This window comes from Rhodococcus sp. NPDC060176 (assembly GCF_042728675.1).
Taxonomy (GTDB): domain Bacteria; phylum Actinomycetota; class Actinomycetes; order Mycobacteriales; family Mycobacteriaceae; genus Rhodococcus_F.
Genome location: NZ_JBHWYS010000005.1, coordinates 385,229 through 426,418 on the forward strand (window position 1 = coordinate 385,229; position 41,190 = coordinate 426,418).

A 41,190-nucleotide genomic window follows, 5' to 3' on the forward strand; every position below is an offset into this window, starting at 1 on the left:
TCGTGTGGTTGGGGGGGGGCCGTTATGTTTTTTTGGTGGCGGGGGGACCCGCCCGGTTTTGGGGGGGGCGCGGGTGGTGTTTTTCCACCTAAGCCCCGGCCCCACGGCATGTGAAGAGCCGTGAAACTCGTTACCATTGCATACAAGTCGTGACCGAGATCACTCTTACCCTCTTTCGGGGGTAGTGCAGGGGTGAGCCACATCACTACCTTTCCTCCTATCGACGGTGATGCCCACAGGGCGACACCATAGGACCACGGAGGAATCGAGTGACCACAGTCTCTCCCACAGGCGGCACCAGTGCCGCCGGCGCCGGGGGCGCGAGTGCCGCAGGTGCGACGCAACCCCCGCAGACCACCAGCGTGCGGCGCGTCGCCATCGCGAGTTGCATCGGCACGACCATCGAGTTCTACGACTTCTTCATCTACGGAACTGCTGCAGCACTTGTCTTTCCGACGGTGTTCTTCCCCGCACTCGGTGCCACCGCGGGAACTGTCGCATCGTTTGCGACCTTCGCAGTCGCCTTCATCGCCCGCCCCGTCGGCGCAATGTTGTTCGGACACTTCGGCGATCGCATCGGTCGCAAGAAGACTCTGATCTCGACGCTCCTGCTCATGGGCATCTCGACGCTGCTGATCGGCTTGCTGCCCGGTGCGGCAACTATCGGTGTCGCCGCTCCGATCATCCTGGTGCTCTTGCGATTCGGCCAAGGCTTCGCGGTCGGTGGTGAATGGGCAGGCGCAACCCTGCTTACCGCGGAATACGCTCCACCGGGCAAACGTGGTCTGTACGCGATGTTCCCGCAGCTCGGCCCCGCAATTGCCTTCGTGCTCTCGAGCAGTACCTTCCTCATCACCGGCGCTGTCCTCGGCGATACCAACCAGGCCTTCCTCGACTACGGCTGGCGTATTCCGTTCCTGTTCTCGATCGTGTTGGTCGGCATCGGCCTCTACATGCGACTCGCTATCGAGGAGACTCCGGTCTTCAAGGCGGAGCAGGCAGAGCGCGTCGCAGAGCAGAAGAACGAAGCACCTCGCACCCTCCCGTTCCTGGATGCCTGGCGGTTCCAGACCAAGGAGATCCTGCTCTCGGCCGGCGCCTTGGCTTGCCTCTTCGCGTTCTTCTACATGGGCACGGCATTCCTCACGAGCTACGGAACCAAGACTCTCGGCTTCTCCCGCCCGTTCGTCCTGTCGGTCGGTATCGCTTCCGCCTTCGTTTTCGGTGCGGCGATCATCGTCTCCGCTCTGTACTCGGACCGCATCGGGCGTCGCAAGGTCATCATGATCTCGTGTGGTCTGGCCGTCGTCTGGGCTCTCGTGCTGTTCCCGCTCCTCGACACGGGATCGCCGATCGCCTTCGTCATCGGAATGTTCGGCACGCTGATGATCTTCGGAATCGCCTACGGCCCCTGCGGTGCGCTGCTTCCGGAAATGTTCCAGACCCGCTACCGCTACACCGGTGCCGGCCTCGGCTACAACCTCGCCGGAGTGCTCGGTGGCGCAGTGCCGCCGCTGATCGCCGCACCACTGGCCTCGGCCTACGGGAGCATGGCCATCGGAGTCATGCTGGCGATCCTGGGTGTGCTGAGCCTGATCTGCACGTGGGCGCTTGTCGAGACCAAGGATCACGCGCTGTAACCACTGTGCGCCTTTATTAACCGCCGGCGGTTAACAAAGGCGCACAGCAGGCGGGTGGGGTGTCCGGACTTCAGACAGTTACGGCCACCCCACACCGGGAAGTATGTCGTGCATCACACCGAATCGAGTAAATTCGTAGATGAGAGGGTCCGCTGCGGCGGCCCCTCTCATAGGTGCCTGAACAGGTAACCGGAGAGGACAGAACACATGAGTACCCCGCTGCCCAGCTATACGTCCGGAGTATGGGACGGTCCGATGCTGGGCGACACCATCGGAGACAACCTGGATCGCACGGTTGCCGCGCACGGTGACCGTGATGCGTTGATCGACCATGCCAGCGGTCGACGATGGACGTACCGGGAGTTCGCCGAGCAGGTGAACGGGCTCGCTGCCGGACTTCTTTCCCATGGTGTGGGGAAGGGTGATCGGGTAGGGATGTGGGCTCCGAACTGTCCGGAATGGACGTTCACGCAATACGCGACGGCAAAGATCGGGGCGATCCTGGTCAACATCAACCCGGCGTACCGCTCGCACGAGTTGCAGTACGTGCTCGAGCAGGCCGGGATCTCGACGCTGGTGTCTGCGCCGAGCTTCAAGTCTTCGGATTACGCGTCGATGATCGAGACGGTGCGGCCGCAGTGCCCCGATCTGACGTCTGTGATCCTGCTCGGTTCACCCGAGTGGGACTCAGTGCTTGCAGACGGGTTGGCGGCGCAGTCAAACGATCCGGCTCCGCTCGCCGCTGCCCAAGCCGCATTGTCAGCCGACGACGCGATCAACATCCAATACACCTCGGGCACTACCGGTTTCCCGAAGGGCGCGACGCTCAGTCACCACAACATCCTCAACAACGGCTACTTCGTCGGCGAGTTGTGCCACTACAGCGAGGTGGATCGGGTGTGCATCCCGGTGCCGTTCTACCACTGCTTCGGCATGGTGATGGGCAACCTTGCGTGCACCACTCACGGTGCCGCCATGGTCATTCCGGGTCCGGCGTTCGATCCGCGTGCTTCGCTCGAAGCTGTTCAGGCCGAAAAGTGCACATCCCTCTACGGCGTTCCGACGATGTTCATCGCAGAGTTGGCCTTGCCGGACTTCGAGAGCTTCGATCTGTCGAGCCTTCGCACCGGCATCATGGCCGGTTCACCCTGCCCGGTCGAGGTGATGAAGCAGGTCATCGATCGCATGGGGATGGCAGAGGTGTCCATCTGCTACGGAATGACGGAGACGTCGCCGGTGTCGCTGCAGACTCGCTCGGACGATTCGATCGAGCAGCGCACCGAAACGGTCGGACGGGTGGGGCCGCACCTCGAGATCAAGATCGTGGATCCGGCAACCGGATTGACGGTACCGCGCGGCGAACCTGGTGAGCTGTGCACACGTGGGTACTCGGTCATGCTCGGTTACTGGGAGAACCCGGAGAAGACCGCCGAGGCGATCGACGCTGCCAGGTGGATGCATACCGGAGACATCGGAGTGATGGACGAGGCCGGGTACGTCGCTATCACCGGACGCATCAAGGACATGGTCATCCGCGGTGGTGAGAACGTCTATCCGCGAGAGATCGAGGAATTCCTCTACACCCACCCCGACATTCTCGATGCTCAGGTCATCGGTGTACCCGATGCAAAGTACGGCGAGGAATTGATGGTGTGGGTCCAGATGCGCGAAGGCGCAGACGATCTGGACGCCGATTCGGTCCGTGCATTCTGCACCGGCAAGCTCGCGCACTACAAGATTCCGCGGTACGTCCACGTCGTGGACGAGTTCCCGATGACAGTCACGGGCAAGGTTCGCAAGATCGCGATGCGAGAACAGGCGATCGAATTGATCGGTCAGGCCTGAGAGTATGTCCGCGAACCCAGGGGAGCGTGAGCCGGTACGCCCCGAGATCGCGCTCTCCTGGAAGCGTTCTCGACTCAGTGGCCTCGACCCGTCGTCGGCCATCGCCGTGGACACCGAGGAACAGGACGGCGAATCTCGTCTGCTTCGGGCCGCCGCACCTGTGCTCGACGAGGTTTCGCAACAGATCGCGGGCACCGGGTTCTGTGTCCTGCTGGCCGATCGGGACTGCCGAGTGGTCGCCTCGGTGTACTCCGACAGTCGAGTCGAGCGGACGATCGAGCGGTTGGGCGTAGTCAACGGTTCACGCTTCGGCGAAGAGCACGCTGGTACCAACGCGCTCGGTACGCCGCTCGAGGTCGGACGCAGTGTGGTGATCCACGGTGACGAGCATTTCCTCGACAGCCTCAAGGGATTGAGCTGCTACGGGCAGCCGATCCTGCATCCCGTCACCCGCCGCGTCGAGGGAATTCTCGACATGACCGGCGTTGTCTCGCAGGCCAACCCACTGTTCGCGCCATTCCTTGCGCGTGCGGCAGCGGACATCGAGAAGCGACTGCTCGAGGGCTCGAAAGCGTCGGAGCAGCGACTGGTCGACGCATTCCAACGAGTTTCGCATCAGCGTCACATTGCCGTTGCGGCTATCGGCGACGACATCCTGCTGAGCAATCGAACCGCCCTCGACCTGCTGGACACTGCTGATCACGTGTCGCTCCGTTCCTTGATCGCCGACCTCAACCCGGATCAATCACGATTGGTGACAGTCGAATTGGCGTCCGGTGCGCTGGCGCGAGTTCAGGCCGACCGGATTTCCGGGGCGGACGGCGGGGCGCTCTTCCTGGTCGAACCACTCCAGCGTGAACGGGCGCCGATCCGTAGAACTCATGAGCGGGCCCCGTCTCCGGGCGAACGACTGCGCCGAGACTTGGTGCGAGCGCGGGCTGGTTCTGCCGCCGTGGCGATCTCGGGTGAGGCGGGTTCGGGCCGAACCTCGGCAGCATCGGACGTCGTCGGCAGCATCGACGCGAGTTGGCTCGATGCCACGCGGATTGCATTCGACGGACGTGAGCAATGGGTTACCGATCTTGTGCGAGCCGCCCGTAAGCGTTCGGGCGTCGTCGTGATCGAACAGGTGCAACTTCTTCCCGATTCGGTGTTGCCGCTGGTTGCAGACCTGATCGACGCGAGCGCCGAGGGGCCGCGGATCGTGCTGACCAGCGGCGCGGTAGCGGATCTACCGCCGACCATCGCATCGCTCATCTCGCGTTGTGCTTCCAGGGTTGTCATAGCCCCACTGCGTGAGCGACAAGCAGAGATCGCCGAGTTGGCGCAGGCGATGTTGGAAGGGATCTCGCCCGAACTGAGGTTGACCGCCAGTGCTACCGAAGCGCTCGCGGCGGCCAGTTGGCCGGGCAATCTGGCCGAGTTACGCGTCGTGCTGCATCGTGCCTCAGGCGATCGCTCCAACAACCGCATCGACGTCGCCGATCTGCCCGAGGACTACCGCACCACCACCAAGGTGTCGCGGTTGGCGGGGCGGGAGAAGGCCGAGCGTCAGGCGATCATCGGAGCGTTGAAAGACTGCGGCGGCAACAAGGTTCACGCGTCGGCGCAGCTCGGCATCAGCCGAAGCACTCTCTACACTCGTATGCGGGCGCTGGACATCACTGTGTAGTTCGCTGTCCGATTCCAGTTGTACAAAGTTCGGACAGTTAGCACCCTCGGAAGCGCGGAAGTATGGCGTGCATCACATTCGCACCTCACTACTTCAGGGGAGTTTCCGATGACGGCAGTAGCCGAACACACCATCAGTTCCGCGGTACAGGGTTTCCTGAACGGACCGAAGAAGCTCTACATCGGCGGTGAATTCGTCGACGCCGCTTCGGGTCAGACCTTCGCGACGTACAACCCGGCTGACGGACAGAAGCTCGCAGACGTGGCACACGGACAGGCCGAAGACATCGACCGCGCAGTGCGCGCCGCTCGCACGGCCTTCGAAGACGGCCCCTGGTCACGCATGAAGGCAAACGAGCGCGAGCGGATGATCTGGCGCGTCGGCGACATTCTCAGTGCCCGCGCCGAAGAGTTCGGTCAGCTCGAAGCTCTCGACAACGGCAAGTCCGTTGCCATCGCCACCGCCGTCGACGTGGCTTGGGCCGCAGACGTATTCCGCTACTACGCAGGCTGGGCCACCAAGATCGAAGGCAGCACGGTCAACGTGTCGATGCCATTCTCTCCGGGCGGCGAGTTTCATGCATACACACTGCGTGAGGCGATCGGCGTCTGCGGACTGATCGTCCCGTGGAACTTCCCGCTGCTCATGTCGTCGTGGAAGCTCGCACCCGCGCTCGCTGCCGGCAATACCGTGATCCTCAAGCCCGCAGAGCAGACCCCGCTCACCGCACTTCTTCTCGCAGAGGTATTCGAAGAAGCCGGCTTCCCGCCTGGCGTCGTGAACATCGTTCCCGGATTCGGCGATGCCGGCGCTGCACTGTCCGGGCACGACGACGTGGACAAGGTCGCGTTCACCGGTTCTACCGAGGTGGGCAAGAAGATCGTCGACGCTGCCAAGGGCAATCTGAAGAAGGTCACGCTCGAGCTCGGTGGCAAGAGCCCCAACATCGTGTTCGCCGACGCGGATTTCGATTCCGCGGTGGAGGGTTCGCTCAACGCGTGGCTGTTCAACCACGGACAGTGCTGCGTTGCGGGCACTCGCCTGTACGTCGAGGACACCATCTTCGAGAAGTTCACCGAGGCAGTGGCACACGCTGCGAGCCAGGTCAAGATCGGGCCCGGCCTCGACCCCACCACCCAGCTCGGACCGCTGGTCTCGCAGGAGCAGTTCGACAAGGTCACCGGCTACCTCCGTGAGGGAATCGCCGACGGCGCACGCGCACTGACGGGCGGCAACCGCTGGGGTGATCAAGGCTACTTCGTCGAGCCCACAGTCTTCGTCGACGTCAAGCCTGAATTCTCCATCGTCCAGGAGGAGATCTTCGGACCGGTCGTGGCAGCGCTGCCGTTCAACGCGGACGACGGACCGATCACTGCCGCAAACGATTCCATCTACGGCCTCGCTGCGGGCATCTGGACCCGGGACATCTCCAAGGCGCATCGCACGGCAAAGCGTCTGAAGGCCGGCTCGGTGTGGATCAACCAGTACAACGGCTTCGACACCGCAATGCCCTTCGGCGGATACAAGCAGTCCGGCTGGGGCCGCGAGCTCGGCGCTTCGGCCATCGATCTCTACACCCAGACCAAGGCCGTCAACATCGCCCTCTGACCGACCTCATCGCTCATTCTCTCGTCCGACAATCAAGGAGATCACCAGTGAAGACCAAAGCTGCTGTACTGCTCGAGCCCGGAAAGCCTTTCGAGATCATGGAACTCGACCTCGACGGACCGGGTGTGGGTGAGGTACTGATCAAGTACACCGCGGCCGGACTGTGCCATTCGGATCTGCACCTGACCGACGGTGATCTCCCGCCGCGTTATCCGATCGTCGGCGGACACGAGGGCTCGGGCATCATCGAAGAGGTCGGCCCTGGCGTCACGAAGGTCAAGCCGGGCGATCATGTCGTGTGTAGTTTCATTCCCAACTGCGGCACCTGTCGCTACTGCTCGACCGGTCGCCAGAACCTGTGTGACATGGGCGCCACCATCCTCGAAGGTTCCATGCCCGACGGGTCCTTCCGTTTCCATGGCAACGGTCTGGACTTCGGCGGAATGTGCATGCTCGGAACATTTTCCGAGCGGGCCACCATCTCGCAGCACTCGGTTGTCAAGATCGACGACTGGCTTCCGTTGGAGACCGCAGTGGTCGTCGGTTGCGGTGTGCCGTCGGGCTGGGGCACCGCCGTCAACGCCGGTAACCTTCGCGCCGGTGACACCGCGGTGATCTACGGCATCGGTGGTCTCGGCATCAACGCGGTCCAGGGTGCTGTTTCGGCTGGTTGCAAGTACGTAGTGGTGGTCGATCCGGTTGCTCTCAAGCGTGACACCGCACTGAAATTCGGTGCCACGCATGCCTTTGCAGACGCCGAGAGTGCGGCTGCCAAGGTCAACGAGCTGACCTGGGGACAGGGCGCCGACGCTGCGCTCATCCTTGTCGGCACCGTCGACGAGGACGTCGTCAGTGCAGCGACGGCAGTGATCGGTAAGGGTGGCACCGTGGTGATCACGGGACTCGCCGACCCTGCCAAGCTGACCGTTCACGTGTCGGGTACCGACCTGACCCTGAATCAGAAGACGATCAAGGGCACGCTGTTCGGTTCGATGAACCCGCAGTACGACATCGTACGACTGCTGCGTCTCTACGATGCCGGCCAGCTCAAGCTTGACGAACTGATCACCAACACCTACAGCCTCGAAGACGTCAACAAGGGCTACCAGGATCTGCGTGACGGCAAGAACATCCGTGGCGTGATCATTCACGACAAGTAGGACAACTGCTGTGCGCCTTTATTAACCGCGGGCGGTTAATAAAGGCGCACAGCACTATTTCTTGGCTTTCGACAAAATCTGCATCAACTGAAGTAGCGCCGAGAACTTCGCGAACACCGAGCGCGAGACCACCGGACCGAAAGCGGCGGAGTCTGTCGCATCGAATGCGTCGAGTAGATCCCGGAAGCTTTCGATCTGCTTGATCATCGCGTCGAGATCGACATGTGCAACGGCGTCGGCCTCGCGCAGAGCGAGCAGGTACTGCGGCGCCGTCACCAAGGCGACTGCCGGGATCTTCCGCTCGAACAGTGGTTCGCCCTCACCGAAATGAATGACCGGTCCTGGTGCCACGATTCGGCGATCGCCCGCTCCGATGTCGCGCCACAGCGGTGCAACGATGTTGTGTACTTCTCGGCTCGTCGCGTAGAGCAGTTCCGGTTCCGGAGTGGTCTCCAACGTATAGCTGCCGGTCGAGTTGTCCTCGGTGTCACCCAGTGCGCCGAGGTGCTCGATTGCGATCCCCGCTACTGCGCGCGACTGTCCGGCTTCGCCCTTCCACATCTCGGGGTGCGCTTCGAGCCAGGTGGACGTTGCCTGTCCGTGCTTGGACACCGCTGGAATACGAAGGTGGCCAGTCGTCAGGACAAAAACGTACGACCGTCGATGCGGCTGCGCGACGGCGTGGCGCGCCAACGCCAACATTCCCAGATGGCCGTTCTCCTCGACGCCGTTTGTTCCGTCACTGTGAGTGATGAGCAGAATCGTCTCTTCGGGTGAGGTTCCGGGGGACACTGCCCACACCGTGTCAGTCCGGATGTCCGGATGCAGAGTCGCGTCCAGTACCAGAGTCGCCCGCTGACCGGAACGAGCTGCAGCGACAACCTTCGCGCCCTCGTCGCCGGCCACCCAGACGGCGGGGATGTCGTGATATGGCTGCGTGAACGGAAGATATTGTCCCAGTGCGTTGTCCGGAGCGATGTCACGCCACACCGCGATCACGCCGAGGACACCGGCCTTGCGGGCCTTGTCTAGCTTCGGGCCCAGAAGTGTTGCGGAGAGAACCGGATTTCGAAGTGTCTCGTCGGTGGCGATCGGGCCCCACTCGCTGACCAGTAGCTTGCGGGGAAGATCGATGTGCGGGACCTCGATCACTGCGATCGCGCCCTTGGCCGCCGACCACTTGGGGCGTCGCGCGCTGACGTAGACCAGGGGAGCGGAGATTCCCTGTGGCCCGGTCAATCCGGAGTAGGGAAATGCGGACGAAACGCTGATCGGTCCCGTCGGCAATTCGATGCGAAGCCCCTCAGATGTGTCCGGTAGATCCCAGCGTTCGAAAGTGTGTGAATCACGCCGGACGTCGAGGCCCAGTTCGGTCAGTTCGTTCGCGACTTCTTGCACCACAGCGTGGTGTGAAGGCGATCCAGTCAATCGTGGACCCAGTGCGTCGAGTCGTTGTTGGCCGGCAAGGAGGAGATCGCGATCGACGGCCTGGCCGTGATTCATGGGATTGCCTTTCGTACTACGTGGCGTCTGCTCTGGTGAGGCGCCTGCCCGTGTCGTGTCCACGGTACCGAGCGGTCTGAAAACGAGACGAAGGCGCGTCGGATATGCCGTTTTCGCAGATATACCGGGTGCCAACGGGCCGATCGGTCCGTACCGTATGACCTTGGCACCGAAAGACTCCGTGTTCTTCGGACAGACCAGTCCACGGCGAGAGAGGCCTACGTTGGCTACGTATCTTTACAGGTTGGGGAAGTTTGCTTTCCGCCACAAGTATCTTGTGGTGGCCGCGTGGATCATCGTGATCGCGGTGGTGGGGGGCGCAATCAGCGCCACAAATCCGACGTTCTCCAAAGAATTCAATCTTCCGGGCACTGATTCCCAACGTGCGACCGAGTTGATGAACGAGAACTTCGCAGCGGCAGCCGAGCAGCAAACTCAGGCGTCGACCAGTATTCTCATCGCGGCAGACGACGGACTTGCCGCACACAGCGATCAGATCGACCAGTTGATCGCGCAGGCGAAGACGTTGCCGGACATCGTCGATCCCGAGAAGATCGTCAACCCGGTGACTCTCGCGGAGGCCAATCCGGCGGTGGCGTCGGCCGTTCTCGGGGACAACGGCAAGGTCGGGCTGATCCAGCTCAATCAGTCGATTCGCATCGAGGATCAGACGCAGGCCAACAAGACGGCGTTCCTCGACCTGATGGCAAAATTCCGCACCGGTGGCCTGCAAGTCGAAGGCACCGGCTCCATGATGCAGGTGCAGGCCGCAGGCGGTCTGTCGGAGATGCTCGGCTTCGCGGTGGCGTTCATCGTGATGATCGTGGCGTTCGGCGCGCTCATTGCGGCTTTCATTCCGTTGTTCACCGCAATTCTGGGAATTGCGCTGGCCACTCTGACGGTCACACTCGGTTCGGGCTTCTTCGACATCAACGAAGGCGTCACAGGAATCGTCACGATGATCGGCATCGCAGTCTCGATCGACTACGCGTTGTTCATCGTTTCGCGCTACCGCAGTGAGCTCAATTTGGGCGGAACGAGGGAAGCAGCAGTCGGGCGCGCAGTGGGTACTGCCGGTTCGTCCGTCGTCTTCGCCGGCCTGACGGTTGTGGTCGCGCTGGCAGCCCTGGCGGTAGTCGGGGTTCCGATGATCACCCAGATGGGAATCTCTGCAGCGGTTGCCGTCATCATCGCCGTCCTCGGCGCAATCACGTTGATCCCGGCTGTCCTGGGTATCTTCGGCCGATTCGCGTTCTCGCCTCGTATCCCCGGGCTTCGCCACGGTGACGAGCCCGAGACGATGGAATCCAACGGTCATCGCTGGGCCAAGATAGTCACCAAATACCCGTGGCCGATCGCTGGTGCTGCTCTGGTTCTCCTGGTGATCGCGGCTATTCCGATGACCAAGCTCGAACTCGGACTCTCCTTCACTCAGGACGAAGAGCGACCGGCGCTGGCCCTACTGCAACGAGGGTTCGGTGAAGGCGTCAACGGTGAGTTGTTCGTCGTGCTCGATGCACCCGACGGTACCGACATCACCGCGATTGCCGAAGGCACTGTCGCGCACATCAAGGGCCTCGACAACGTCGCAACGCCGGATCAGCTGATGTGGGTCGGAAACGGACCGGACGCGGCAAACCCGATGGCGGGCGCCAACTCTGCCCTGATCGCCGTCACCCCGCAGATGTCACCGAGTGGACCCGAAACCCACGAACTGATGAATCAGATCCGCGACTACGGATCGACGGTGAAGTCGGAGGGAGCTGAACTCGGTGTAGCGGGTCAAACCGCGATCGTTGCCGACATGTCGTCGAAGCTCAGTTCCGCGCTCATCCCTTATCTGATCGTGGTGGTCGGGCTGGCGTTCATCATCATGATGGTCGTCTTCCGCTCGATCCTGGTGCCGCTGACCGCAACTCTCGGATTCCTGTTCTCCGTCTGTGCGACCTTCGGCGCCACGGTGGCGATTTTCCAAGAAGGCGACTTCGGGCTGATCGAGCACACTCAACCCATCATCTCGTTCCTGCCGATCTTCATGATCGGTGTGGTGTTCGGGTTGGCGATGGACTACCAAGTGTTCCTCGTGACGAGAATGCGCGAGGAATACGTGCACGGATTGTCGGCCAAGGATGCCATCATCTCCGGCTACACCCATGGTGCTCGCGTGGTCGCGTCGGCGGCCATCATCATGATCTCCGTGTTCGGCGCATTCATGCTGTCCTCGGAGACGACAAGCAAGATGATGGGCTTCGGTCTCGCGGCGGCAGTCTTCTTCGACGCCTTCATCATCCGCATGATCGTGATCCCTGCGGTCATGTCGATTCTCGGTGATTCGGCGTGGAAGTTGCCCGCGTGGCTCGACAAGATTCTGCCGAACGTCGACATCGAGGGTGAAGCGATTCGGCGGATTCCGATCGATCCAGACCCGGACTCCGATCCAGACCCGAATAAGGTTCCTGTCAGGGTGTAAGCACTCAGGTCGTGAAACGAACGGGGTGCCGGTTGCAGAGCAACTGGCACCCCGTTCATTTGTGTCTGGATGGCGCTGACACAAATAGGAAACCATCCGGTTGGTAACAGAAATTGCTGTGATCGCGACAGGACTTCCAGAGGCGACGCGCACCGGGGGCGAGCCGTGACGATGACTGTGAGGACTCGTGCCGAACGAGCAAACCGATTCGAAGCGTGCGGAGACGTGGACCTTCGCGTTGACGGTCGTCTCCCTGATCGCCGGCGGCACAGTGGTTGCCGGGTTCGTGGATCGGTGGAGTGGCTCGGAGTCCGACAACATCTCGGTAGCTGCATCGACGTCTGTCAGCGTGACGTCTACGCCGGACGGTGGGTTCGCCGAAGACGCACCTGAATTCTCGTACGTCACGCCGACCGCGGTGTACCCGACCACCATTCCGGGTTGTGAGAGCGTCGAAGCGCCAGAGGAGGATTCGTTCTTCTCCTATATTCTGGACGGATCCAACACGTACGACGATCCACGCTTTCCGTGGTTCTCGAGCGCCAAGGCAGCAGCGATGTCTGACGCGGTCAAGCAGGCGCTGCCGCACGACGTCGAGCTGAAGTTCGCCAGCCCGGGCAATTCGCTCCAGTTCGGGCCGATCTATGCGCCTTCGAACACAGATGGCCTGCCCGAGGGGTTCTCGCTCGAGGATCTGGCGTCCACCACTGCGTCCGGGACGCTGGTTCGGGACGGGAAGATCGGCGCGCTCAGCCTGATGCTGCACTCGAGTTCTGATCCGATCCCATCGTGTGTTGCGGGGTCGCTCGTCGAACGTCGGGTGCTGGCCGACCAGTCTGTGGTGGACCTGCAGGATACGTGGAGCGAAACCAATGGTGTACGCACTCTTGGTCGGTCGGCGATGCTGTACGGAGTCGACGGGACCCGTATTCAGGCGTATGTCAACGACACGAACAACGACGGAGCTCGGGACGCCGAGAGTTCCGGCGTGGTGCCACTGACGCTCGACGAACTTGCGACCCTTGTCGAGATGCCACAGCTGCGAATCACCGCGCCTATTCCACCAGACACTGCTCCGCTTCAGATTGATTGCGGCGGTTGGGCGGACGAGTCATCTGGGCGGGAACTGGATCGAGGAATCGTCGACGCGCTCGGTGAAGCGCTCCGATCGGGTTGGCGCGCAGCACCGCCAGACGCGCCTGACCTCGGCAGTCAGCTGGGTGATCTGGTTCTTGCCGAAAACGACACCACCACCGCGTGCCAGGATCTCGTTGCACGGTCGGGCGGCAACGAGTCGCGCCTCAGCATCTCGATTACCAGTGGGCAGCCGCTTCCTACGCCTCCGAACAAGTACGACCCTTCTTACGACGGGCACCCGCTCTCGATGGTGACCGCCGAGGACGGGTCCGTGATCGAACATGATGAGAGTCGCTGGGAGAATGTCCACAGGTCTGTAGTAGTTACCCATCCCGGTGGGACGCGAGTAACGGTGAGCTCGTCGGCCGAGGCACCGAACGTGCCGATGACGTTCGAGCAGTTGGAATTTCTCGCGACGACCGACGGGCTGGAGATTCGATGACCACCAGATTCTCCCCGAAAACGCGCCTTCGAGTCGCGGCCGCCGCTGCCGTGGTCACCGTCACCGCCGCCGTCGCCACGGTGGTTACGTCGACGAATTCCGAACCGACAGCGGCCTCGTCGCCGTTGTGGAGCGTCGAGGCCTCCGAGATTCTCGGACGCGAGTTCGCGATCTTTCGGAGCCCACTTGTCGGCACCGAATTCAACATGGACATGGGCGGATTCATCGACGCCGGATCACTCGTGGTCACGATGATCGGTATGCCGGATCGTCAGGCGTATTCGTTGGACGACGCAGAATTGGTCGGATTGGACGCCGAAGACGGCACAGTTCGTTGGCGCGCGTCGGCGGTCGACATCGGTGGTTGCTCCGAGACTCTGCTCGGCAGTTCGGTGCTGTGTTTCTCCGGGCCGTACGTATCCGGTGGTTCGTACTCGCTGTTCGACATCGAGACGGGAGAGCGGCGAGACATCAAGACGCCGTGGTCGCCGATCATCGCGGTTGTCTCAGGCGACACCGTCCTTGCGCTCGAAGGGGATATCGAGAGCAACGACGTTCGCGTGCACAGCGGAACCGTCGACGATCCGGAAGCGAACTGGTCCAAAGCGTTCGACATCGGCGGATCGTGGGAGGCCGGATATGCCGATCCGGTGATGTCGGTTCACGGCGACCTCGGTGTGATCGCTCTCGACGAGTCCTTGGGATTCGACCTGAAGACCGGCGAACAGCGGTGGGTACACGGTTACTCCACCTGTTCGACCGCGCACACATCGTCGGACGGTGTGACCTTGGTGTCGGACGGCGGTTGCGAAGGCAACGGTCGCCCGACAAGTGAGTACGCACTCGATCAGAACGGGCGCGAGTTCGCCAGGACGGACGAACTGCCCTCGGAGTCCTCGCACTACGGTGGGCGATACAGTCGAGATGAACCTGTCGGCGGATCGACTCCGATCATTTTGGGACACAGCGGTTTCGACCGGAAGTCCGGCGAGAAATTGTGGTCCAACAGTGAAGTCTTCGACACCGCACAGTCGTTGGCGGTGATCGGCAACGTGGTCGCCGTGACCCGTTCCGGTTCCGAGCCCGAGGTCCAGTTCGTGGACCTGCTCACTGGTGAGGTCCTGTGGCGATCGAATGCCGAGCGCGCCGGAGAGATTATCTGGCACGGAGATGTCGTCATCGAAGAGGGCAATGTTTTCGGAACGGATGTCATGACGGGTCAACGGAGTTGGGAGGTCCACGTCGACCATGACGGGGACGACGAGTTCACCCCCTGGGCGATGCCGAGCGAGCTGTGGGCAGGGGACAAGGTGCTGTTGCGTTCCAGTGAAGACCGCATCACGGCGTTGAAGGTGTCGTGAGATCCGGTGTGGTGCATGTCCGTCAATACACTCGGATAAGCGCTCGGTACTCGGCGGTCAGCGGCCCGAACGGTCATCGATGAGCGGGTTTCGGTGTACCTCGTGGAGGACACGGCGGACTTTTGTGCGCATCAGCAACGAGGGGGTCTCTGCTGCACTGTCACTTCGCACCCGTAGTGAATAGCGAGGCTGGATTGGCTACTGGTTGACCGGCATGATTCGTCCTTGCGATTTGCCGAACAAGCGTCTGAACTCAAAACGCTCCTGCTCGAAATTGTATGCACGGTATATCGGCCATGCCAAGGCGTGGACAACTGTGTCCAGCCGGATCAGGAACTTGAAGCGCCAATTCATGACGTTGTGGAGTCGAAGGACCGATTCAGAAGCGCGGTTGTACTTCGAGTATTCGCGCGGAGGTGTTTCTCCCCGCCTCCCCGATGTTTCGACGCGCATGGAGTCGCACTGTCCGATTGTCAACCCGATCTTCTGGAGACATATCGAGAGATCCATGTCTTCGTGAATGTCAGTGCGCTCGCTCAAATTCTTCCGCACTTCTAGCCACGCTGATCTTTTCACGGCCATGTTCGCTCCGGTAGCAGCTAGCACTCGGCGATCATGATTGAACTTTCCACGTCGAATTTGTCGGTCAAGTGCGAACCGGTGGACGCGCGAGAAAGGGGATTCGAAGAGGTATGTGACGCCCGCAACGGCGCAGTGGGTGGAGTTGGGGCCGAGGAATTCGCAAATCGCGGCCGCCCATCCGGTCTGGACCCGGGTGTCGGCGTCGATTCGGCCGACCAGTTCACAAGAAGACGCGTCAAAACCCGCATTTCGGGCATGCACAACACCTTGGCGTGACTCGAAGATATATCGAACTTTTTCGTGTGACCCTGCGTAGCGTTCTATTATCGAGGCGGTTCGGTCGGTGGAGTTGTTGTCGACTATCAAGATTTCATCGATTGTGTCACCTTGCGCGAGCAGACGGTCAATGCAGTCCGCGATTCCTGCCTCTTCGTTAAACACAGGTACAACGACCGACAATATATTTCGGTGAGGATTCTCAGTCGATTGCTTTGGGGACGTCACAATCGTTCCTGAGGTTTACGGTTCGGGTGAATCTTCACAAAATAACGGTATCAATCAATTTTTCACCTTCAAAATCGTGGCACTCGGGTAGGTACGCCATGCCGAAACGGCCGCATGGCTACTGGTGTACGATTTGTTCTTTTTGTTGAGATTCTTGTTTGTAAAATTGCAGGTAGCGGGATATCTGATCGATAAGAGGGCTGTGGCGGCGCCGGCTGTCGGTCGATGTGTGGGCCGTCGTTCGAGTGCCAGAACTTATGCCGTATCTCACGCATTCCATACCGTGGTGGATGACTTGATGAGACGGACTGCCCGACTGTTTGGCCTCGGCGTAGGTTTACTGCGAGATTCAGATCGAACTATGCCGAACGGCCTTCCCGTGCGGATCGACTTCCCCGAGCGATGGAACGTCTTCGCCCCCGTGTACTCGGCGCATGAGCTCGTCGTCGAGTTGCCAACCGCCGTCGGTAAGGTATTCAAGATTCCACTGATCAATGGCGCAATGCGACGGGTGATCGTCGAAGAGGTTGTCGACCTCGCCCTCGCGGCCGAATTGTCGTCGATGGTGACCGGGCATCGGTATACCTCGACCAGTTGTCGGCGAACGATCGTGTGGATCAGCTACGAGACCGTATTCTGCACTATCACTTCGAATCTGCGGTGATTATCGAAATCGATGGGCTACTGGTGAACCGGCATGATTCGACCCTGCGATCTGCCAAACAAGCGCCTGAACTCCAGGCGCTCCTGCTCGAAGTTGTAGAGGCGGTAAACGGGCCACACGAGCGCGTGGAGCATCGAGTCGCCCCAGATTGTCAGTTTGAGGCGCCAATTCATGATGTTGTGAAGGTGCAAAACCGATTCGGATGCCTGGTTGTACTTCAGGTACTCCAACGGAGGGGTTTCACCGCGTCGACCGGACGTTTCTGCTCGCATGTCGGCGATCTGACCGATCGTCATCCCTTCCTTCCGAAGGCACAGTGAAAGGTCGATATCTTCGTGGATGTCCGGCCGGTCGCTGACTCGCTCGCGGACGGCCAGCCATGCGCTTTTTCTGATCGCCATGTTTGCTCCGGCGACAGCAAGTACTTGACGTTCGCAATCGAACTTTCCCTGCTTGACCTGACGGTCCAGTGCGAAACGGTGGATTCGGGCAAACGGCGATTCGAAGAGATAGGTGAGTCCGGCGACCGCTGAATGCGCAGTGCTGCGCTGGAAGAAACCTTTGACCGCACGGGCCCATCCCGGTTGGACCCGCGTGTCTGCGTCGATCCGACCGATGATGTTGCCGGTCGAGGCGTCGAAGCCGGCGTTCCGCGCATGAACGACGCCTTGCCGGGCCTCGAAGACATATCTCACTCGGTCGTGCTTCTCGGCGAACTTGTGAATGATCGATGCGGTGCTGTCCGTCGAGTTGTTGTCGACGACCAGAATCTCGTCGATTTCGGACTGGATCAGTAAGCGCTCGATGCAGTTCGAAAGGGAGTTTTCTTCGTTGAATACTGGAACAACCACGGAGAGTCGATTAGTGGACAAGTGTTCAATTTCTTGCATGGACTCGGTCACTTGGCTCCTTTGCTGGGCAATTAGTCCAGTCCTTCGCAAAGGTTACGATAGCAATGGGTGTCCGTTTCGGCAATTTGGAGTGGTGAGATTTCGGTCATTTTTGCAAATGCCCACTCCGTCGAGGAGTCGACATAAGTGCAGCTAGATGCGCGTTTCTGTGTTCGGAAGAATGGTTTCCGCAATGTTTGATTCTTTGCTCACTCGAGTCTGTTTGTCGGCTGAACAGTGGACTTTAGTCCTTCTATTTTCGGCAAACATAATGCTGGCAGTTCGCTGATCTTCGGATCTGAACAATGGCAACCGCGTAGCAATATTGAGATAGTGGAGGATGCTTTCCCTGGTGCCGAGTTAGCCCAGCGCACGTGGAATATCTGTGAATTCACCAGTCCTTAGTCGGCAAGCTCGCCACCCCCTGCAAATATTTGCGTTCGGGCGTGCTGGTCTGAGTATTCCGGTCAAGTACGTCCCCGCGAACCTTCAGCACCGATTCCGACGCGCAGCCGGTGGTCACCATCTCCTCAACGGGGCACGGCGCCCTCGGCTTCGGGTGCCGGAACAGTTTTCCCGGTGATCGGATCGACTTCCTCGAGCGGTGGAACGTCTTCTCCGTCGAGCACTCGGCGCATGCGCTCCTTGTCGAGCTGCCCCTCCCAATTGGCGACCACGAAGGTTGCGACACAGTTCCCGAGCAGGTTCACCGACACCCGCATCGAGTCCATGATTCGATCGGCGCCCAGTAGGAGGGCGACTGCGGCGACCGGAATTGCGCCGTGACCGATTGCGGCCACAGTGGCGGACAGCGCCAGGAAGGACGATCCCGGTACCCCTGCCATTCCCTTCGACGTGAGCATCAGTACCAGGACGGCAGTGATCTGTTCACCGAGTGTCAGATCCACGCCGAGTGCCTGAGCCAGAAACAGCATGCAGATCGACAGGTACAGCGTCGCGCCGTCGAGATTGAACGAGTAGCCGGTTGGCACCACCAATCCTGTTGTCGTGCGCGAGCATCCGGCGTTGGTGAGCTTGACCATGATTCGGGGCAGAACTACTTCGGTCGACGCCGTTCCCAACGCGAGGAAGAGTTCGTCCTTGATGTACTTGACGAACTTCCACAGGTTCACGCCCGCGAAGTACCTGACTATCGCGGCCAGGATGAGGATGAACAGGACGGCGGCGAGATAGCATGCGGCGATCAGCTTTCCGTAACTTCCGAGCGAAGCGATCCCGTACTGGCCGACGATGTACGCCATCGCGCCTAGAGCGCCCAACGGCGCCAGTCGCATGATCCAGCCGATGATCGTGAAGAACAGATGACTCAGACGATCGACGAGTTCGAACACGATGGGTGGGCCGCTCTCGCCCGCCTTGGCCAAGGCGAGCCCGAACAGTACGGCGAAGAAGAGGACTTGGAGAAGTGCGTTCTCGGCGAAGGCCGAAACTATCGACACCGGAATGATGTTGAGCAGAAACTCGACGGTGTGGGGGAGTTCGCCACTTCCGGTTTTCGCGGCGACGGCGTCCGCCCCGTTCGCCAGTGTCTCCGGATCGATGTTGAATCCCGCACCTGGTTTCATCAGGTTGCCGATGAGGAGTCCGAACAGAAGCGCGAAGGTGGTCACGACCTCGAAGTAGATGAGCGCCTTGACACCAATGCGTCCCACCGCTTTCAGGTCGCCGACGTGGGCGATCCCGATCACGACGGTGCAGAAGATGATCGGAGCGATCAGCATCTTGATCAGCTTGATAAACCCGTCGGCAAGGGGCTTGAGATTCGCGCCGAATTCCGGCCACAACCAGCCGATGAGGACGCCGATGACGATAGCGGCGATCAGTTGCACGAACAGTGATCGGTACCAGGGCGGCTTGTTGGCGAGTCGCGCGAGCTCGCTGTTCGGCAGTTTTACGGAAGTGGCCATGGACGAGAACGGTAGGTCTGCTTGATTGCGAAAGAATAACTCGCGAATGTCCTGCGTGTAACACGTCCAGGTTGCATCTCGGACAACAATTCGGTCAACAAGCGACAGTTGTGTGTGACTGTGGTTATTGTTTCCCTGAGCGGTGATCTTCCGTCCGCGTGCATGCACGACGTGTGAGAGGGGCTGTCATGGGGCAAATTATCGGAACCATCATTTTCGGCGCAGTCATCGGAATCCTGGCTCGTCTCGTACTGCCAGGTAAGCAGCAGTACGGCATGATCGTCACCGTCGTGCTGGGTATCGCCGGAGCGCTTATCGGGTACTGGGTCTGGGGAGCGATCTCGGACAAGGGCGACACGGGTGGAATCGACTGGATCCGCTGGATCATCAGCATCGCCGCGGCGGCCGTGCTCTCGATCGGCTACAGCGCCGTCACTGGCAAGAAATAGCAAGCCAACGCAATTCGCGAAGTGCGCCCTCCCGAAGTTCGGGAGGGCGCACTTTTGGTTTGCCCTAGTTGTCTGACCCCAGATGTGAGCGAACGGCACTCTCGTCGCCTCAGATGCGCCGAAAGGCGCGTTCGCTCAGGGGAGGGGGACCGAATTCAGAGCGCCCGTCGCTGAAGATGCAGCGCCTCGAGGAACTGCGCCGGCAGATCCTGCTCGAGGATTTCGTCGTCAGGATGCGGTAGCGCTTTGATTTTCGCGAACTCGTCGTTGAGGCGTTCCATCTTGACGTCGAGGCGGTGTGCCGCGGCAGCAGCCTCGGTGAGTTCGTCGAGGAGTTCGACGGGGACCTCGCGGTTGTACTTGTAATATATCTTGTGCTCGAGGCTTGCCCAGAAATCCATCGCGATGGTGCGGATCTGGAGTTCGATCGGTACGTGCCGGACGCGGTCGCTCATGAAAACCGGGACCTCGACGATCAGGTGCAAGCTCTTGTAGCCGTTGGGTTTCGGATCGGCGATGTAGTCCTCGCGCTCGATCACCCGAAGGTCCGTCTGGCTGGTGAGCATCTCGGCTATGCGGTACGTGTCGGAAATGAAACTGCAGGTGATGCGTACTCCGGCGATGTCGAAGATGTTCTTCGAGATGTCGTCGATCGTGAGCGGGATGTTCAGTCGTTGAGCCTTACGCAGGATGCTGTCCGGCGACTTGACCCGTGACGTCACGTGTTCGATGGGGCTGTACTGATTGATGTGAGTGAACTCGTCCTTGAGGATGTTCACCTTGGTCATCAGTTCGGAGATTCCGAATTGGTACAACATCATGAAGCGGGAGAACTCGGTCCGCAGTTCGGCGAAATCGGCTCTGCTGACCCCACTGCTGTCTTCCACGTTCGGCACCCTCATCTGTTAGCTGGTGTAACCAGTCTGCCACCGATTGTGCCGTGTCCTGTTTCAGTGGGTGCGCAGTGCGGCGAGCGTCATATCTCGCAGGACGCGCCGTGCGCGTGCCGGCGAAGCTGGGTTGGCGCTGTGTGGGGTCGAGTTGATCAGACCGAAGGTGGCATGCGCTTTGATTCGTGCGTCCGCCTGATCGAGGTGGGGATCGAGTTGCTCGAGCACCCCGACCCAGACCTCGACGTACTTGCGCTGCGTCTGGCGTACCTGTCGACGCGCGTCGGCCGGCAGGCTTTCGAGGTCGCGGTCCTGGATGCGGATCAGGTCCGGCTCGCCCAGTGCGAAGTCGAGGTGGAACTCCACCAATGCGTCGAGAGCGGCGCTCGGTGAGTCCGCTGCCTCCGCTGCCGCAGAACCGCCTTCGTGCAGGCGCGTGCTGATGCCGACGAGAAGTTCCACGAGGACGGCATCCTTGTTGGGGAAATGCCGATACACGGCCGGGCCGCTGATGCCGACGGCCGCGCCGAGGTCTTCGAGTCGCACACTCACGAATCCGCGCTCGGCGATCAACCGGGCGGCGGCGTCCAAGAGTTGACGTCGACGGTCGGCCTTCATCTGATCGCGTCGCGTCGGAGCTGCTACCTGCTCAGAGGTCATTCTCTCGATCTTTCTTCGCTTGTGTTCTGGACAACTCAGTTAATCATAGTTAATCTAGTTTCAGTTATCGAGCATTAACTCATGGCGAAGGCGGCGGGATGACTCCCAGTGGAATCACGCAAGGATCGGGCTACCGGTCCGATCACACCGTTCTGGTGGACGAACTGAAGAAGAAACTGGCGCAAGCAGCGCTGGGTGGCAACGAGCGCTCTCGCGAGCGTCACGTGAGCAGAGGGAAGTTGCTGCCGCGCGATCGCGTCGACTCGCTGCTCGACCAGGGCAGCCCGTTCCTCGAGTTGTCCCCATTGGCGGCCAATGGCCTGTACGACGACGAGTGCCCCGGCGCCGGCGTCATCACCGGTATCGGCCGTGTGTCGGGTCGTGAGTGCGTCATCGTTGCCAACGACGCGACGGTCAAGGGCGGCACCTACTACCCGATGACGGTGAAGAAGCACCTGCGCGCGCAGGAAGTTGCGCTGCAGAACAACCTTCCCTGCATTTACCTCGTCGACTCCGGCGGCGCCTTCCTGCCGCGCCAGGATGAGGTCTTCCCGGACCGTGAGCACTTCGGCCGGATCTTCTACAACCAGGCGACCATGAGCGCCAAGGGGATTCCCCAGATCGCCGCAGTTCTCGGTTCGTGCACCGCGGGCGGCGCCTACGTGCCCGCGATGAGCGACGAAGCAGTGATCGTCCGCAACCAGGGCACCATCTTCCTCGGCGGCCCGCCGCTGGTGAAGGCTGCCACCGGTGAGATCGTCACGGCCGAAGAGCTCGGCGGTGGCGACCTGCACTCCAAGGTTTCCGGCGTCACCGATCACCTGGCCGAGGACGACCGCGACGCACTTCGGATCGTGCGCAACATCATTGCCACACTCGGCCCCCGCTCCGAGCGCCCGTGGGACGTCATCTCCACGGTTCCGCCCGTCGCCGACCAGCGCGAGCTGTACGACGTCGTTCCGACCGATCCCCGTACTCCGTACGACGTGCACGAGGTCATCACCAAGCTCGTTGACGGTGGCGCGTTCCAGGAGTTCAAGGCTGAATACGGCAAGACGCTCGTCACCGGTTTCGCCCACATCGAGGGCCATCCGGTCGGCATCATCGCCAACAACGGCGTTCTCTTCGGCGAATCCGCCATGAAGGGTGCACATTTCATCGAACTGTGCGACAAGCGCAGTGTGCCGCTGCTGTTCCTGCAGAACATCGCGGGCTTCATGGTGGGACGCGACTACGAGGCCGGCGGCATCGCCAAGCACGGCGCCAAGATGGTCACGGCAGTTGCGTGTGCACGAGTTCCGAAGCTGACGGTTGTCATCGGCGGCTCTTACGGCGCCGGCAACTACTCCATGTGTGGACGCGCGTATTCACCTCGCTTCCTGTGGATGTGGCCGAACGCGCGCATCTCGGTCATGGGCGGCGAGCAGGCAGCTTCGGTGCTCTCGACGGTTCGTAGTGACCAGCTCGACAGCGCGGGTAATCCGTGGTCGGCCGAGGACGAAGAATCCTTCAAGGCGCCGATCCGCGAGCAGTACGAGGCTCAGGGCAATCCGTACTACTCCACTGCGCGGCTGTGGGATGACGGTGTCATCGATCCCGCAGATACCAGAACTGTTCTCGGCCTGGCCCTTTCGGTGTGCGCAAACGCGCCGATCGAGCCGGTCTCCTACGGCGTCTTCCGGATGTGAGCGAAATGACTGAGTTGCGCACTATCGATACTGTTCTCGTGGCCAACCGCGGTGAGATCGCGGTTCGCGTGATCCGCACGCTGCGTGAGTTGGGAATTCGCAGCGTCGCCGTCTACAGCGACGCCGACGCGAATGCTCGCCACGTCCGCGAGGCCGACACTGCCGTCAACATCGGACCGGCCGCGGCGCGTGAAAGCTACCTCGTCATCGACAAGGTCATCGACGCTGCCAAGTCCACCGGTGCTCAGGGTATTCACCCCGGTTACGGCTTCCTGTCGGAGAACTCGGCGTTCTCGGCTGCCTGTGCGGCCGCCGGAATCGCCTTCCTCGGCCCCTCCGAGCGGGCGATCGAGGTGATGGGTGACAAGATCACCGCGAAGAACGCGGTTGCCGCGTTCGACGTGCCGGTGGTCCCGGGTATCGCTCGCCCCAATCTGACCGACGAAGAACTGATCGCAGCGGCCGAGGACATCGGCTACCCGGTGTTGGTCAAGCCTTCGGCCGGCGGCGGTGGCAAGGGAATGCGTCTGGTCGAGGATCCGGCCAATCTGGCCGAGGCTCTTCGCAGTGCCCGCCGTGAGGCCGCGTCGTCGTTCGGCGACGACACCCTGTTCCTCGAGCGATTCGTCCTGCGGCCCCGGCACATCGAGGTCCAGGTTCTCGCCGACCAGCACGGCAACGTCGTTCACCTCGGTGAGCGCGAATGCAGCCTGCAGCGGCGTCATCAGAAGGTCATCGAAGAGGCTCCCTCGCCGCTGCTCGATCAGGTGACCCGTGACCGGATCGGCGCGGCAGCGTGCAACACCGCTCGAAGCGTCGATTACACCGGCGCCGGCACCGTGGAGTTCATCGTCTCCGCCGACAAGCCGGACGAGTTCTTCTTCATGGAGATGAACACCCGCCTCCAGGTCGAGCATCCCGTTACCGAAATGGTGACCGGACTGGATCTGGTCGAATGGCAGGTCCGTGTGGCAGCAGGGGAGAAGTTGGCCTTCTCCCAGAGTGACATCACGCTGACCGGGCACGCCATCGAAGCTCGTGTGTACGCGGAGGATCCGGGCCGTGGATTCCTGCCGACCGGCGGCCGCGTCGTCGATCTGGTCGAGCCGTCAGGTTCCGGCGTGCGCGTCGATTCCGGACTGCTCGCGGGCACCGTCGTCGGCAGTGACTACGACCCGATGCTCAGCAAGGTCATCGCCCACGCTCCCGACCGCGCGGGCGCACTGCGCAAGCTCGATCGCGCACTCGGTGACACCGCAGTGCTCGGAGTCGTGACCAACATCGAATTCGCACGGTTCCTCCTCGCTGATCCGGATGTGATCGCGGGCAACCTCGACACCGGTCTGCTCGATCGTCGCGTCGAAGACTTTGTCGCAGCCGACGCCTCGGACGAGGTGCTCATTGCTGCCGCGGCGTATCGCTGGCTCTCGCGGTGGACAACCTCGGAATCTGTTGATCCCTGGGATGTCCCGAGTGGATGGCGCGTCGGAACTCCCGCTCCGACCAGCATCAGGCTCTCCGCCGGCACCCGAACGGCGCACGTTGCGATCGTCGGCGTTCCCGCGGCTGCAAAGGTCGAGGTCGAAGGTTCACAGCCGCGCGCATTCAGCGCGACCCTGACGGGATCCGAACTGGCGGTAGTGATCGACGGACGTCGACGCACGTTTGTCGTCGCCGAGACCGATGGTGGTCTGTGGCTGGCAGGCGGCGGAACCTGGCACGTGCGCGAGGTTGCCGAAGTCAGCGTTCGCGGTGAGGACAAGCACGCCGGTGACGCCGAAATCGCCAGCCCCATGCCCGGTGCCGTCATCGCAGTCAACGTCGAGAACGGCGCGGCAGTGAGCGCGGGACAACCACTCGTCGTGGTCGAGGCCATGAAGATGGAGCACTCCTTGACGTCCCCGATCGACGGGATCGTGGAAGTGCTTGTCCGTCAGGGCGATCAGGTGATGGTGGATCAGGTTCTGGCCCACGTGGTACCTGTCACGGACGAAGAGACTGCAGAAGTAAAGACCGAGAACACGACGCAGAAGGAAGACGCCTGATGTCCGATTACCTTGCCACCGGAGCGCTTCCGGACGAATACCAGCAGCTCGCCAAGACGGTTGCAGATTTCGCGAAGACCGTAGTGGCACCGGTTGCTGCCGAGCACGACGCCAACCACACCTTCCCGTACGAGGTAGTGGCCGGGATGGCCGACATGGGACTGTTCGGCCTGCCCTTCCCCGAGGAGTACGGCGGAATGGGTGGCGACTACTTCGCACTCTGCCTGGCGCTCGAAGAGCTGGGTAAGGTCGACCAGAGTGTTGCGATCACTCTCGAAGCTGGTGTGTCCCTTGGTGCCATGCCGATCTACCGTTTCGGTAACGAGGCACAGAAGCAAGAGTGGCTTCCGCAGCTCACCAGCGGAAAGTCGTTGGCTGCTTTCGGCCTGACCGAGCCGGGTGCGGGTAGCGACGCCGGCGGAACCAAGACCACCGCGAAGTTCGACAGCGGTGAGTGGATCATCAACGGCAACAAGCAGTTCATCACCAACTCGGGCACCGACATCACCAAGCTCGTGACGGTCACCGCGGTCACGGGTGTCAAGGACGGTGGCAAGAAGGAGATCTCGACGATCCTGGTGCCGACCACGACGCCGGGCTTCACTGCCGAGCCGGCGTACAACAAGGTCGGCTGGAACGCGTCCGACACCCATCCCCTCACGTTCGCCGATGTTCGTGTCCCCGAAGAGAATCTGCTCGGTGAGCGTGGCCGCGGCTACGCGAACTTCCTGCGCATCCTCGACGAAGGCCGAATCGCTATTTCGGCGCTGAGCGTCGGTGCCGCCCAGGGCTGCGTCGACGAGTCGATCAAGTACGCCAAGGAGCGCGAGGCGTTCGGTCGGCCCATCGGACACAACCAGGCGATCGCGTTCAAGATCGCGCGCATGGAGGCTCGTGCCCACGTCGCACGTACCGCGTACTACGACGCGGCCGCACTCATGTTGTCGGGCAAGCCGTTCAAGAAGCAGGCGTCCATCGCCAAGCTGATTTCCTCCGAAGCTGCCATGGACAACGCCCGTGACGCCACGCAGATTCACGGCGGATACGGCTTCATGAACGAGTACGCCGTCGCGCGCCACTACCGTGACAGCAAGATCCTCGAAATCGGTGAGGGAACCACCGAGGTGCAGTTGATGCTCATCGCTCGTGAGGCAGGGTTGTGACGAACCCCAAGAAGATCACTCAGCGCGGGCTCTGGTTCGAGGAGTTCGAGGTCGGCGCGATCTACGAGCATCGCCCAGGCCGGACGGTGACCGAGGCTGACAACGTCCTGTTCACGACTTTGACCATGAACACGCAGGCGTTGCATCTCGATGCCGCGTACAGCGAGGACACTCAATTCGGTGTGCGGCTGGTCAATTCGATGTTCACCCTGTCGACCATCGTCGGCCTGTCCGTCGCGCAGTTGACGCAGGGCACCATCGTGGCGAACCTCGGTTTCTCCGAGATCAGCTTCCCGAAGCCGCTCTTTCACGGCGACACCTTGTATGCCGAGACGCTCATCGCGGACAAGCGCGAGTCGAAGAGTCGTCCAGGTGAAGGTATCGTGACGCTCGTGCACACCGGGCGTAACCAGCACGGTGACGTCGTCGCACTGGCCACGCGCAAGACACTGGTGCAACTGCGTCCGGCAGAGGTGTCCTCATGACGTGGACACCGCCGGGGCCGGCGTGGTTGTTCTGCCCGGCGGATCGTCCCGAGCGCTATGCGAAGGCCGCGGCTGTTGCCGACGTCGTGATCCTCGATCTCGAAGACGGTGTGGCTCCGGCCGACAAGGAAGCCGCACGTGCAGCCCTGATCGACACGCCTCTCGATCCGGAGCGGACGGTCGTGCGCGTCAATCCGGTCGGTACACCTGATCACGAACTCGATCTGATCGCGCTGGACGGCACACACTATTCGCGTCTCATGCTGTCCAAGTGCGAATCGGCCGAGGACGTCCTCTCGCTCGCACCGGCGGACGTGGTTGCGCTCGTCGAGTCCCCGCGAGGAGCCCTCGCCGTGGCCGACATCGCGCTTGCTGCGAACGCCATCGGTGTCATGTGGGGAGCCGAGGATCTTGTGGCAAGTCTCGGCGGTAATTCGAGCAGGCACCCGAACGGTTCGTACCGCGACGTTGCCAAGCACGTTCGCTCTACCTCCCTCCTCGCTGCGAAGAGCTACGGCCGGTTGGCTGTCGATTCCGTCTACCTCGACATCAAGGACCTCGTCGGCCTCGGCGTCGAGTCCGCTGACGCCGTCGCAGTCGGCTTCGACGTGAAGGTTGCGATCCACCCGAGTCAGGTCGAGGTCATCCGTGGTGCCTTCGCGCCTTCGGAAAAAGAGATCGACTGGGCCACACGAGTGCTTGCCGCGGTGTCTACTGAACGTGGTGTGTTCGCGTTCGAGGGCAAGATGGTCGACGCTCCCGTTCTCCGTCACGCCGAGAAGGTTCTTCACCGAGCCGGAATCTTTCATCAGAAGGAGAACTAGCGGATGAGCAAAGTCGTGAATACGGCAGCTGAGGCAGTTGCCGACATCGCGAGCGGATCCAGGCTCGCAGTGGGCGGCTTCGGGCTGTGCGGTATTCCCGACGCATTGATCGCGGCGATCGCCGACGGCGATGCCACCGATCTCGAGGTGTTCTCCAACAACTGCGGTGTCGACGACTACGGTCTCGGCATTCTGCTCGGTGCGCACCGGATCGCCAGGGTGACTGCGTCGTACGTGGGGGAGAACAAGGAGTTCGCCCGTCAGTATCTCGCCGGGGAGCTCGAGGTGGAGCTGACGCCGCAGGGGACGTTGGCCGAGCGGCTGCGAGCAGGCGGCACCGGCATTCCGGCGTTCTACACCCCTGCCGGCGTCGGCACGCCGATCGCCGAGGGCGGCTTGCCGTGGCGATACAACCCCGACGGTTCGATCGCCGTGGCGTCGCCACCGAAGGCGACGGCAGTGTTCGGTGGCCGCACGTATGTATTGGAAGAGGCGATCACCGCTGACTTCGCGCTCGTGCACGCCGACTACGGCGACACCGAAGGCAATCTCGTCTTCAACAAGACGGCGATGAACTTCAACCCGCTTGCCGCCATGGCGGGGCGGATCACCATCGCTCAGGTGGAGAACCTCGTCGAGCCGGGCGACATAGACCCCGCGCACGTTCACTTACCTGGAGTGTTCGTCGCGCGCGTCGTACATACAGGCCCACAGGAGAAGCGGATCGAGAAGCGGACCGTCTCAGGAGGCACCAAGTGACCAGTGCAGAGGAAACCCGGATCGGTTGGACTCGCCACGAGATGGCCGCTCGCGCTGCCGCCGAGATGCGGCCGGGGGAGTACGTCAACCTCGGCATCGGCCTGCCGACGCTGATCCCCAGTTACCTGCCCGAGGGCGTCAAGGTGGTCCTCCACAGCGAGAACGGCATCCTTGGTACTGGACCGTATCCGACCGATGATCAGGTCGATGCCGACCTCATCAATGCCGGTAAGGAAACCGTAACCGTCAACCCGGGTGCTGCATACTTCGACTCCGCCCTCTCGTTCGGCATGATCCGCGGCGGTCACATCGACACCGCGGTGCTCGGCGGTATGCAGGTGTCGAAGACCGGCGACCTCGCCAATTGGATGGTGCCAGGCAAGATGGTGAAGGGCATGGGCGGAGCGATGGACCTCGTCCACGGAGCCCGACGTGTCATCGTGGTGATGGAGCACACCGATCGCGACGGTAACCCCAAGATCGTCGAGGCGTGCACCTTGCCGCTCACCGGTCAGGGCGTCGTCAACCGGATCATCACCGATCTTGCGGTGCTGGACGTCACCGCGGACGGTCTGGAGCTTGTGGAGCTGGCTCCAGGTGTCAGCAGCGAGCACCTGAAGAGTGTGACTGGTGTGGGCTTTTCCTGAAGCTTCGTACCGTAAATCGAAGAACGCGCCGACCGCTGGTCGGCGCGTTCTTTCGTCGGTCTGTCGGCGTGTACCGATAGTCTCGATCAGCGACTGTCGAATCTTGTTCGAGCTCAGGCACCCAGTACCTGGCGGCCCTGTAAATTGTCCGAGGTGACTGAAGTGGATGGGGGTGTAGTTCGTCGGTTGCAATTGATTGTCCCAGGGGGAGAGGTGTCGCGCGCCGCGTCTGAACGGTGCGTTTCGGCAATGCGATCGGGGGGTAGATGAGCTGGGCGATTTGTAACGAATTGCAACAAAACCGTCGATACACCGGGGTATGGATTTCTCTTGTCACCTATGTATCGGAGACAATGGGTGGTTCTGGCTCGTCGAGGTTGGATGAGGTCGGTAGCTGCTGCGAATCGGACGTTCGGCTCGCACGGGTGCGCAATGGTGTGGAAGAGAGGCTGTGGGCGTGAATTCGCTGGGTAACGGAGAACTGGGGAGCGGCAAGCCGGAGGTCGGCAGCTCGCCGGAAGACGTTCAGCGATCCGACGCATTCCCGCTTTCCGCGGCCCAGCTCGGTATGTGGTTCGCGCAGCACCTCGATCCCGCCGTTCCGGTCAACATCGCTCAGTACGTCGAACTCCGTGGTGCTCTGGAACTTGACGCCCTTCGCCAGGCCTGCGCAGACGCCGGTCGCGAAATCGGGTCGGCCTTCGTCCGGATCTTCGAGATCGACGCCCAGCCGTACCAGATCATCGACCCCACACTCGATGATTCGGTCGGTTACGTCGACCTTCGTAGTGAAGACGACTCGCACGACGCTGCCATGCGGTGGATGCGAGCAGATCGCAGCCGGCCGATCGACATGCTCACGGACCGCTTGATCTCTGCCACGATCCTGCGGCTCGGCGAGAATCGCTACTACTGGTACACACGGGTCCACCACACAATTCTCGACGGATTCGGTGCGTCGACGTTCGTCACTCGTGTGGCGGAGCTGTACTCGGCGCGCGTGGAGGGCCGGGATCCGGAGCCGAGTGAGGCCTCCGATCTCCGGAACGTCTACGAGGTGGACAACAAGTACCGCCAGTCGAGTCGTTTCGAAACCGATCGCAAGTACTGGGCAGACAAGATCGAGAATCTCGACGAGATCTCGAGCCTCGCGGGTCGAAGTGCCGCACCGGCTCCAGTCAGTCGGATCGACAGTGCAGCGCTGTCCAACCACGTCGAGGCGCTGCTCGGGCGCTTCCTCGAGCGCGTGGAGAAGACCACTGTTGCCGGAACCGTAGTCGCGGCGTTTGCGGCATACCTCGCTCAGATGACCGGACGAGAGGACGTGTCGTTGAGCCTGCCCGTCTCCGGTCGAACGACAGCCGTGCTGCGTCGATCCGGTGGCATGGTCTCCAACGTCGTCCCACTGCGCCTGACCGTTACTGCGGACACCACCGTCCAGGAGCTTCTGGACGACGTCAGGAACGAAATGTCCGGCGCGCTGCGTCACCAGCGGTACCGACACGAGGACATGGTTCGCGGGGGTGACGGACCGGGTCGGGGCGGATTCTTCGGTCCCTGGATCAACATCATGATGTTTTCCACCGAGTTGGCGTTCGGGCCCCTTGTCGGCGAGCTTCACATCCTGTCCACGGGTTTGATCGAAGACCTCGGTGTCAACCTGTACCAGAGCGTCGGCGACACCCGTACGCACATCGATTTCGAGTCGAATCCCAATCTGTACGCGCCCGCGGACGCCCAGCGAAATCACTCGCGGTTCGTGGAGTTTCTCGAGAAGTTCGTCTCGGCCGAAACGAGCCGCAAGGTCTGGGATCTTCCTGTCGCAACCGACGAGGAGCGAAACAAGGTTGCCTTGTGGAACCGCACCGGCTTCCACGTTGCCTCGCAGACCATCACCGAAGCATTCGAGCGTCAGGTCGAGAGAACTCCCGATGCCACCGCTGTCGTTTTCGAAGGCGCCAGCCTCACATACGCCGAATTCGACTCTCGCGCAAATGGTTTGGCTCGTCAACTCATCGCCATGGGTGTTGGGCCCGAATCGCTTGTAGGACTGTCGATCCGCAGGTCTTTGGACTTGATGGTCGGTCTGTACGCGATTGCCAAGGCTGGCGGTGCCTGGGTGCCGGTGGATCCCGACCACCCAGCCGACCGCACCGCCTACATTCTCGAGTCGGCGCAGCCCACGTGTGTTGTGACCACTGCGCGGGACGACGTGGATCTGCCCTCGGGCACACGGGTCATCGAGATCGACACACTGGACTATGGGCAGCTCGACAGCAGGCCGATCGTCAACGCGGATCGCCTGTCTCCCTTGCATTTCTCGAACACTGCGTACGTGATCTACACCTCGGGTTCGACCGGTCGACCCAAGGGTGTCGCGGTCACTCACGCGGCGATCAACAATCAGCTTCAGTGGATGAACGCCGAGTACGGGCTTTCGGCGTCGGACATCTACCTGCAGAAGACCGCGACGACATTCGACGTGTCGCTGTGGGGATTCTTCATGCCGTTGCAGGTCGGCGCCACGCTCGTCGTCGCGACTCCGGACGGCCATCGGGACCCGATCTACGTCGCGAACAAGATCGCGGAACTCGGCGTCACGATCACCGACTTCGTGCCATCCATGCTGACGCTGTTCACGGCGAATGCACCTGCCGGATCTTGTGATTCGTTGCGTCACGTGTTCGTCATCGGTGAGGCGCTCCCACCCGAGACGTCGTCGGCCTTCCGCGAACTCTGTGGTGCCGGATTGCACAACCTGTACGGTCCGACCGAAGCCGCGGTGTCGGTCACCTACTACGAGGCCGTGCCCTCGGACACTACTTCTGTGCCGATCGGTATGCCGCAGTGGAACACTCAGGCGCACGTACTGGACGGGCAACTTCGCCCGACGCCTATCGGTCAGCCGGGTGAGCTCTACCTCGCCGGCGTGCAACTTGCGCGCGGATACGTTGGTCGTCCTGATCTGAGCTCGGATCGGTTCGTAGCCAATCCGTACGGCACAGCCGGCGAGCGAATGTACCGAACCGGCGACCTAGTCCGCCGCCGTGAGGACGGAAACCTCGACTACATCGGGCGAACCGACTTCCAGGTGAAGTTCCGTGGGCAGCGCATCGAACTCGGTGAGATCGAGACCGTTCTTCTGGCCCACCCCGACGTTTCCCAGGCTGTCGTCTTGGTGACCGTCACCCCGACCGGTGATCAATTGGTCGGCTACGTCGTGCCGGGTCCGGGCCGAAACATCGATGCTGCAGTCCTCAGTGAGTTCGCCGGGCGAAGCCTCCCGTCGTACATGGTTCCGGCCGCGCTGATGGTGCTCGATGCGTTGCCGCTCAACACGAGTGGCAAATTGGATCGTGCCGGGCTACCCGAGCCGGTGTTCGCGAGTGCGAAGCAGTACCGCGAGCCCCGCACCGAAATCGAACGCATCGTTGCGGACGTGTTTGCCGACGTGCTCGGAGTCGAGCGCGTCGGTATCGACGACGACTTCTTCGAACTAGGTGGAAACTCCCTGGTTGCAACACAATTGGTGACTCGTGTCGGCTCGGCACTGGGAGTGCAACTCGGCGTTCGAGAGCTTTTCGAGTCCACCACGGTCGCTACCTTGGCGGCCCGTGCCGAGTCGGTGGCGGGTAACGCCAGGCAGCTCACCCCGCTGATCGCAAAGCCTCGGCCTGACGTTGTCCCGCTTTCGCTTGCGCAGCAGCGCATGTGGTTCATCAACCGTCTCGATCCGACGACGCCCGCGTACAACCTTCCGTTCACCGTCCGGCTCACTGGTTCGGTGGACCCGTCCGCTCTGCATGCCGCGGTGATGGACCTTCTCGCGCGGCACGAGTCCTTGCGGACGATTTACCCTGATGTCGACGGAACTGCGCAACAGCTGGTTCTGCCGGTCGACCGTGCAGCGGTGGAGTTGAAGCCCGTCAAGATTCGAAATTCGCATCTCGAGGCTGCACTGTTCGACGTGGCGTCCCGCGGCTTCGACGTTACGCTCGAAATCCCGGTACGGGTCGCCCTCTTCGAGGTGTCTCCGACGGACTACGTCCTGGTAATGGTTCTCCATCACATCGCTGCGGACGGACTGTCGTTCCGTCCGCTCGCACGTGATCTTCTCGTCGCATACTCGGCGCGAAGTGAGAAGTCGGCGCCGGCATGGACGCCGCTGCCGATTCAGTACGCCGACTACGCCCTGTGGCAGCGCGAAGCACTGGGATCCGACGAAGACCCGCGCTCGGAGTCGTCTCGCCAGATCAACTTCTGGCGCCGGGCACTTGCCGATCTGCCGGATCAGTTGGATCTGCCGACCGACCGACCTCGTCCTGCCATCGCGTCCAATCACGGTGCCAAGCACCATTTTCAGATCAGCGAACGCACGACGCGCAAGTTGAACGAGTTGGCGCGCTCGAGAAGCGTCTCGCTGTTCATGGTGTTGCAGGCGGCATATGCAACGCTGTTGAGCCGGATCAGTGGTACCTCCGACATCGCGATCGGTGCCCCGATCGGTGGGCGAGGCGATCAAGCGCTCAACGACGTGATCGGCATGTTCGTGAACACCCTGGTGCTTCGCACCGAGGTCGATCCGAACGAACGATTCGAAGAGTTGCTCGCTCGGGTCAGGGAATCGGGGTTGTCTGCCTACGGGCATGCCGATGTGCCATTCGAGCGGCTCGTCGAGGTTCTGAGCCCGGCGCGTTCGCAGGCTCGTCACCCGCTGTTCCAGGTTGCGCTCACTGCGGAGATCAGTGGACGACGCGAACTGGAATTCTCGGGTGTCAAAGCAGTTGCAGCCGAATTGGAAGTACCGGTCGCCAAATTCGATCTCGAACTCATGGTGTCCGAGAATCCCGAAGGCACCGAAGACTCCGACGTCTTGAGCGCCACCTTCACCTACGCCACGGATCTGTTCGATCCGGCCACAGTGAACACTTTCGCCACTCGGTTCGTGCGCATTCTCGATGCAGTGGCTACCCGACCTGAAACGGTCGTCGGTGATATAGACCTGCTCTCACGCTCCGAGCGCACCGATCTGACGGTCGTAGCCGCGGATGACACGATGCCCCGGCAGAGTCTCGTCGACATCTTCTTGTCCGGCACGGCTGAGGCGGACTCGGTCGCAGTGCGCTTCGACGGTCGATCGATCACCTACCGCGAGCTCGACGAGCAGTCGTCGAAGCTCGCACGGGTTCTGATCGGACGTGGCGCAGGCCCCGAGACCATCGTCGCTCTCGCATTTCCTCGCTCGTACGACATGGTCTGTGCAGTATGGGCGGTCGCGAAGTCAGGGGCGGCCTACGTGCCTGTCGACCCGAGCTATCCGGAAGATCGTGTCCGGCACATGCTGGCCGATTCATCGGCCGCGATCGGACTCACCTCGTCACAGTTCGTCGGTCAGCTTCCCGCGGTCACCGATTGGTTGGTGCTCGACGACCAGACGCTGACCGGCGAAGTCTCGGCACAATCGTCAGCGCCGGTCACGGACGAGGACCGAATCGCTCCGATTCACAGTTCTCACGTTGCATATGTCATTTACACATCCGGCTCCACGGGAAAACCGAAGGGCGTCAGCGTCACTCACGGTGGTCTCCGTGGGGTCAGAGACGCAGCACAGCGTCGCTACGAGGTAGAACAGTCCTCGCGCTTCCTCCATATCTGTTCACCGAGCTTCGACCCGTCGGTACTCGAATGGATGGTCGCCTTCTCCGCGGGTGCAACTTTGGTGATCGTTCCGTCGACAATTATCGGTGGACACGAGTTGTCGGATCTTCTTCATTCCGAGAAGGTCACACACGCGATCATCACTCCCGCAGTACTCGGGACCATGGAGCCGGCAGAGCTGCCTGAATTGCGAGTCGTCTCCGTCGGCGGTGACGTGACCACTCCCGAGTTGCTGGCGAAATGGGCCCCAGGGCGCGCCTACTTCAATGGGTATGGTCCGACCGAGACCACTATCATCTCGTCGTTCGGCGATCTCGCGATCGGCCGATCGATCGACATCGGGCGTCCCGTCGAGGGCATGTCGGCGCTGGTACTCGACGAGCGTCTGCATCCTGTTCCAGTCGGTACCAGGGGAGAGCTCTACTTTGCGGGCGCTGCATTGGCTCGCGGCTACCATGAGCGGCGAGGCCTTTCTGCGGAACGGTTTGTCGCCAACCCGTATTCGCCGGATGGCGAGCGAATGTACCGGACCGGCGATGTCGTGCGCTGGACCGGCGGAGACGCGCGCGGTGACGCGGGGGTTCTCGAATACGTCGGCCGCAGTGACTTCCAGGTCAAGGTTCGCGGATTCCGTATCGAACTCGGTGAGATCGACGCAGTTCTGTCCTCGCACGAGTCTGTGCGCTTCGCGGTGACGGTCGGAAGCGAAGGCGCGGCGGGTGTCACAACCCTCGTTTCCTACGTCGAACTGGCTGACGGGTCGAGTTTCGATCGGGACGTGCTCGCCTCGTTCGTGGCGGAGGCTCTGCCGAGCTACATGGTTCCGTCCGTCATCATGGAACTCGCTGAGGTTCCGTTGACCCCGGTGGGCAAATTGGATCGCCGGGGTTTGCCGGAGCCTGTTTTCGAGGTCCGCGAGTTTCGTGCACCGACCACGCCGGTGGAAGAGATTGTCGCGCAGGTGATTGCGGATGTTCTCGGAGTGGAACGAGTCGGCCTCGACGACGACTTCTTTGAACTCGGTGGCAACTCCCTGGTGGCTACTCAGGTCACCTCCCGATTGGGGCGGGCGCTCGACACTACGGTGCCGGTGCGAACGCTATTCGACGTTTCCACCGTCGAGGCGCTCGCCGCACACATCGAGTCGCACGTAGGTAGCGGCGGGCAGAAGGCGCTCGTCGCACAGGTGCGTCCCGCGGAAATTCCGTTGTCGCTGGCGCAGCAGCGCATGTGGTTTCTGAACCGCTTCGACACCGACTCAGCTGCTTACAACATCACTTTTGCTCTGCACCTGACTGGTCATCTCGATACTGCCGCGATGGAAATGGCGCTGGAGGACGTACTGGCCCGGCATGAGGTGCTCCGAACGGTATATCCGGACGGGGCTTCCGGACCGAAGCAGTCGATTCTGTCGCTCTCGGAGGCGTTCGGCGGGCTGACCGTGGAGTCGGTTTCGGATCAGGACGAGCTCGAAAGTCGAGTCGCTGCAATCGGATCCTCAGCGATCGACGTCACCGTCGACGTGCCGATCCGTGTCCGCCTGTTGACGGTCAGCGACACCGAGCACACCCTTGCGATCGTGGTTCATCACATCGCCGCTGACGGTTGGTCGATGGCGCCCCTGGCTCGCGATGTCATGATTGCCTACTCGGCACGCAAGGACGGGATCGCGCCGGCGTGGCAGCCGTTGACTGTGCAGTACGCCGACTATTCGTTGTGGCAGCGTGAGGTTCTGGGGTCGGAAGACGACTCGGAATCACTGATCTCGCAGCAGATCTCGTACTGGACCGAGACTCTGGCAGACCTACCGGATGTGATCGAGCTTCCGTCGGACCGGTCTCGGCCTGATGTGGCGTCGATGCGCGGCGAGCGATTCGCGTTCGAGATATCCGGGGATGTGCACCGTCGATTGGACGCGCTGGCACGGGAGAACAACGCGACGCTCTTCATGGCACTGCACTCGGCGCTTGCCGTTCTGATGGCCCGACTGAGCGGGACCTCGGACATCGCCGTTGGCACTCCCGTTGCCGGTCGCGGCGACGAGGCGCTCGACGATCTCGTCGGTATGTTCGTCAACACGCTTGTTCTGCGCACCGAGGTCGACCAGGCCCAGGCATTCACGGATCTGCTTGCTGCGGCGAGTGATTCTGCGCTCGGAGCGTTCGCTCACTCGGACGTGCCCTTCGAGCGGTTGGTGGACGTCTTGGCTCCCGCCCGGTCGCAGGCCAGACATCCGCTGTTCCAGGTTGTGCTGTCCTTGCAGAATCTGGCGCAAACGGCATTGGAACTGCCGGGACTGGCGATCAAGGCCGCCGAAATCGACACGACCACTGCCAAGTTCGACCTCGAACTCGCAGTAACAGAGTCGATCGGCGAAGACGGGATCCAGCAAGGGCTCTCGGCCGAATTCACGTTTGCTGCAGATCTGTTCGACGTTTCGACGGTCGAGGGGTTTGCTCGGCGTCTGGTTCGTATCCTCGAGACTGTCGTGTCGGTTCCTTCGATTGTCGTCGGTGACATCGATATTCTCGATGCGGCCGAGCGGGGTGTGCTGGCCGATGTTCATGGAGGTCAGTCGGTCTCGGGAACCCTGGTCGAGATTCTCACAGCGGCGGCCGCTTTGGATCCGTCGGCGGATGCGATTCGCTTCGACGGTCAGTCGATCAGCTACCGCGAACTCGACGAGCGGTCGTCGCGACTCGCTCGTGTTCTGATTGCGAAGGGCGTCGGGCCGGAGGATCGGGTCGCGATCGCGATTCCGCGTTCGGCCGATTCGGTTCTCGTTCTGTGGGCAGTGGCGAAAACGGGTGCTGCATTCGTGCCCGTCGACCCGACGTATCCGGTTGACCGTATCGCCCACATGATCTCCGATTCCGGTGCGGTGCTGGGTCTTGCGCTCAGTGACGTCGAGGAAGGATTGCCGTCGGCGTTGACGTGGGTTGTTCTCGACGACGAGAAGACAGTGGCGGCGTGCGCGGCAGAATCTTGCGCGCCGGTGAGTGATTCGGATCGACGCGGCGCGATCGACGAGCGGCAGCCTGCTTACGTCATCTACACCTCTGGCACCACGGGTCTGCCCAAGGGCGTTGTGGTCACCAATGCGGGTGTGGCGAACTTCTGCGCCGAGCAGGTCGAGCGCTATGCGCTGACCACCGGTGCTCGGACGCTGCATTTCGCCTCGCCGAGTTTCGATGCTTCTGTTCTCGAGTTGCTGATGGCATTCGGAGCAGCATCGACGATGGTGATTGCGCCGACGACGGTGTACGGCGGCGCGGAATTGGCCGAGATCTTGCGCTCGGAGGGCGTGACGCATGCGTTCGTGACGCCCGCTGCGCTGGCATCAGTGGATCCGAGCGGGCTCGACGCGTTGCGGGTGGTTGTCGTCGGTGGCGAAGCCAGTTCGCGGTCGCTCGTTGCCAAGTGGGCGGTGCCGCTTCCGGACGGCGGTGTGCGTGGATTCTTCAATGCTTACGGTCCGACGGAGTCGACGGTCGCGTCGAACATCAGCGACGCGCTGACCGCGTTTGATCGCATGAACATCGGCGGCCCGATTCGGGGTATGGCTGCGCGGATACTGGACGGCCGCTTGCAGCCTGTTCCCGTTGGTGTCGCAGGTGAGCTGTACGTGTCGGGTATTCAGGTCGCTCGTGGATACCTGGGGCAGCCGGCATTGACGTCGGGTCGTTTTGTCGCAGACCCGTTCGGGGCGCCGGGTGAGCGGTTGTACCGCACGGGTGACGTGGTCCGGTGGATCGACGGTGGCGCGGTGGAGTATGTGGGCCGCAGTGACTTCCAGGTCAAGATCCGTGGGTTCCGTATCGAACTCGGCGAGATCGAGGCCGCGCTGACCCGTTGCGCTGGCGTTGCGCAAGCTGTTGCTCTCGTTCGTTCCGACGATCACTTCGGAGATCGTCTCGTTGCATACGTCGTGCCACAGGCCGGTGCCGAGGTGGATCCCGCACAGGTCGTCGAGTCGGTGTCGACGTTCCTGACCGGCTACATGGTCCCCGACTCGGTACTGGTACTCGATTCGATTCCGTTGACCACCGCGGGCAAGACGGACATCAAGGCTCTGCCCTCGCCCGTGTTCGAGTCCAAGGTGTACCAGGCGCCGATCACGACCGTCGAAGAGACTGTCGCGCAGGTGTTCTCCGAAGTTCTCGGAGTCGCACAGGTTGGCCGCGACGACGATTTCTTCGAACTCGGCGGCAACTCGTTGATCGCGACCCGTGTCGCCGCTCGGCTGGGAGAGGCGCTCGACACAAGCCTTCCGGTTCGTGCGCTCTTCGAAGCGTCGACCGTGCAGTCACTCGCCGTCCGGCTCGAGCTGCACGCCGGTTCGGGCGCCACCGCCCCACTGGTGCAGCAGCCCCGGCCAGCTCGGATCCCACTTTCGTTGGCGCAGCAGCGCATGTGGTTCCTGAACAGGTTCGAACCCGCGTCGGCAGTGAACAACGTCCCGGCGGCGATCAGGATTTCGGGCGCCCTCGATGTGGCAGCTCTTGACGCCGCCGTGATCGATGTCGTGGGCCGACACGAATCACTGCGAACTGTGTATCCAGACGTCGACGGCGTCGGTTATCAGGACGTCCTCGACGTCCAAGACGTTGTCGTCGATCTCAGCCCCGTGTCGATCACGGAAGATCGCCTGGCTGCGGGCGTCGCCGAGCTGGCGACAGTCGGCTTCGACGTGACGTCCGAAGTCCCGTTGCGCGCCAAGCTCTTCAAAGTCGGCGACAGCGAATACGTCCTGGTGTTCGTCGTGCATCACATCTCGACCGACGGTTTCTCGATGGGTCCGTTGACCCGTGACGTGATGGTTGCCTACGAAGCACGTACACGAGCGTCGGTGCCGGCTTGGACGCCGTTGCCGGTGCAGTACGCCGATTACTCGTTGTGGCAGCGTGAGGTTCTCGGGTCCGAGGACGATCCGCGGTCCGTGATCGCGAAGCAGATTGCGTTCTGGTCGGATGCGTTGGCTGATCTTCCGGAGCAGTTGGATCTGCCTGCCGATCGTCCGCGTCCCGAGGTCGCTTCAGGGCGCGGAGCCGAGGTCGAGTTCGATATCGACGCCACCCTGCACGAAGCTGTCAATTCGATTGCGCACAGCAGTAACTCGACACCGTTCATGGTTGTTCACGCAGCGCTCGCCGTCGTACTTTCTCGCTTGTCCGCAACCACGGACATCGCGATCGGTACACCGATTGCGGGTCGCGGTGAGGCGCAGCTCGACGATCTGATCGGTATGTTCGTCAACACTTTGGTGTTGCGCACCGAGGTTGATCCGTCGATGTCGTTCACGGATCTGTTGGCTTCGGCGCGTGAAGTGGATCTACAGGCGTTCGCGCATGCGGATGTTCCGTTCGAGCGTGTGGTGGAGGTTCTCGATCCGGTTCGTTCGCAGGCTCGTCATCCGCTGTTTCAGGTGGCATTGACGTTCCAGAACCACGAACAGACAACGCTCGAACTGGGCGACCTCGAAGTGTCGATCGAAAGTGCCGATCTTGCGTTGGCGAAATTCGACCTCCAGTTGACCCTGACCGAACGAACCGACGCGGCCGGCGCACCCGCCGGAATGTCCGCCTCTTTGACGTATGCGACGGATCTGTTCGACGAGTCGACCGTCGTGGAATTCGGTGATCGGCTGGTACGGACCTTCCGTGCGGTGACTGCTGATCCCACCGTAGCGGTGGGTGACGTAGACATCTTGGTCGAGGGAGAACGAAACCTGCTGTCCCGCTTCAGTGCTGGCCAGATCGATCGTGGTGTGGAGTCGACGTTGTCGGCGTGGTTCGATGATGCTGCTGCTCGGTTTGGTGATCGGGTTGCGGTGCGGTTCGGTGGCGAGTCGTTGTCGTATGGTGAGTTGTCGGTGCGGGCTAATCGTTTGGCGCGCAGGTTGATTGCTCAGGGTTGTGGTCCGGAGTCGTTGGTGGCGGTGGCGTTGCCGCGGTCGGCGGATCTTGTGGTGGCGTTGTTGGCGGTGGTGAAGTCCGGTGCGGGGTATCTGCCGGTGGATCCGTCGTATCCGGCTGATCGTGTCGAGTTCATGTTGGCTGATGCTGCTCCGGTGGCTGCGATTTCGTGGTCCGGGCGTGAGTTGGTGTTGCCCGCTGGTTTGCCTGTGGTTGATATCGACGCGGTGGATGTGTCGGAGTTCGATGGTTCGGTGGTTTCGGATGCGGATCGTGTTGCGCCGTTGCGGTCGTCGAATGTTGCGTATGTGATTTACACGTCGGGTTCGACGGGTCGCCCGAAGGGTGTGCAGGTTCCGCACACGACGGTGGCGAAGTTGTTTGCGAATACCGAGGGTGTGTACGGGTTCGACGAATCCGATGTGTGGACGATGTTCCACAGTTATGCGTTCGACTTCTCGGTGTGGGAGTTGTGGGGTCCGCTGTTGTACGGCGGCACGTTGGTTGTTGTGGATTATGTGACGTCGCGGTCGCCGGAGCAGTTCTTGGAGTTGCTTGCTGCTGAGCGGGTGACGGTGCTCAATCAGACGCCGTCGGCGTT

The 41,190-nt window shown here is 61.6% G+C and carries 24 protein-coding genes; 18 read left to right on the forward strand and 6 right to left on the reverse strand.

Annotated features, from left to right (window positions below):
- The first annotated feature begins 269 nt into the window (after window positions 1-269).
- From ACFWEM_RS24395 to ACFWEM_RS24415, 5 genes are all read left to right on the forward strand, one after another.
- On the forward strand, window positions 270-1,640 hold the full coding sequence (locus tag ACFWEM_RS24395) for an MFS transporter (protein WP_378447250.1): 1,371 nt from the start codon (window positions 270-272) through the stop codon (window positions 1,638-1,640).
- A gap of 207 nt (window positions 1,641-1,847) precedes the next feature.
- Entirely contained in the window at window positions 1,848-3,485 is a 1,638-nt protein-coding gene (locus tag ACFWEM_RS24400) for an AMP-binding protein (protein ID WP_378537773.1), read from the forward strand.
- A gap of 4 nt (window positions 3,486-3,489) precedes the next feature.
- Window positions 3,490-5,157 carry a sigma-54-dependent Fis family transcriptional regulator gene (locus ACFWEM_RS24405; RefSeq protein ID WP_378537775.1) on the forward strand — a complete coding sequence of 556 codons (1,668 nt, stop codon included), beginning with the start codon at window positions 3,490-3,492 and terminating at the stop codon, window positions 5,155-5,157.
- Between the two features lie 108 nt (window positions 5,158-5,265).
- Window positions 5,266-6,765 carry an aldehyde dehydrogenase family protein gene (locus ACFWEM_RS24410; protein WP_019744236.1) on the forward strand — a complete coding sequence of 500 codons (1,500 nt, stop codon included), beginning with the start codon at window positions 5,266-5,268 and terminating at the stop codon, window positions 6,763-6,765.
- A 47-nt stretch (window positions 6,766-6,812) separates the two neighbouring features.
- A complete protein-coding gene (locus tag ACFWEM_RS24415) occupies window positions 6,813-7,925 on the forward strand; it encodes an NDMA-dependent alcohol dehydrogenase (RefSeq protein WP_378537777.1) in 1,113 nt (370 codons plus the stop codon).
- A 54-nt stretch (window positions 7,926-7,979) separates the two neighbouring features.
- On the opposite strand, the gene ACFWEM_RS24420 is transcribed toward ACFWEM_RS24415, so the two are convergent.
- Window positions 7,980-9,428 (reverse strand): hypothetical protein, encoded by a 1,449-nt coding sequence (locus ACFWEM_RS24420; protein ID WP_378537780.1) that lies wholly within the window; start codon window positions 9,426-9,428, stop codon window positions 7,980-7,982.
- Between the two features lie 223 nt (window positions 9,429-9,651).
- On the opposite strand from ACFWEM_RS24420, the gene ACFWEM_RS24425 reads away from it, so the two are divergent.
- The 3 genes from ACFWEM_RS24425 to ACFWEM_RS24435 all read left to right on the forward strand — a co-directional run bounded on the left by ACFWEM_RS24425 (window position 9,652) and on the right by ACFWEM_RS24435 (window position 14,838).
- Window positions 9,652-11,898 (forward strand): MMPL family transporter, encoded by a 2,247-nt coding sequence (locus ACFWEM_RS24425; RefSeq protein WP_378537782.1) that lies wholly within the window; start codon window positions 9,652-9,654, stop codon window positions 11,896-11,898.
- A 187-nt stretch (window positions 11,899-12,085) separates the two neighbouring features.
- Window positions 12,086-13,477, forward strand: coding sequence for a hypothetical protein (locus ACFWEM_RS24430; protein ID WP_378537784.1), 1,392 nt, complete (start codon window positions 12,086-12,088; stop codon window positions 13,475-13,477).
- Window positions 13,474-14,838: a PQQ-binding-like beta-propeller repeat protein gene (locus ACFWEM_RS24435; RefSeq protein ID WP_378537786.1), complete on the forward strand. Its 1,365-nt coding sequence runs from the start codon at window positions 13,474-13,476 to the stop codon at window positions 14,836-14,838. Before ACFWEM_RS24430 ends, ACFWEM_RS24435 begins: the two co-directional genes overlap by 4 nt.
- 198 nt (window positions 14,839-15,036) lie before the next feature.
- Here ACFWEM_RS24435 and ACFWEM_RS24440 read toward each other — a convergent pair whose 3' ends face one another.
- Window positions 15,037-15,924, reverse strand: coding sequence for a glycosyltransferase (locus tag ACFWEM_RS24440; protein WP_378537789.1), 888 nt, complete (start codon window positions 15,922-15,924; stop codon window positions 15,037-15,039).
- Between the two features lie 361 nt (window positions 15,925-16,285).
- On the opposite strand from ACFWEM_RS24440, the gene ACFWEM_RS24445 reads away from it, so the two are divergent.
- Complete coding sequence (locus tag ACFWEM_RS24445; RefSeq protein ID WP_054186885.1) at window positions 16,286-16,588, forward strand: hypothetical protein; 303 nt, start codon at window positions 16,286-16,288, stop codon at window positions 16,586-16,588.
- A gap of 17 nt (window positions 16,589-16,605) precedes the next feature.
- On the opposite strand, the gene ACFWEM_RS24450 is transcribed toward ACFWEM_RS24445, so the two are convergent.
- Window positions 16,606-17,439, reverse strand: coding sequence for a glycosyltransferase family 2 protein (locus tag ACFWEM_RS24450; protein ID WP_230091115.1), 834 nt, complete (start codon window positions 17,437-17,439; stop codon window positions 16,606-16,608).
- A gap of 569 nt (window positions 17,440-18,008) precedes the next feature.
- The gene (dctA, locus tag ACFWEM_RS24455; RefSeq protein ID WP_378537793.1) at window positions 18,009-19,406 is read right to left on the reverse strand and encodes a C4-dicarboxylate transporter DctA; all 1,398 of its coding nucleotides are present in this window, start codon (window positions 19,404-19,406) and stop codon (window positions 18,009-18,011) included.
- A 188-nt stretch (window positions 19,407-19,594) separates the two neighbouring features.
- On the opposite strand from dctA, the gene ACFWEM_RS24460 reads away from it, so the two are divergent.
- Entirely contained in the window at window positions 19,595-19,855 is a 261-nt protein-coding gene (locus ACFWEM_RS24460; protein ID WP_003942027.1) for a GlsB/YeaQ/YmgE family stress response membrane protein, read from the forward strand.
- 155 nt (window positions 19,856-20,010) lie between these two features.
- Here ACFWEM_RS24460 and ACFWEM_RS24465 read toward each other — a convergent pair whose 3' ends face one another.
- Both ACFWEM_RS24465 and ACFWEM_RS24470 read right to left on the reverse strand, forming a co-directional pair.
- The gene (locus ACFWEM_RS24465; protein ID WP_019744227.1) at window positions 20,011-20,757 is read right to left on the reverse strand and encodes a GTP pyrophosphokinase family protein; all 747 of its coding nucleotides are present in this window, start codon (window positions 20,755-20,757) and stop codon (window positions 20,011-20,013) included.
- Between the two features lie 48 nt (window positions 20,758-20,805).
- Entirely contained in the window at window positions 20,806-21,405 is a 600-nt protein-coding gene (locus ACFWEM_RS24470; RefSeq protein ID WP_378537795.1) for a TetR/AcrR family transcriptional regulator, read from the reverse strand.
- Between the two features lie 98 nt (window positions 21,406-21,503).
- Here ACFWEM_RS24470 and ACFWEM_RS24475 point away from each other — a divergent pair, with 98 nt between their 5' ends.
- From ACFWEM_RS24475 to ACFWEM_RS24510, 8 genes are all read left to right on the forward strand, one after another.
- Window positions 21,504-23,093, forward strand: a complete 1,590-nt coding sequence (locus tag ACFWEM_RS24475; protein WP_378537797.1) for a carboxyl transferase domain-containing protein — start codon at window positions 21,504-21,506, stop codon at window positions 23,091-23,093.
- A gap of 5 nt (window positions 23,094-23,098) precedes the next feature.
- Entirely contained in the window at window positions 23,099-25,138 is a 2,040-nt protein-coding gene (locus tag ACFWEM_RS24480) for an acetyl-CoA carboxylase biotin carboxylase subunit (RefSeq protein ID WP_378537800.1), read from the forward strand.
- Window positions 25,138-26,301, forward strand: a complete 1,164-nt coding sequence (locus ACFWEM_RS24485) for an acyl-CoA dehydrogenase family protein (RefSeq protein WP_007730190.1) — start codon at window positions 25,138-25,140, stop codon at window positions 26,299-26,301. The genes ACFWEM_RS24480 and ACFWEM_RS24485 overlap by 1 nt, the downstream gene beginning before the upstream one ends.
- A complete protein-coding gene (locus tag ACFWEM_RS24490; RefSeq protein ID WP_003942078.1) occupies window positions 26,298-26,786 on the forward strand; it encodes a MaoC family dehydratase in 489 nt (162 codons plus the stop codon). The genes ACFWEM_RS24485 and ACFWEM_RS24490 overlap by 4 nt, the downstream gene beginning before the upstream one ends.
- Window positions 26,783-27,610 carry an HpcH/HpaI aldolase/citrate lyase family protein gene (locus ACFWEM_RS24495; protein ID WP_378537802.1) on the forward strand — a complete coding sequence of 276 codons (828 nt, stop codon included), beginning with the start codon at window positions 26,783-26,785 and terminating at the stop codon, window positions 27,608-27,610. The genes ACFWEM_RS24490 and ACFWEM_RS24495 overlap by 4 nt, the downstream gene beginning before the upstream one ends.
- Window positions 27,611-27,613: 3 nt before the next feature.
- Window positions 27,614-28,369: a CoA transferase subunit A gene (locus ACFWEM_RS24500; protein ID WP_007730192.1), complete on the forward strand. Its 756-nt coding sequence runs from the start codon at window positions 27,614-27,616 to the stop codon at window positions 28,367-28,369.
- A 41-nt stretch (window positions 28,370-28,410) separates the two neighbouring features.
- Complete coding sequence (locus ACFWEM_RS24505; protein WP_378537824.1) at window positions 28,411-29,016, forward strand: 3-oxoacid CoA-transferase subunit B; 606 nt, start codon at window positions 28,411-28,413, stop codon at window positions 29,014-29,016.
- 457 nt (window positions 29,017-29,473) lie between these two features.
- Window positions 29,474-41,190: amino acid adenylation domain-containing protein (locus ACFWEM_RS24510; RefSeq protein ID WP_378537804.1), on the forward strand; the 11,717-nt coding region annotated here is incomplete at its 3' end.

Excerpts from the sequence above, each read along its gene's own strand:
- ACFWEM_RS24420 (WP_378537780.1), bottom strand. The coding sequence starts at position 9,428 with ATGAATCACGGCCAGGCCGTCGATCGCGATCTCCTCCTTGCCGGCCAA.
- ACFWEM_RS24475 (WP_378537797.1), top strand. The coding sequence starts at position 21,504 with ATGACTCCCAGTGGAATCACGCAAGGATCGGGCTACCGGTCCGATCAC.
- ACFWEM_RS24495 (WP_378537802.1), top strand. The coding sequence starts at position 26,783 with ATGACGTGGACACCGCCGGGGCCGGCGTGGTTGTTCTGCCCGGCGGAT.
- ACFWEM_RS24445 (WP_054186885.1), top strand. The coding sequence starts at position 16,286 with ATGCCGAACGGCCTTCCCGTGCGGATCGACTTCCCCGAGCGATGGAAC.
- ACFWEM_RS24485 (WP_007730190.1), top strand. The coding sequence starts at position 25,138 with ATGTCCGATTACCTTGCCACCGGAGCGCTTCCGGACGAATACCAGCAG.
- ACFWEM_RS24470 (WP_378537795.1), bottom strand. The coding sequence starts at position 21,405 with ATGACCTCTGAGCAGGTAGCAGCTCCGACGCGACGCGATCAGATGAAG.
- ACFWEM_RS24400 (WP_378537773.1), top strand. The coding sequence starts at position 1,848 with ATGAGTACCCCGCTGCCCAGCTATACGTCCGGAGTATGGGACGGTCCG.
- ACFWEM_RS24480 (WP_378537800.1), top strand. The coding sequence starts at position 23,099 with ATGACTGAGTTGCGCACTATCGATACTGTTCTCGTGGCCAACCGCGGT.
- ACFWEM_RS24405 (WP_378537775.1), top strand. The coding sequence starts at position 3,490 with ATGTCCGCGAACCCAGGGGAGCGTGAGCCGGTACGCCCCGAGATCGCG.
- ACFWEM_RS24465 (WP_019744227.1), bottom strand. The coding sequence starts at position 20,757 with ATGAGGGTGCCGAACGTGGAAGACAGCAGTGGGGTCAGCAGAGCCGAT.
- ACFWEM_RS24460 (WP_003942027.1), top strand. The coding sequence starts at position 19,595 with ATGGGGCAAATTATCGGAACCATCATTTTCGGCGCAGTCATCGGAATC.
- ACFWEM_RS24505 (WP_378537824.1), top strand. The coding sequence starts at position 28,411 with ATGGCCGCTCGCGCTGCCGCCGAGATGCGGCCGGGGGAGTACGTCAAC.
- ACFWEM_RS24410 (WP_019744236.1), top strand. The coding sequence starts at position 5,266 with ATGACGGCAGTAGCCGAACACACCATCAGTTCCGCGGTACAGGGTTTC.
- ACFWEM_RS24435 (WP_378537786.1), top strand. The coding sequence starts at position 13,474 with ATGACCACCAGATTCTCCCCGAAAACGCGCCTTCGAGTCGCGGCCGCC.
- ACFWEM_RS24500 (WP_007730192.1), top strand. The coding sequence starts at position 27,614 with ATGAGCAAAGTCGTGAATACGGCAGCTGAGGCAGTTGCCGACATCGCG.
- dctA (WP_378537793.1), bottom strand. The coding sequence starts at position 19,406 with ATGGCCACTTCCGTAAAACTGCCGAACAGCGAGCTCGCGCGACTCGCC.